Source organism: Streptosporangium sp. NPDC023615 (assembly GCF_040640155.1).
Taxonomy (GTDB): domain Bacteria; phylum Actinomycetota; class Actinomycetes; order Streptosporangiales; family Streptosporangiaceae; genus Streptosporangium.
Map to the genome: position 1 here is coordinate 112699 of NZ_JBFABE010000010.1, position 57671 is coordinate 170369.

A 57671-nucleotide genomic window follows, 5' to 3' on the forward strand; every position below is an offset into this window, starting at 1 on the left:
CTCCACCTCCGCCACCAGGCCGTCCCGCCACATGCGCTCGACCCGCGCCTCGATCCGGGCGTCCAGCACGTCCCTGGGCACCTCCACCCCGAGTTGAACGCTGTCGTAGACGGCGTCGTACGACGGCATCGTGGCCGAGAACGGCCGGCCGGAGATCTCGATGACCTCCAGGGCGCGGACGATCCTGCGGCCGTTGCCGGGCAGGATCGTCCCGGCGGCCTTCGGGTCGCGCTCGCGGAGCCGCTCGTACAGCGGTGCGGGACCGCCCAGGGCCAGTTCCGCCTCCAGGCGGGCCCGGACCTCGGGGTCGGTGCCGGGGAACTCCAGATCGTCCAGGGCGGCCCGCACGTACAGCCCGGAGCCGCCCACCAGGATCGGCACCGTCCCGGCCGCCCTCAGCCCGTCGATCAGGGGCCGGACCAGCGCCTGGTACTCGGCCGCGCTGGCCGTCCTGGTCACGTCCCAGACGTCCAGCAGGTGGTGGGGCACGCCGCGGCGCTCGGCCACGGAGAGCTTCGCCGTCCCGATGTCCATTCCCCGGTAGAGCTGCATGGAGTCGGTGTTGATCACCTCGCCCCCCAGTTCGAGAGCGAGGTCCACGGCCAGGTCGGATTTACCGGCCGCGGTCGGGCCGACGACGGCGATGACGGGTAGCTGAGGCACAGGGCAAGTCTGCCAACTCGCCGGGTGTGCGCGGGAGGCGAGACGTCCGCGCCCCGGGCCGCGCCCCGGTCGCCCGTCGCGCGGTCCGGGACGGTCCCCTTCGAGGCGACCCCCTTCGAGCCGGTCCCCACCGAGCCGGTCCCCGCCGGGTCGGGCTCCGTCAGGCCGGTCCTCGCCGGGTCAGTCCCAGTCGAGCGTCGGCTGGAGGTATCCCTCCAGGGTGAGCAGCCGCCGTTTCGACTCCACGCCGTCGCCACCGCTGAACCCGCCGAGCCCGTTGCCGGCGACCACCCGATGGCAGGGCACGATGACGGGGATCGGATTGGCCCCCATGATCGACCCGATGGCCCGCGCCGGGACGCCCGTCCCGCTGCGGGCGGCCAGCTCGCCGTAGGTCACCGCGTGGCCGTAGGGGACGGTCTCGTACAGGACGCCCAGCACTCTGCGCTGCACGGGCGAGGCGAGCCGCCAGTCCAGCGGGACCTCGAAGACCCGCAGTCCTCCGGCGTAGTAGTCGGCGAGCTCGCCGAGGACGACCTCGGTCCTGCCGGGATCGTACGCCTCCTCCAGCCTCAGCCGATCCAGCAGGCGGGCCCTGATCCACGACGGATCGCCCCAGCCGGTGCCCGCCACCCCGTCCTCGGTCACGGCGACGACCATGTCTCCCAGCGGCGTGGGGAGGCTCCCGAACGCCACGGTTCCCGTCATCCTCTGGTGTCCCTCCGCGAGCTCGGCGCACCCGCCCCTGGGCCCCGCCTGCCCGCCACCGTAACCACGACGGACGACATTTTCCTGGCTTTCCCGGCTTCTGGAGCTTCTCGGGCTCCGGGCTCCGGGCTCCCGGAGCTTCCCGGCCCATCGAGCCCCCCGACTCCCACGGGACGCGCCGGAAGAATGGGAGGGGATGGGCACGCACGGCGCGCCCATCCCCCGGCCGTATCACGCCGTCGCCGGAGAACGTGCCCGCGCATCCGTCAGGTCCCCGCCGTGCTCGACGGCGGCGACCCGGGGCCCACCGAACCCTGCTCTCCCCTGTCGTCGTCACCACGCTGGGGACGAATGACGACGCTGCAGCAGGCTTCGGCTTCCGGTAAGGGAACTTTCGAGATGGAATGCCAAGGCCTTCCATCCGTATCGGGCCGGATGCTTTCACGGTCGGCCGGCCGCTCATTTCCAGCGAGCGCAATGCCGGCCATTCCCCGCCGAACCCTTCTCCCGGTCGTGCGGTACGGTGTGGCGACAAGAATCCTGATCGGCCGGTCCCCCGTCAAGGTGGGACGCGCGTATCGGGACGGCGGGATGAGGAAACACCCCCTGAACTGCGGTTGTGGCGGACCCGCGGGACGTTGTGGTGGGATGACGCCGTGGATGGACCGCCACAGGGGGCACTCCGTGACCGAACATGATCTTCAGGAGTTCGCCGGTTATCTACGGGGCATGAAGGAGCGGACCGGGCGAAGCTACGAGGCGCTCGCGAAACGAGCGGGAATCAGCAGTTCGGCGATTCACCGTTACTGTTCCGGAAAAGGGCTGCCCGCCGACTTCAGCACGGTGGAGCGCATAGCCAGGGTGTGCGGGGCCCACTCCGACGAACTGCTCGAACTTCATCGCCGGTGGATCCGCGCCGAGGCGGCACAGTCGTGGGCCAAGGCCGAGGGGGCGCCGACCGTCCCCAAGGACGCGAACGGCGCGGAACCCTCCGCCCCCTCCGACCCCTCCGAGGAGCGGGAAAAGGCCGTCACCGGTGACGAGCCCGCGGAGGGCGACGCCTCGGCGCCCGCCGCCCCGGTGCCCGCCTCCCCTCCGGACGAACCGGGGAGGCAGGCGGGCAGACCGTCCCGTACCCGGCGCTGGCTCGTGGTGGCGGCCGTGGTGCTGGGCTGCTCCGTGGCGGCGGCCGCCGCCACGGCGGCGATCATGAGCACGACGGCCGCGACGCCGGCGCCCTCACCGGTCGTCTCGGCGACGTCGGAGGACGGGCGCCTCCTGCTCTCCCGGGCCTGCCCCCCGATCATGGGGCTGGGAGAGCACGACGAGTGCGTCCGGGAACTGCAGAGACTCCTGCTGAAGGCGGGCGGGCTCGTACAGGTCGACGCCGACTTCGGGCCGGGGACCCTGCGGCACGTGGTGGCGTTCCAGGTGCTGGCGGGGCTGGAACCCAACGGCCTGGTCGACGACGCCACCAAGCGCGTCCTGTACCAGGGCACCGTGAAGATGCTCAGGTGGCCGCCCCAGAAGGTGGAGAGCCGGATCAGGGAGGTCTTTCCCGAGGAGCCGGACCGCGCGGTCGGCATCGCCAAGTGCATGTCGTTCCTCGACCAGTACTACTCCCTGCCCAACGTCAACGGCACGCGCAACTGGGGCGTCTTCCAGATCTCCGACCGGAGGCTGGCCGAGCTGGAAGGCACCCCGCTGAAGGCGTTCGACCCCGAGTGGAACATCCAGGCGGCCCGGCGGCTGTGGAGCCAGAACCGGGACTTCAGCCACTGGGAGAACTGCGACCAGACCTATCGCGGGTCGACTCCGAGCCCGGATCCCAAGAAGAAGGGGAGACCGACCCCGGGGGCCGGGAAGAGCTCGAAACCGAGCCCCGGACCCGGGCGCGACGAGAACGCCCGCTGAGCCGGACCCGGAGCGCCGTTCCCCTCATGCCGCCCGGTGGGGGCGGGCTCCGGCGCCCGGCCTGACGCGGTACGGGCTCGGCGTCCGGCCTTGACGGTTCGGCTCCGGCGTCCGGCCCGACGCGGTGCCGGGGTGTGTCCTGCCGGGTCACTCCGTCCAGCGGGCGACGAAGTACCCGACGCCGTACGGGGCGTCGTCGTAGAGGATCTCGGCGCGCAGGGCTCCGCCGAGACCGTCGAGGACCTGAAGGGCGGCGCGTCCCTGCACCCAGAGCTCGGCGGCCTCGGCGACGTCCAGAGCCGGAACCTCGGCGCGGGCGAGCGCGTCGACGATCGCACGGTCGTACGACTCGGCGCGGGGGTCGAGGTAGCCGGGGGACTTCTCGGTGAGGCGGGCCGACCCGTCGGCCATGACGAGCAACGCCGTCCGCCCCGCCCCCTCCGTCAGCCGCCGTCCCAGGTCCGCGCACTCCGCGGGGGCCGCGTCGAAGGAGATCGCGTGGAAGGCCGACGCGTCCAGGTGTTCCTCGTGCAGGAGCCGGCGGCCGATCGTCAGGGAGAGAGGCAGCACGGCCTCTCCCTCACCGACCCGGACGTCGACCCCCCAGGGGGCGAGGCTCCCGGCGGCGTCCGCGCCGTACGCGGCGGACCTGCTCGCACCGCCCACCACCGCGATCGTGTCGGCTCCGGCGTCGCCCAGCGACCTCACCGCGGCCGCGCAGGCCGCCCGGAGATCGTCGAGTTCCGCGGCGGCGGCCCCGGCCAGCTCCGGGACGAGCAGCGGGGGATGCGGGCACACGGCCGCGGCGACGAGCATCCGGCCAGCCTAACGGTGCCCGGCCGGCGTCCGGCGGGTGCCCGGCAACGGTGTCCGACGGGTGCCGGCCGGGTGCCCGGCGACGTACCCGGTGGACGGCCGGCGGGTACCCGGCGGGCGTCCGGCGGGGTGCCGCGCCCGGAACCGTCCCGCCGAAGCCGGGTCAGTAGCCGCCGTTGGGGCCCTGGGGATGCACGTAACCGGTGTCGCCGTCCGACCAGGGATTGTCGTCGGCGGCCGGCGGTGACGCCGGACCGCTCTGCGGCCGCCTGGTCGGCTTGTTCCCCGCCGGCCTGTCCTGCGAAGGGTTGCCCGCGGCGGTGTCGGGGCCGGACCCCGGCTCGCCCCGGTCCGATCCGCCGCCGGAACCGGCGGACGTGTCGTCCTGCCCCGCGGCCGTTCCCGTGTCCCCGTCGTCACCGGCGTTCCCGGCGTCGGCGTCTCCGGTGTTCCCGGCGTCGGCGTCTCCGGTGTTCCCGCCGGGCTCCGGCTCCGCGGACCCGGACGGGGCCTGTCCCGGGTCCCCGGGATCTCCCGCGGGGTCCTGGGAGGCCCGCTGGGCGGTCTCGGACGAGCGTCCCTGCGGGCCGGCGTCGTCGGCGCGGTTCATCAGGGCGAAGGCGGCGCCCCCGCCCAGCAGGGCGACGGCGAGGACGGAGAAGACGGCGACGGCCGGGCCGCTCCTGCGGCTGGACTTCCGGGATCTCCCGGACCTCCTCGGCTCGTCCGCGGGACCGGTGAGGATCTCCGGCTCTCCGTGGACGCCCGGGGACTCACCGGACGGGCCGGACTCACCGGACGGACCGGACGACGGGGGGACGTGCATGGGAAGACTCCCTGCGGTTCTCGGGGGGAAACCTCCACGGCTTCCGCGGGTGCTGAACCACAGTAGCCACAGCAGACAAATGCTCGCACATCAATCACTGATCGATCACGAAACACCATCTGTTACGACATCGGCGACGGCGCCCGGCTCGCCCCACTCTGCGGGAGCGGCGGAGTGGCCCGGATCGCCGGTCCCGCAGGGGATCCGGGCCGCGCCGATCACGAACGCGCCCGGTCGGCGGGACCCGTGCGCCCCTCGGAGAGCCGGGCGAAAAATCTCGGGAACGGACGGTCTCAGGAGACCGAGCAGCCCGAGGCCTGCGGGAGCGGGGCCGGACGGCCGATCGAGGGCATGCCGAGCATGACCCCGGGGCCGGGGCCCGCGGGGGTGTCCTGCCGGGCCTGCCAGGCGTCGCCCGCACGGGTGCGGCGCAGCCCCAGGACCGGGCCGTCGGCGACCAGGTGGTGCGGCGCCGCGTACGTCACCTCGGCGCTCACCACGTCACCCGGACGCGGGATCTCGGCGCCCGGGGTGAAGTGCACGAGCCGGTTGTCGGGGGCGCGCCCGGACATGCGCCGGGTCGCCTCGTCCTTGCGCCCCTCGCCCTCGGCCACCAGCACCTCGAGCGTCCGGCCGACCTGCGTCTTGTTCTCCGACCAGGAGATCTCGGTCTGCAGGTCGACGAGCCGCTCGTAGCGCTCCTGCACGACCTCCTTGGGGACCTGGTCGTCCATGGTGGCCGCGGGCGTGCCGGGACGGATCGAGTACTGGAAGGTGAAGGCGTTGGCGAACCGGGAGGCGCGCACCACGTCCAGCGTCGCCTGGAAGTCCTCCTCGGTCTCGCCGGGGAAGCCGACGATGATGTCGGTGGAGATCGCCGCGTCCGGCATGGCGGCGCGGACCCGCTCGATGATGCCCAGGTAGCGCTCGGCCCGGTAGGAGCGGCGCATCGCCTTGAGGACCCGGTCCGAACCCGACTGCAACGGCATGTGGAGCTGGTGCATCACGTTGGGGGTCTCGGCCATGGCCGCGATCACGTCGTCGGTGAAGGCCGCCGGGTGCGGGCTGGTGAAGCGGACCCGCTCCAGGCCCTCGATGTCGCCGCAGGCCCGCAGCAGCTTGCCGAAGGCCAGCCGGTCGCCGAACTCCACGCCGTAGGTGTTGACGTTCTGGCCCAGCAGGGTGATCTCCAGCACGCCCTGGTCGACCAGGGTGCGGACCTCGGCCAGGACGTCGCCCGGACGGCGGTCCTTCTCCTTGCCGCGCAGGGCGGGCACGATGCAGAACGTGCAGGTGTTGTTGCACCCGACCGAGACCGAGACCCAGGCGGCGTAGGCCGACTCGCGCTTGGTGGGCAGCGTGCTCGGGAAGGTCTCCAGGGATTCCTTGATCTCGACCTGGGCCTCCCGCTGGACGCGCGCCCGCTCCAGCAGCACCGGCAGCGAGCCGATGTTGTGGGTGCCGAAGACCACGTCCACCCAGGGCGCCCTGCGGACGATCTCTCCCTGGTCCTTCTGCGCCAGGCAGCCTCCCACGGCGATCTGCATGCCGGGGTTGCCCACCTTCGAGGGGCGCAGGTGCCCGAGGTTGCCGTACAGCTTGTTGTCGGCGTTCTCCCGTACGGCACAGGTGTTGAACACGACCACGTCGGCCGTCTCCCCCTGCGCGGCCGGGGCGTATCCGGCGTCCTCCAGCAGGCCCGAGAGGCGTTCGGAGTCGTGCACGTTCATCTGGCACCCGTAGGTACGGACCTCGTACGTGCGGGCGCTCTGTCCGGTGGCAGTCATCTCATGACAAGGGTAGGCGCTCACCGGACCTCCGGGGGACGCGTCCTCGGACCGGCGTCCCGGCCTCCCGGCACCGGGCGGCGGGCCGGCGGGGGCGGTTGCCCCCCATACCCGACCCGGCCACCTCGCGAGACGCGGACCGACCAAGGCGTGAGCAGGCCGTGATGCGATCGGTACCGCAGGGTTAGCACGAGGTGCCCTTGGCAGAATTACGTTGTCCCCCATGACGGAGAACGGGGAGAAGACTCCTCTGGTCGTGCTCGAAGGCGTCAACAAGCACTTCGGCAGCCTGCACGTACTACGGGACATCAATCTGACGATCTCCCGTGGCGAGGTCCTCGTCGTCATCGGCCCCTCGGGCGGCGGCAAGTCGACCCTCTGCCGGACGATCAACCGGCTGGAGGACATCGACGAGGGCACGATCACCTTCGACGGGCAACCGCTCGCGGTGGAGGGCAAGACCCTGGCCAAGCTCCGCTCCGAGGTCGGGATGGTGTTCCAGTCCTTCAACCTGTTCGCCCACAAGACGATCCTCGAGAACGTCACGCTCGGGCCGATCAAGGTTCGGGGCATCGCCACCGCCGAGGCCGAGCGGCGCGGCATGGAGTTGCTGGAGCGGGTCGGCATCGGCGCGCAGGCGTCGAAGTACCCGGCACAGCTCTCCGGAGGCCAGCAGCAGCGCGTGGCCATCGCCCGCGCCCTGGCCATGGACCCCAAGATGATCCTGTTCGACGAGCCGACCTCCGCGCTGGACCCGGAAATGGTCCAGGAGGTGCTCGATGTCATGATCGGTCTTGCCCAGGAGGGCATGACGATGATGGTCGTCACCCACGAGATGGGCTTCGCCCGTCGCGCGGCGAACCGCGTGGTCTTCATGGCCGAGGGTCAGATCGTGGAGGAGAACGCCCCCGAGGAGTTCTTCACCACCCCCCGGACCGATCGCGCCAGGGACTTCCTTTCTAAGATTCTCACCCACTGACGGCTCTGCTCGATCCTGACGAAAGACGAGGTAGTAAGAATGCGTGTACGGCGTATTGGAGCCGTGGTGATCGCGGCCGCCGCGGCGATGGCGGGTCTGACCGCGTGCGGCGGCGACAGCGGTGGCAGTGACAAGTTCGTGGTGGGGATCAAGATCGACCAGCCCGGTCTCGGCCAGAAGCAGCCCGACGGCTCCTTCAAGGGTTTCGACGTCGACGTGGCCCGGTACATCGCCAAGGAGCTCGGCTACACCGACGACAAGATCGAGTTCAAGGAGGCCATCTCGGCCAACCGTGAGTCGTTCATCCAGCAGGGCCAGGTCAACGCCGTGATCGCGACCTACTCGATCACCGACGACCGTAAGAAGAAGGTCTCCTTCGCCGGCCCGTACCTGGTCACCGGGCAGGACATCCTGACCCGCGCGGACGACACCACGATCAGCAGTGTCGAGGACCTCAAGGCCAAGAAGGTGTGCGGCGCCCAGGGCTCGTCCTCGCCCAAGCGCCTGGCCGACAAGTTCGGCGCAGAGTGGAAGGCCCAGTACCTCACCGAGCAGCAGGGCTACGGCGCCTGCCTGCCCCTGCTGGAGAACAAGCAGGTCGACGCGATCTCCACGGACGCGACGATCCTGGCCGGCTTCGCCGCCCAGTCCCCCGGCAAGTTCCGCCTCGTCGGCAAGCCCTTCTCCGAGGAGAAGTACGGTATCGGCCTGAAGCTGGACGACAAGGAGACCCGCGACAAGGTCAACACGGCCGTGGAGAAGATGTTCTCCGACGGTAGCTGGAAGAAGGCCGTCGAGGCCAACTTCGGCGAGTTCGGAAAGTTCTTCACCACCCCGCCGGCCGTCGAGCGTTACTGAGCGGTCACACCTCGGCCGGGGCGCGCGTCGCCCCGGCCTGTGGCACTGGAGGGATGAGTGCAGGCACTCTTCGATGAATTCCCGATGATTCGGGACGCTTTCTGGTTGACGATCCGCCTCACCCTCGCCAGCGGGTTGGTGGCGCTCGTGCTCGGCACCGTTCTGGCCGGGATGCGGGTGAGCCCGCTGCCCATCCTGCGCGGAATCGGCACGGCGTACGTGAACATCATGCGGAACACCCCGCTGACCCTGGTCATCGTGTTCTGCGGGCTCGGCCTCGGGCTGGTCCTGAACGTCTCGTTCTCCGAGAGCCTGTCCACCAACTACATGTGGCTCTCGATCATCGGACTGTCCGCCTACACGGCGGCGTTCGTCTGCGAGGCGATCCGGTCCGGCATCAACACGGTGCCGGTCGGTCAGGCGGAGGCGGCGCGGGCCATCGGGCTCACATTCGGCCAGAACCTGAGATTGATCGTGCTGCCCCAGGCGTTCCGCGCCGTGATCGCCCCCCTGGGCAGCATCCTGATAGCACTGATCAAGAACACCACGATCGCCGCGGCGATCGGGGTGGGCGAGGCGTCCCTGACGATGAAGACGTTGTTCGAGGCGCACGGTGACGCCGTCGTGGAGATCTTCGCCGGATTCGCGCTGGGCTTCCTGATCCTCACCCTGCCGACCGGCCTGCTGTTCGGCTGGCTCGCCAAGCGCCTGGCGGTGGTCCGATGACCGTGACGGCCACCGAGCCGCGCCCGGTGCCCAAGAAGCGGGCCGCGAGCTCCGACCGGGTCAGCGTCCTGTACGACATCCCCGGGCCCAAGGCGCGGGTGCGCAACAACGTGCTCACGGTGCTGGTCGTCGCCCTCGCGCTGTTCGCCGTGTACTGGATGGTGACCAAGCTCGACGAGAAGAACCAGCTCAACGCCGATCTGTGGACGCCGTTCCTCCGCGCCGACGTGTGGGTCAACCTGATCCTGCCGGGTCTGGTGAACACGCTCAGCGCGGCGCTGGTCGCCGCCGTGATCGCGGTGCCGTTCGGGTTCGTCCTCGGCATCGGCAGGCTCTCGGAACACGCCTGGATCCGCCTCGTGGCGGGAGCGGTGGTCGAGTTCTTCCGGGCGATCCCGCTGCTGATCATGATCTTCGCGGTGATGTTCGGCGGGAGCGCGGTCTTCGGGCTCACCGTGACGCCGTTCACCGCCGTGGTGGTCGGCCTGGTGCTGTACAACGGCTCGGTGCTGGCGGAGATCGTACGGGCCGGCATTCTGTCCATCCCCCGGGGACAGAGCGAGGCCGCGCTGGCGATCGGCCTGCGCCGCAGCCAGGTGATGCGGATGATCCTGCTGCCGCAGGCGGTCACGGCCATGATGCCGGCGATCGTCGCCCAGCTGGTGGTGCTCCTGAAGGACACCGCCCTGGGCTTCATCGTGGCGTTCGAGGACCTGCTGAACGCGGGGGCGCGCGTGCTGCCCTCCAACTTCAACAACATCATCCCCGCGGTGATCGTCATCGCGATCATCTACATCATCATCAACGTGATGGTGGGCGCCGTCGCCACCTGGCTGGAGAAGCGGAGCCGGCGCAGCAGGAAGTCGATCGTCCAGCCGATCGCCCGCCCCGACTCGCCGACCGCGGTCGAGGGGGGCGTGGGCGGCGTGGGGACCCCCGTTCCCTAGGAACGGTTTCCCGGCGGGGGACACGAGGACGGACGGGGGGCGGTCACCGGATGCCGGTGGCCGCCCCCCGTCCGTGACCCGTGTCCCGGGTGGTCGTCGCGGGCCCTCGTCCCTCCCGCTCCACCCCCGACGCCGGTCTTCGGCGACACCTTCGACGGGACGCGGGCGTGATATCGGCGACACGCGGCTGGTTATCGGGCAGGATGTCGCCATGTCCCCCGAGCAGGTCGTCCTGCCGTACGCCACCTGGCCCTCGCCGGTCTCCACATCCGACGTCGCCCGCTCCGGCCTGCGCCTCGGATTTCCGATGGTGCTCGGTGAGGAGGTCTGGTGGACCGAAGACCGTCCCGCCGAGGGCGGGCGGACCACCATCGTGCACCGAGACGCCGACGGCGTGCGAAGCGAGCTGCTGAACGCGCCCTGGAGCGCCAGGACCCGCGTCCACGAGTACGGCGGCCGGTCGTACGCGGTGGTGCCCGGTCAGGGCGTGGTGTTCGTGAACTTCGCCGACCAGCGGCTCTACCTGCTGCCCACCGGTGGCGAGCCCCGGCCCCTCACTCCCGAGCCCAAGTCGCCCTCGGCGCTGCGCTACGCGGACCTGCTGGTCCGTGACGGGCAGGTCTGGTGCGTCAGGGAGCGGCACGACGGTGGCCGGGTGAGCCGCTCCATCGTGTCCGTTCCCCTGCCCGGCTCGTCACCCGGTTCCCGGCCCGGCCCGCCGCCGGGCACGCCCTCCGGCCCTCCGCCGGGCACGTCGTCGGGCTCGCCGTCCGGTACGTCGTCCAGTTCCTCGCCCGGCCTCCCGTCCGAGGGCGAAGAGCCGCGCGAGTGGATCACCGGGCATGACTTCTACGCCTTCCCCACCCTCTCCCCCGACGGCGAGCACCTGGCCTTCGTCTGCTGGGACCACCCCCGGATGCCGTGGAACGGCACCGAGTTGCGGGTCTGCCGGCTCGCCGACGGCGCCTCCTGGACGGTCGCGGGTGGCGTCGACGAGTCGGTGCTCGCCCCGCACTGGCGTGACGAGCTCAGCCTCTACCTGATCTCCGACTCCTCGGGCTGGTGGAACCTCTACCTGACCGAGGTGCACGGCGGCACGCCACGGGCGCTCCACGGCGCGGACGAGGAGTTCGCGGGCCCGCTCTGGCAGCTCGGCGCGATGCCGTACGCGCCGCTGGACGACGGGAACATCGCGGTCCTGCACGGGCGGGGCGGCCTGCGGCTGGGCCTGCTCGACCCGGTCCGCGGGACGCTGACGGACCTGACGGTGCCCTACGACGGCTGGGAGCCGGTGCTGGCCACCGACGGGCGGGCCGTGGTCGGGATCGGGTACGGACCGGCGGTGCCCAGGTCGATCGTCCGGGTCGACACCGCGGACGGCCAGGCCGGTGAGCTTCGCCGGGACGCCGGCCGGATCCCCGACGCCGCCTACCTGCCGCCCGTCCGGGCCGTGGAGATCCGGGGACGGTCCGGGCGCGAGGCGCACGCGTTCCTCTACCCGCCGACCAACCCCGAGGCGCGCGGCGAGGGCCCCGCCCCGTACGTCGTGTTCGTGCACGGCGGGCCGACCGGGCACAGCGTGGGCGCGCTCGACCTGGAGAAGGCGTTCTTCACCAGCAGGGGCATCGGCGTTCTGGACCTCAACTACGGCGGTTCCACCGGCTACGGCCGCGCCTACCGCGAGCGGCTTCGCGGCCGGTGGGGCGTGGTGGACGTCGAGGACTCGGTCGCCGCGGCCGAGTGGCTGGCCGGTGAGGGGCTGGCCGACCCGGCACGGATCGCGATCCGGGGCGGCAGCGCGGGCGGCTGGACGGTCATGGCGGCCTGCTGCACGTCCGACGCGTTCGCCGGGGGCGTCTCCTACTACGGGGTGAGCACGCTCGCCGCGTTCAGCGCGACCACCCACGACTTCGAGTCACGCTACGTCGACTGGCTCGTCGGCCCGCAGGACCCGATCCTGTACGCCGCACGCGAGCCCCTGGCCCTGGTGGCGGGGGTGAACTGCCCCATGCTGCTGCTGCAGGGCCTCTCCGACCCGGTGGTCCCCCCCGAGCAGTCACAGGCCTTCGCCGACGCCCTGGCCGAGCGCGGCGTCCCCTGCACCTACCTGACGTTCGAGGGAGAGGCGCACGGCTTCCGCCGCGCCGAGACCCGCAGCGCGGCCCTGGCCACCGAGCTCGCCTTCTACCAGCAGATCTTCCACCTCTGACGGCGGGGCCCGGAACGGGGCGGGGTCCGGCACGGGTCAGGACCCGGCGCGGACCAGGAGCCGTCCCGTGTCAGGGAGCCGTCGTGAGCCGGGGCCCGGCGCGGCGGGCCGGGAGCCGGCGCGGGTCAGCGGGCGAACTCCGTGGCCCGCGACTCGCGTACGACCGTGATGCGGATCTGGCCGGGATAGGTGAGCTCCTCCTCGACCTGCTTGGCCACGTCGCGAGCGATCACCTGGGCCTGGATGTCGTCGACCGAGTCGGGCTTCACCATGACCCTGATCTCGCGGCCGGCCTGCATCGCGAAGACCTTCTCGACGCCCTCGTAGGAGGTGGCGATCTCCTCCAGCCGCTCCAGCCGCTTGACGTAGGCCTCCAGCGACTCGCGGCGGGCTCCCGGCCTGCCGCCGCTGATGGCGTCGGCGGCCTGGGTGAGGACGGCCTCGACGGTCTTGACCTCGACCTCGTTGTGGTGGGCCTCGATGGCGTGCACGACGTCCTCGTGCTCCCCGTACCGCCTGGCGATCTCGGCGCCGATCAGGGCGTGGCTGCCCTCGACCTCGTGGGTGAGGGCCTTGCCGATGTCGTGCAGGAGCGTGCAGCGCTTGAGGAGCGTGGTGTCGAGCCTCAGCTCGGCGGCCATGATCCCGGCGATGTGCGCGGACTCGATGAGATGGCCGAGGACGTTCTGCCCGTAGGAGGTGCGGTAGCGGAGCTGGCCGAGGAGGGTGACCAGCTCGGGGTGCATGTCGGTGATGCCGAGCTCCACGAGGGCGTCCTCACCGGCGCGCACGCAGAGCTCCTGGACCTCCGCCTTGCTGCGCTCGTGGGCCTCCTCGATGCGCTGGGGGTGGATGCGGCCGTCGAGGACGAGCTTCTCCAGGGTCAGCCGCGCGGTCTCGCGGCGGACCGGGTCGAAACAGGAGAGCAGCACGGCCTCCGGCGTGTCGTCGATGATCAGATTGACGCCCGTGGTCGACTCGAAGGCCCGGATGTTGCGGCCCTCGCGGCCGATGATGCGGCCCTTCATCTCGTCGCCCGGCAGGTGCAGGACGCTCACCACGGACTCTGCGGTCTGCTCGGTGGCCACCCGCTGGACCGCCAGGGTGACGATCTTGGTGGCTCGTTTCTCGCCCTCCCGGCGGGCCTCTCCCTCGATCTCCCTGACGATCAGTGCGGCCTCGCGCTTGGCCTGGTTCTCGATCTCCCTGACCAGCTCGGCCCTGGCCTGCTCGCCGGTGAGCCCGGCCACCCGCTCCAGGACGGCCCTGCGCTCCTCGGCGACCCTTTCGAGGTCCTGGCGGCGGTCGGCCAGCTCGGTCTCGGTCTCGGTGAGCTTGCGGGCCCGCTCGGCCTGCCTGCGCGCCTCCTCGTCGAGGCGCTGTTCCCGCTCGGCCAGCCGGTTCTCCCGGCGTTCGAGATCGGATCGAAGCTCCTTGAGCTCGTACTTCAGGAGCCGGCCCTCGTTCTCGGCCTCCTTGCGCATCTCGGCGGCCGCCTCGACGGCCATCTCCGACCTGCGCAGCAACTCTCCGGCGTCGTCCTGGGCCTTGGCCCGGATCCCGGCGGCCTCACGTCTGGCCTCCTCCAGCTCGGCCCGGACACCGGCCTGGAACTCGGCCTCCTCCTCGGGGGTGGGCCCCTTCGGCCCGGCCCCGGCTCCACCGATACGACGCAGCAACACGACAAGCACGGCTGTCATCACGGCAAGAGCCACAACCGCCACCGTCAACATGACGACCACGACCGGATCCATGCGCGCCTCACCTTCCTCGCGTCGCAGATATCAAGCACACGAGGGGTCACACGCACGGCACGGAAAGCTCAAAACCCGGCGCCACCGAAGGGGGACGAACTCGCGAGAGATCGGCGACCGGCTTTCCCGCCGGTTCCGCCGTCGCGTTCCCATTCGCCGAGCCTGCTTGTCCGCAATAAACCGCTATGCCAATCCGCACTGCACGGAGTAACTCCTCACTGTCGTTGAGATTAAGCGTCAGAGAGGTAACGAGCAAGCAAAGACCGGCTGTCAAGCCGCTTTGGACTACTCGGACGGGTAGTCCAGATCCTCGGGGAGTGACGACGTCTCCGCCTCGGCCTCCTCCAGCACTTCGCGGATCACGCGGAACGCCAGCCCGGGACCGTACCCCTTCCGGGCGAGCATGCCCGCCAGCCTGCGGGTCCTCACCGCGGGCTCCAGGGAACGCGTCGAGGAGAGCTTGCGCCGCACCAGGGCGCGGGCGGTCTCGGCCTCCTGCTCGGGGTCGAGCTGCTCGACCGCGTCCTTCACGGTCTCCTCGTCCACTCCCCGATGGCGGAGCTCGGAGGCGAGCGCCTTGCGGGCCAGGCCTCGCCCGGCGTGGCGCGAGCTCACCCAGGCGGCGGCGAACGCCTCGTCGTCGATGAGCCCGACCTCGGAGAAGCGGTCCAGGACGGCGTCCGCCGCCTCCTGGGGCACCTCACGCTTGCGCAGCGCCTCCGCGAGCTGTGCGCGGGTGCGCGGTGCCATGGTCAGCAACCGTAGGCAGATTCCCCGGGCCACCGCCTGCGGATCGGCGTCGGCCCTGCGACCCGCCGCCCCGCCGCGCGCCCCGCCGATCGCGTCGTCACCCGTTCCTCCGGCCGATGTGTCCGGCCCTCCGGTCGATGCGCCCGGAAACGGGTTCGATGAGCGGTCCCTGGAACCTCGTCCGCCCCATCCCCCCCCGGACCGCCGGCCTCTTCCCTCACCGGCCTGTTCCCCGGCCCGCTCGCCGCGTCGCGAGGCGCGGCGGGGAGCACGACGTCTGCCGCCCGGTGACCCGGCTTCGGGGTCGGCGGGACCCCCGTCACCGAACGCGTCGAACGCGTCCTGAGAGGACGTCGGGTCCGCCTCCCCACTCGGAGACGCGTCGAAGCCATCTTCTGGATCGCTTCCCGGGACGAACGGACCGGACCGCCGTCCACGCCCGGAGGCGGACGAGCCGCCACCTCGGCGTCGTCCGGAGCGCCCCGGAGGGACGGACGGGTCACCGTCCCAGAGGCTTCCGGACGCGGGTGGGTCACCGTCCAGACCGCGACCACCCGCGGGCGACGCGGCGCCCCGGGGCACATCGGGCCAGGCGCCCCAGTCTCTCGGCCCGGCCGCGTCGGCCGGACCGGAGTCAGGTCCCGTCGTCATCGGTCAGCCCGGATCAGGCGTCACCCGGCTTGGGGGCGGCGGCTGCCGCTGCCTTGGCCCCCCGGCCGGCACCTGCCGTGGCCGTCGCCGGAGCGGAACTCCGACCGGCGGGAGCGGAGACCGGGGCGGCGGGCGGCGGGGTGGCCGGGCTGTCGACGCGCGGGCCGACGCCGAGCTTCTCCTTGATCTTCTTCTCGATCTCGTTGGACATGTCAGGGTGGGTCTTGAGGAAGTTCCGCGCGTTCTCCTTGCCCTGGCCGAGCTGGTCACCCTCGTAGGTGTACCAAGCGCCGGACTTGCGGACGAAGCCGTGCTCGACGCCCATGTCGATCAGGCCACCCTCGCGGGAGATGCCGACGCCGTACAGGATGTCGAAGTCGGCCACCCGGAAGGGCGGGGCCATCTTGTTCTTGACGACCTTCACCCGGGTGCGGTTGCCGACCGCCTCGGTGCCGTCCTTGAGCGTCTCGATGCGGCGGATGTCGAGACGGACCGAGGCGTAGAACTTCAGCGCCTTTCCACCGGTCGTGGTCTCGGGCGAGCCGAACATGACGCCGATCTTCTCGCGGAGCTGGTTGATGAAGATCGCGGTGGTGCCGGTGTTGTTGAGCGCGCCGGCGACCTTGCGCAGCGCCTGGGACATCAGGCGGGCCTGGAGGCCGACGTGGCTGTCACCCATCTCGCCCTCGATCTCGGCCTTCGGCACCAGGGCCGCGACCGAGTCGATGACGAGCAGGTCGACGGCGCCGGACCGGATCAGCATGTCGGCGATCTCGAGCGCCTGCTCACCGGTGTCGGGCTGGGAGACGAGGAGCGCGTCGGTGTCGACGCCCAGCTTCTGGGCGTACTCCGGGTCGAGCGCGTGCTCGGCGTCGATGAACGCGGCGATGCCGCCGCCGCGCTGGGCGTTGGCCACCGCGTGCAGGGCGACGGTGGTCTTTCCCGACGACTCGGGGCCGTAGACCTCGACGATGCGGCCGCGCGGGAAGCCGCCGATGCCGAGGGCCACGTCCAGCGCGATGGAGCCGGTGGGGATCACCTCGATGGGCGCCCGGGTCTCGTCGCCCAGACGCATGATGGAGCCCTTGCCGAACTGCCGCTCGATCTGAGCGAGCGCGGTCTCGAGCGCCTTCTCGCGGTCGTTAGCTGCCATGGGAGCCCCCCTGGAGGGTCGCGGGTTGGATCGGTTGCCAGCAAGCTACGGGGTGCCGCCGACAATTTCGGGAGGGCACGCCAAGAGTCGCGGCTTGTTCAATATAGCCGAACGACTGTTCGATCGCTGCCCGTCGGCAACACGCGCCGCGGAAGTCACAGGACGCCCGGCGGTCGCTTCCCCGGGAAGCCTGGAGACCCTCGCGGTCGCCGTCGCGGTCACGCTCGTCGTCGCGCTCGCCGTCGCCGTCGCCGTCTCCGCAAGCCCCGGGAGGCCTCCGCGCCCCCGGTCCCGCCGGACCCGGAGCGCCCGCCCCGCCCCGCCAGGGGTCTCGAAACGTCGCCCCTCAGCCCTGGAAGATCCCGGGAGCCACCTCGGAAGACCCGTGAAGCCGCCCGGAGGACCTCGGGACACCCCGCACCCCCCGGTGGCACCCCGGACCGGCGCACGATCACCCGGCGCCACCCCATCCTGGAGGAGACATTTACGGGAATTGCCGTGGCTCTGTTGTCACCGGGCTGACCTGGGGTGATGCTGAAGGGAAACGATCCGAGGTGCCCGACGTGCCCGACGCGTTCACGCAGCAACGCCTAGTCCATCTCGACTCCCTGGCCACCGAGCTGAGGCGGCGGGGGCTCGCGAGCCGCACCCTGGGGGGTACCGCCCCGGTGCTGTGGGTGTGGCATCCGGACAACGGCAGACAGACGATCGTCTTCGCCACTCCGACCGGCGACGGCTGGTTGTTCCTGTGGTCACCCGACGGCCAGGAGAGCGCCGACGATCCCTCGCACACGGCCGAGGCCGTGGGGAAACTCCTCGGCTCACCCATGGATCCGCCTCGACCGGAACCCCCGTGAACGGGACACCCCGGACGGCGCTCCCGGACGGGCCCACCACGAGCGAACCCACCGCGAGCGAACCCACCGCGAGGGGACGACTCGCGAGGGGAACCCGGACGGGGCCCTCGAACGGGCCCGCCCCGAACGGATTCGCCGCCGACCGGCTCGGCGTGAACCGGCTCGCCCCGCGCGGAGCCACCTCGGACGGGGCCATCTCGGACGGGGCCGCCTTGGACGGGGCCGCCTTGGACGGGCTCGCTTCAGCGCAGGCGTGGAGAGACGTCGGTCACCCCGCACACGGCGTGCCAGACCTCCTTGGCCCCGACCCCCTCGGCCAGCGCCTGGATCACGGTCCGGCCCCCGAGGTCGGCGATGATGTAGTCCTGGGCCCACGACTCGGCGTACTGATCCCCGAAGTGCTGCTTCATCCGCTTCCAGAAATCCGACAGGCGCATGTCCCAAGTATGGGTCCGGCCCGGGGATGCCGGGCCCCGTACGGTCGCGCCGGCGAGGGGCGGAACCCGCACCACCTGCGGCGGAGCCGGTCCGGAGCGCTTCGGGTCCCTGGGCGGGGCCGGGCTTACAGCACCCTGGAGCCGTACATCTCTCCGAGGGGGTCGGCGAGCAGCTCCAACCGCGCACCGTCGGGGTCGGTGAAGTAGACGGAGGCACCGCTCTCGACCTGGTGCGGCACACCGGCGGCCTCCAGCTTGCCCCGCAGCCGCTCCCATGTGGAGGGGTCCACCGATATGGCGATGTGGTGGAGACCGCCGAGAACCTCCCGGTAGGGCCCGAGATCCAGGCCGGGGAAGTCGAAGAAGGCGAGAAGGTTGCCGTTGCCGATGTCGAAGAAGAAGTGGTTGGAGCCCGCGTAGTCGCGGTTCTCGATGATCTCCGTGAGCGGGAACTCCAGAAGGTCCTGGTAGAACCTGATGGTCGTCTCGACGTCGGAGGAGACCAGGGCGAAGTGGTGCAGCCCCCTCGCGCTGCTCGGCGGCCGGTGCGCCCTCAGGTGCTCCGCCTTGATCCGCTCGCGCGCCGCCTCGATGGCCTGATGGTCGATGCTCACCGTTAGCTCACCACTCACTGCGTTGTACGTCCGTCAGGCCAGGTCCATGACGACAGGGGGCCAACCTACCTCGGACGTCACGCCGCCGTGGCGGTGCCTCGACGGGCCGGAGATCGCGAGGGGCGGTGGCCGGCCCGTGGGGCCCGTGGGACCCGTGGAGTCCGCGGTCGTGGACGGGTCCGTGGACCGCCTTCCGGCAAGGGCGGCGAGGCGGGTTCTGTCGGTGGGGCCGGGCAGTATGGGTGACGGACCGGCAGGTCGGCCGGGCCGAAGGCTAGGGGGCCGTCAATGAGCGAGACCACGGGCACGGACGGGGCACTCGGACATTTCACCCCGATGACCAGGGAATGGTTCACCGGGGCGTTCGCCGCGCCCACCTCCGCTCAGGAGGGGGCCTGGGCGGCGATCGCCCGGGGCGACAACACCCTGGTGGTCGCGCCCACCGGCTCAGGCAAGACCCTGGCCGCCTTTCTCTGGTCGCTCGACCGGCTGGCGGCCGAGCACTCGGCCGCCGGCACCGCACGGGCAGGTGACGGGCAGGCAGGTGACCGGCAGACGGGCGACCGGCGGGGGAACGGGCCGGCGGCCGGCGGCCGGGCGGCCGAGGGCAAGAGCGGCGGGCGGGCCGGTGGCAGGCGGCGGGCTCGCGAGGACGACGAGCCGCCGAGGTCGTGCCGGGTGCTGTACGTGTCCCCGCTCAAGGCCTTGGCGGTCGACGTCGAGCGCAATCTCAGGGCGCCGCTGGCCGGGCTGGAGCAGACCGCGCGGCGACTCGGTCTTCCGGTGCCGCGCATCTCGGTGTCGACCCGCTCCGGTGACACTCCTGCCGAGGAGCGGCGCCGGTTCGCGACCAGACCGTCCGACATCCTGATCACCACCCCCGAGTCGCTGTTCCTGCTGCTCACCAGCCAGGCCCGCGAGGCGTTGCGCGGGGTGGAGACGGTCATCGTCGACGAGGTGCACGCGGTGGCGGCGACCAAGCGCGGAGCGCACCTGGCCCTCAGCCTGGAGCGGCTCGACGCCCTGCTCGACCGGCCCGCGCAGCGCATCGGCCTGTCGGCGACCGTGCGGCCGGTGAGCGAGGTCGCCGCCTTCCTGGGCGGGTCACGGCCGGCGACCGTTGTCCAGCCACCCTCCGAGAAGCGGATCGAGGTGGAGGTGGTCGTCCCGATCGAGGACATGACCGAGCTCGACACCGCCCCCGCCCCGCCGCCCCAGGACGACGACCGCTGGCTGACCGAGACCCCGGCCAGGCGTTCGATCTGGCCGCACGTGGAGGAGCGGCTCCTCGACCTGATCGGAGGTCACCGCTCCACGATCGTGTTCGCCAACTCGCGGCGGCTGGCCGAGCGGCTCTGCACCCGCCTGAACGAGCTGGCGTGGGAGCGGCAGACCGAGGGCGCCGAGCGGACGGCAGAGGATGCCGGGCAGGCCCGTCCTAGGCAGTCCGGCCCCGAGCAGTCCGACCCCGAGCGGACCGGCCCCGAGCGGACCGGCGGGAGGGCCGACCGCGCGCGACCGGCCGGAGGACCCGCGCCCGCCTCCATCTCCACACCGGCGGCCATGATGGCGCAGGCCGGCGCGGCCAAGGGGGTCGTCCCGGAGATCGTCCGCGCCCACCACGGGTCGGTCTCGAAGGAGGAGCGCTCACAGATCGAGGAGGCGCTCAAGTCCGGGCGGCTGCCCGCCGTGGTCGCGACCTCCAGCCTGGAGCTCGGCATCGACATGGGCGCGGTGGACCTGGTGGCCTGCGTCGGAGCGCCGCCGAGCGTGGCGAGCGGCCTGCAGCGGATCGGCCGGGCCGGGCACCAGGTGGGAGCCGTCTCCCGGGGAGTGATCTTCCCCAAGTACCGGGGCGACCTGGTCCAGACGGCCGTGGTGGCCGAGCGGATGCGGACCGGGGAGATCGAGGACCTGCGCTATCCGCGCAACCCGCTCGACGTCCTCGCCCAGCAGATCGTGGCGATGACCGCGCTGGACGAGTGGACGGTCGACGAGCTGGAGGAGGTCGTGCGCCGGGCCGCCCCCTACCGAACGCTGCCCAGGAGCGCTCTGGAGGCCACGCTCGACATGCTCGCCGGACGCTACCCGAGCGAGGAGTTCGCCGAGCTGCGCCCGCGCATCGTCTGGGACCGGGTGACCGGCACCCTCCGGGGCCGCCCGGGAGCACAGCGGCTGGCGGTCACCAACGGTGGCACGATTCCCGATCGTGGCCTGTTCGGCGTCTTCCTGGTCGGGGAGAAGTCCTCCCGGGTGGGTGAGCTGGACGAGGAGATGGTCTACGAGTCGCGGGCGGGGGACGTGTTCGTTCTGGGCGCGACCTCCTGGCGGATCGAGGAGATCACCGCCGATCGGGTGCTGGTCACGCCCGCCCCGGGGCAGCCCGGCAAGCTCCCGTTCTGGCACGGTGACACCGCGGGCCGCCCGGCCGAGCTGGGAAGGGCCATCGGCGCGTTCCTCCGCGAGATGTCCGCGGCGGGCGCGGACACCGCGACGGGCGGCACGGGCACGAGGAGCCTGGAGGCGTCGAGCCCCCGTGCGGGAACGGGCACGAGCGCGAGAACGGACGTGGGCAAGGACGCGGGCACGGATACGACGACGGACGTGGCAACGGGCGCGGGCACGAAGAAGACGAGCGCGAAGGACACGGCCGGGAAGGGCGCCGCCGGCAGGGGAAACGGGGGGAAGGGCGCCGGGGGGAAGGGCTCGGTGACCGGCGGTGGGGGCTCCGGGAACGCGGAGGTGCGGAGCGATCCCGCCGGGGACCTGACCAGGGACGGCGCGCTGGCGAGGATCAGGGCGGCGGGGCTGGACGAGTTCGCCGCGGCCAACCTGCTCGCCTACCTGGCCGAGCAGCGGCAGGCCACCGGGTACGTGCCGGACGACCGGACGCTGGTGGTCGAGCGGTTCCACGACGAGCTGGGCGACTGGCGGGTGGTGGTCCACTCCCCGTACGGGGCGCGGGTGCACGCGCCGTGGGCGCTGGCGATCGGGCGGAGGCTGCGCGAGCGTTACGGCGTCGACGTGCAGGCGGTGCACTCCGACGACGGGATCGTGCTGCGCATCCCCGACACGCTCTCCGATCCCCCCTCGGACATCGCGATCTTCGACGCGGAGGAGATCGAGCGGATCGTCACCGAGGAGCTGGGCGGCTCGGCGCTGTTCGCGGCGCGGTTCCGCGAGTGCGCCGGGCGTTCCCTGCTGCTGCCGCGCCGCACGCCGGGCAGGCGGTCGCCGCTCTGGCAGCAGCGGCAGCGCGCCTCGCACCTGCTCGGCGTGGCCGGCCGGTACGGGTCGTTCCCGGTGGTGCTGGAGACGATGCGCGAGTGCCTCCAGGACGTCTTCGACGTCCCCGGGCTGGTCCGGCTGATGCGCGACGTCGAGGCGCGGCGGATCCGGCTGGTGGAGGTCGAGACCGACAAGGCCTCCCCGTTCGCCGCGTCGCTGCTGTTCAACTACATCGGCGCGTTCATGTACGAGGGGGACGCCCCGCTGGCCGAGCGCCGCGCCCAGGCGCTCGCGCTCGACACGAGCCTGCTGGCCGAGCTGCTGGGCCAGGCGGACCTGCGCGAGCTGCTCGACCCCGACGTGATCGCCGACACCGAGCGGGAACTGGCCCGGCTGGATCGCCCGCTGCGCGACGCCGAGGACCTGGCCGACCTGCTCCGCTCCCACGGCCCGCTGCTGGCCGAGGACGTGAGCGTACGCGAGGGCGACCCCGCGTGGCTGGCCGAGCTGGAGGGCGCCCGCCGGGCGATCCGGGTGAGGGTGGCCGGGCAGGAGCGGTGGGCGGCGATCGAGGACGCCGCCCGGCTGCGCGACGCGCTCGGCGTGCCGCTGCCGGTGGGGGTGCCGCACGCCTTCCTGGAGCCGGTCGACGACCCGCTGGGCGACCTGCTCGCCCGGCACGCCCGCACCCGCGCCTCCTTCCCGGCGAGTACGGCCGCGACCCGGTTCGGTCTGGGGCCGGCGGTGGTCGTCGACGCGCTGCGCAGACTGGCCGCCTCCGGGCGGGTGGTGAGCGGGGAGTTCAGGCCGGGCGGCCGGGGTGAGGAGTGGTGCGACGCCGGGGTGCTGCGGACACTGCGCCGCAGGTCGCTGGCCAGGCTCCGCAAGGAGGTGGAGCCGGTCCCGGCGGAGACGCTGGCCGCCTTCTCCCCCGCCTGGCACGGCATCACCGGCTCCCCGCAGCGTGGCAGGCCGCCGATCGACGCGCTGGTGGGCGCGATCGAGCAACTGCAGGGCGCGGCGGTGCCCGCGTCGGCGCTGGAGACGCTGATCCTGCCCGCGCGGGTGCCCGGGTACGACCCGTCGCTGCTGGACGAGCTGACCGCCTCCGGCGAGGTGATCTGGGCCGGGCAGGGGTCGCTGCCGGGCGGCGACGGGTGGGTGTCGCTCTACTTCGCCGACACCGCGCCGCTGCTGATGCCCGCCCCCGCCGACATCACGCTGACCCCGGTGCACGAGGTGGTGCTGGAGGTGCTGGGCGGTGGGGGCGCGCTGTTCTTCCGCGAGCTGGCGAGCCGGGCCGGCGCGCTGCTCGCCGGTTCCGTGCCGGACGACCGGGCGCTCTCCGCCGCCGTGTGGGACCTGGTGTGGTCGGGCCGCATCACCGGCGACACGCTCGCCCCGCTGCGTTCCACGCTCGGGACGGGGCGCCCGGCGCACCGTCCGGCCCCGACCCGGCGCCGCCGGGCGGTGCTGCCGACCAGGAGCGGCCCGCCCACGGTGAGCGGACGCTGGTGGGCGCTGCCCGCCCTCGCGCCGGAGAGCACCCAGCGCGCCCACGCCCAGGCCGAGGTGCTGCTGGAACGGCACGGCGTGGTGACCAGGGGCGCGGTGACCGCCGAGCGGTTGCCCGGCGGGTTCGCCGCCGTCTACCAGGTGCTCCGCGCCTTCGAGGAGAGCGGCCGGTGCCGCAGGGGGTACTTCGTGGAAGGGCTGGGCGGCGCCCAGTTCGCCCTCCCGGGCGCCGTCGACCGGATGCGTGCCGCCGCCCCCTCCCCCTCGTTCCCGCAGGACCCGGTGCCCGAGGCCGGTCCGTGGGGCGCACCCCCGCCGCCCGCGCCGTGGGAGACGCGGCGACCGGAGCGGCCGGCCGGGGACGTCCGGCGGGCGGTGGTGCTGGCGGCGGCCGACCCCGCCAACCCCTACGGAGCGGCCCTGGCGTGGCCGGCCCGACCCGAGCAGGCGTCCCACAAACCCGGCAGGAAGGCCGGGTCCCTGGTCGTGCTCGTCGACGGTCACCTGATCCTCTACGTCGAGCGCGGCGGCAAGACGCTGCTGTCCTTCTCCGGCGACGAACGCCTCCAGCCCGCCGTCGACGCTCTCGCGCTCGCCGTGCGTGACGGCGCGCTGGGCAAGCTGACCGTCGAGCGGGCGGACGGCACCGCCATCAACGACTCCCCGCTGGGCGCCGCCCTGGAGGCCGCGGGGTTCCACCCGACCCCCAGGGGCCTGCGACTGCGGGCCTGACCTCCGACCGTGGGCCTGGCCTGAGGCTGCGAGCCCGACCTCCGACCGTGGGCCTGGCCTGAGGCTGCGGGCCTGAACTCGCGCTTTCGCCGGAAGGGCGGCCCGGGTCGATCGTTCACCCGGCGTCGTGGCCGAGCACGTGACCTCCGACGAGATCCCCGATCGCGGCGGGGATCTCGTCGGGGATCTCGTCAAAGGTCACGGCGTGGCCGCGGTGAGCTGGGCGTGAAGGCGCTTGCACTCATGGACGAAGCGGATCGTGCGGCGGTCGCGCGCGAACCCGGCGACGACCGGGATCTCCCCGCGAGCGCCGGTCCATCGCGCCACGTCGGCGGCGAAGGCGACGAGTTCGGCGTGGGTCACGGTGATGCGCCGCCCCTCGCCCGGCAACATCCCGGGCAGCAGGGCGCGCAGGATGCGCCACACCTCGTGGTGGCCGCCGGCGTCGGCCAGTTCGGCGAGGGCCGCGAGGGCGGGGCGGGTCTCCAGCCAGGTGCGGCGCAGCACCAGCGCGAGCTGGCGGCCGATCGCCTCGGCGGGCAGGTCGCCTCTGGCCGCCATCCGCAGGACCACCGGGATCGTCCCGGGCACGCCGCTCCCCAGCAGGAAAGCGATGATCACCGCCGTCGCCTCACCCACGGGGCCGTCGCAGGCGACCAGACGGGACAGTTCCGCCGGGGTCACGTTCGGGTACCAGTGGCTGTGGAGCACGAACGGCAGCATGTTCACGGCCACCACCTCGCGGTGCGAGGGCAGCATGGCCGGCCACCCGCCGATCCCGCTGCCCAGGCCCTCGCCCGACCAGTCGAACGGCTGTCGCAGCACCTCGTCGAGCAGTTCGTCGCCGGTGGGCGTGGCCCGTAGCACCGGCGTCAGGCGGACCGCGGTGAAGTGCTCGGGTTCGCCGTCGCCGAACTCGACCATGGACGCGTCCACCATGTGGGTCCACCGCAGACCGCACTCCGGGTCGGGCATCCCCTGCCCGGCCAGCCGTTCGGCAGCCCTGCGCGCCGCTGCGGAATCGATCTTCGCAGCCCGGTCGGCGGCGACCGGGTGGCCGCCCCGGGGCAGCCGCAGCAGCGCCTGCGTCAGATCGGCCCGCAGCGGTTCCACGCCTGCGGCGGCGCACGTCTCCAGCCGGTCGACCAGCGCGTCGGGGTCGAGGTGGCCGGTCGTCCACGTCGGCGTGGCCAGCAGCACCGGCGGAAGGGTGCCGGCGCGCAGGGCCTCGTACAGCTCCGCGTAGCGGGTGGCGAGGAAGTCGGACGGCGGCGAGAGCCGGTTCGGGTGCGGGAGCCGGTGTCGCCGCCGCCACTCGTGCAGGGGAGGAAGCGGCCGGCGCTGGAAGGAGCGCAGCCGGGGCGGGACGAAGCCGACGGTGACCGCCACGAGCGGCTCGTCCGGGCCGGGTGGGGGCACCGGCAGGCCCTTGCGCATCGCCGTGATCCGGTCGGGGTTCACCCCCAGTTCGGCCATGCGCTCGTAGGCGCGGCGCAGGTCGTGCTCCGGCATGGCCTCCACCGAGTCGTCGTAGAGGACTCCGGGCTCTGTCGGACGGCGCTCGCGGTGATCCGGGACGGTGTCGTCGAAGCCCTCGGACTCGTCGAAGTCCTCGACATCCTCGACATCCTCGGACTCGTCGAACTCCTCGGAAGGCTCGCCGGGGCCCGGGTCCGGTGCCCGGTCGTCGTCGGAGGGCTGCCCGTACAGGTAGACCCGGCCGTTGGCGAAGGGGATCGGCCGCCCGGCCTCGATGGCCACGGCCCCGGCAGGGCCGTCGTCGCTGGTCCAGGTGATGAAGATGACGCGGAGCGGAGTGTCGTCGTCGAGGTAGCGGCCGGGACGCCAGTGACCGACCACCGTGATCCGCCGTTTCGGCGGCTCCAGCTCGATCTCCTCGCCACGGGCGACCGGCCGGACCGAGACCGAGTGATTCGGGCCGTCCCAGAACTTCTCCGGGCCGAACGGGGGGATCTCCGGCAGGGTGCCGGGCGCGACGAGCTCCTCGGCCAGCACGGCCTGCCATTCGCCGGGGTCGGTGATCTCGTCCCTGTCCCGCCGGTATCGCGTCTGCTGCTCGACGTGCGGGCTCAGCCTCCGGCGCAGGTCGGTGCGGTTCTCCGCGACCCCGGTGACGAACGCCGCCATCCAGCGCTCCTGGTCGACCCACCGTTCGTGACGGCCCGGGAAGATCGACGGGTCGGGGAAACGCTCCGGTGAGGGCACCTCGGGCAGCGGCGGGAACTCCTTGGTCTCGACCAGCTCCTCGACGGGCCTCTCCCCGCCGAACCGGGCGGCGAGCTCGGCGCCCACGTCGGCGGGGAGCCCGGGGATCGCGTCGAGGATCGCCTCGGTGTGGCCGGCGAACAGATCGGCGTGCTTCACGGTCAGCTCGACCGCGCGGTGGCGCACGTCGAAGGACGTGTGCGCGTACGCCGTGGTCAGCGCGGTCACGAGATCGGCGGCCGCCTCGGGGGTGTCCCGGAGCGTCCGGTCGAGCCAGCGCAGGCCCGTGGCGGCGAGCTTGGCCTCCTCCCGGAAGGTGAGCGCGTCGACCGCCTCGACCAGGTCGGCGTGGTCGAGCGGCATCGCCCCGCGCACCTGCCCGGCGGCCAGCTCGGCGACCGTGCCCGGAGCAGACGGCAACAACCGCAGGTAGTCGCGCAGGCGGGGCGCGGACTCCGCGGGCGTGGGGTCGAGGAGGGTGTGCAACCGGACGAAGAACCGCAGGTCCTGCGCCTCACCGCCGCGCAGGAAACGGCTCACGCACCCGTCGAGCACCCGCTCCCTGGGCAGCTCGCGGGCGGTGGCGGCCAGCCAGCGGGTCGGCGCGGGCTCCAGCCGCTCGTCGCGGAGGGCGCGGCCCGCGCCGTCGGCGTCGAAGACGCGAGGCAGCAGCACGGCGGTCAGGGGGTCGTCGGCCACGCTCGGCGCGGCCAGCCAGGCCGCCACCAGCGGGTCGTGGTCGGGCGGCACGGCGCCGGACTCACGCAGCAGCGCCACGGCCAGCGGCGCGACGCGGTCGGCGGGACGGCGCACCCGCAGGGCCAGCCGGACCGCGACGTCACGACGCCACTCCAGGGGGCGGGCGGCCGCCACCCGGCACACCTGGGCGACGTCGGGATCCTCGGCCCAGCGGCGGTTGACGTCGCGGCCGGTCATCCACGCCACCGCGGCCGCCGGGCCGGTGACGACGCCGACGCCGGTCAGCAGCAGCGCGCCGGCCAGCCTGTCGAGCAGATCGCCGACCTCCCAGGAGGCCATCTCCTCGACGTCGTCGGGATGGTCGGCGCGCACCTGCTCGGTGCGGAGGCGGCGCAGCTCCTTGACCAGGCCGGGCAGCCGCCCGCCCAGGTCGGCGCGCTCCTCCTCGGTGAGCGTGACCAGCCGGTCGGCCAGGCGGGTGACCTCGTTGCGGGTGACCAGATCACAGATCTCCGCCCAGAGGGTCATCGGGAGACCTCCACGGCGGCGCGAGCGACGATCCGGGCGGCCAGCACGTGCTTGCACGGCCCGCGGGAGCCGCGGTGGTCCCACCACCACTCGCAGGTGCAGGATCCGTCGGCGAGCGAGACCCGGCGCGCGCCGCCCGGGGTACGGACGGTGGCCAGGTCGCCCTCGAGGTGAACGGCGCCCGCGTCGACGAGCCCGCGCGCCTTGGCCAGCCGCGGGTTCAGCAGCATCACGTTGTCCCTGTCGTAGGGCAGCTCACGGTGGAAGTGGGCGGCCTCCGACAGGTCGTAGCCGACCCGGCCGGCGACGCCGAGCCGCGTCAGCGCGGCCCGAACCCGGTCGGCGGGCAGGCCCGCGCGGTCGGCCAGCAGGCCGATCTCGATCTCGGGCTCGAAGGTGAGCAGCATGCCCACCACGTCGGCGTCGTCCTCGGCCTCGTCGGTGGCCAGGTCGTCGAGCACCGCGCCCTCGCCCGAGAAGCCGCGCCAGCGCTCGGGCGAGAGGGTGAGCGTGTAGCGCATGCCGGGGAGCTCCAGTTCCCAGGCGCTGGAGGCGGCGTCGGCCGGGCCGTACACCCGCAGGGACGTCGCGAAGCGCAGCAGCGGCAGCAGGGTGGCGAGCCGGTTGGGACCGGCGAGCTGGACCGAGCCCGGAACCCGACGGTCGGAGACCTTCAGCTCCCGCCCCGCCTGCGCCACCCACACCGTGCCCTTCCTGGGCAGCCCTCGCAGGAACCGCACCGCCGCCATGCCGGCCAGTTCACCGCGCTGGTCCATGCCCGAGGCGATGACCTGCACCTCGGCGAAGCCGCGCAACCAGCGCTCGGGCAGCGGCACCTTCTTCTCCACCACGGCGCCGTCCATCGTGGTCACGACCAGCTCGTCGAGCCCGACCCCCAGGTGCAACGGGTCACGCGCGCCGATGCGCGCCAGCGCCTCCCGGAGCGGCGCGTTCACGTCGACGTTGGTGGTGCCCCGGTCGAACACCTCGCCGTCGAGCGCGCCGCCCAGCAGGTCGAGCCGGGCGTACACGCCGCCGCAGGCCGAGAACGACTCGAACCGCAGCCGGTCCCCGTTGCACGTCACCACCGGGTCGCGCACCCAGCCGGGCCGCGCCTGCGGCTGGTGGTAGCGGGCCAGCGCCACGTCGGCGACGCCGAGCAGGGCCGCCGCGGCGGGGGCCGCCCGGGTCACCACTCCGCTGAAGAACCGGGGGGCCGCGGCCGGGCCGGACAGGGCCCGGCCGCCGGAGGTCGCCAGTCCGAGCCGGCCGTCGACGAGGGAGGAGGGCGCGGCGTACGTGTACGCCTGCGTCGCTGCAGTCATGATCGGGACGTTAGATCACCTCACCGACAAACCGGCGCGGCGGACGTCGAGGGATCGGCCTCCCCCTCTCGTGGACGGGGGACCTCCCCGGTCCGCGTGAGAGTCCCCCGCTTCATCGCCGGGCACCCGGGAGCCGGACACCGGGGAAGGGCCGGCGTCCCGGGTGTCCACCCGTCGGGACGAGGTCACCTCCCCGTCGGGACCGGCTCGGTGACCGGCTCGGTGACCGGCTCGGTGACCGGCTCCGGCTCGACGCTCTCGCGTTCCTTGCGCTCCCGCTCCAGGCGCCTCTGGATGGCCTGGAAGCCGACCAGGTCGTCCGGGAGCGCGTCGGGGACGTCCACGTCGAACCGGGACAGCGTGCGGGTGCGCATCGCGACCAGCGCGGTGACCGCGATGGCCACCGCGAACAGCACGTACATCAGGCCGACGCCGCGACCCTCGCCCGTGCCCAGCACGAGGCCGACCGTGTCGGCGAGGGGACCGCCGGGAACCATCAGCGGGTCGAACAGGGCGCTGCCGTACGGCGCCACCAGGCCGAAGCCGATCGGCAGGGTGGACCAGGCGACGAGCGTGTTGAGCGCGATGACGCGGCCGTGGAAGCGCTGCGGCACCTTGACCTGGATGATCGTGGCGTAGACGCCGTTGAGCATGGTCAGCCAGAACGACATCCCGAAGGCGCCGACGGCGATCAGGATCAGGTTCTGCTGCAGACCGGTGACCAGGCAGAACAGGCTCAGGGCGAGGGTGGAGAGCATGACGCCGCGCAGCCGTCGCCGTCGCGGCCCTCCCCAGACGGTCATGGTCAGGCCGCCGAGGAAGACGCCCAGGCCACCGAAGAAGGAGATCCTGCCGACGTCCTCCAGGGAGGCGAAGCCCAGGACCAGCGGTGAGATCAGCAGGAACAGCGGGGACAGGAAGATGTTCAGCACCGCGAAGAAGAACAGCATGCCGCGGAAGCCCCGGTTGCCCCAGGAGAACTTCCAGCCCTCGACCATCTCGGCGACCAGCGACTCCCTGCGCCTCCACGCCATGGTCCTCGGGAAGCGGACGAAGAGCAGCACCCCGATCGCGAAGACGTAGGAGACGACGTCCAGGACGAGGATGCCCTCCAGCCCGATCACGGACATCAGGCCGACCGCGACCAGCGGCACGACGAGCTGGGCGGTGCCGGTGACCATCTGGACCACGCCGTTGGCGTGCCCGAGGAAGCGCTTGGGGACCAGCTGCGGGATGGCGGAGTTGTAGGCGAGGCGCTGGAAGGTCAGCGAGACCGACAGCAGGACCAGGAGCGGGTAGATCTGCCAGATCTGCAGGTTGCCGGTCCACAGCAGGACGCCCAGCGCCAGCTGGGTGCCGAACGCGCCGAGGTCTCCGGCGAGCATCACCTTGCGCCGGTCGTAGCGGTCGACGAGGGCACCGGCCAGCGGGGACACCAGCATGCCGGGGACCAGCGCGAGGACGGAGAACAGCGCGAACCTGGCGAGCGAGTCGGTGGTGATGTAGATCCACAGCGGAACGGCGAACTCCGTCAGCGACGACCCGATGATCGAGACGAGCTGTCCGGCCGCAACGGCGGCGAACCGCTTCATGCTGGGCGGCGGGCCGGACGGCGCCGCGGGGTCCGTCGCGGCCGGGTGCCCCGTCCCCGGTGGCGCCCCGCCCGCGGCGGGACCGGAGGCGGACGCGTCCGGTCCCGGCCCGGGCGGGGCGGACGTGGACGTCCCCGTGGCGGTGAGGGCGGGCGCGACCGGTCCCGCGCCGATGATCGCGGGCGCCATCGTCGCCGGGGCGATCTCCGTGGGGGCGTCCTGGGTGGAGACGCCGCCGAGCCACCAGGTGGACCGGTCGGTACGGGCCAGCCTCGCCGTGTCACCGGAGGCGAGGGCCCGGTGGGTGCCGGTGACGATGTCGGCGAGCTCCTGCGCCCGGTACTTCAGGAAGAAGTGCCCGGCCTCGTCGAGGACGACCACGGCCGTGGAGCCGGTCAGCAGGTGCCACTCGCGGTAGCGCTCCTGGTAGAACTCGGTGGCCGGGTCGCGGTCGCCCGCCACCGAGATGATCGGCGCCCGCAGCGGCTCGACGCCCTCCTCGAAGAGGCGGGTGAAGTAGCGCTCGGCCTCCTTGGTGCCCTTGCGGCGGTTGTCGATCATCAGCTTGAGCTGTTCGCGCTCCAGGTCCTCCACGTCGAGACCGGCGGCCTGCAGGGCGTTGGCCCAGACCTGGTCGCTGCGGAGGCGGTCGGTCAGGTTCGACAGCTTCGCCAGCACCGAGGTGGGGCGGGCGAAGGGGAAGATGCCGCCGAGGTAGATCGCCTCGACCGGGCGGCCCGCGGCCTCCAGGCGGCGGGCGATCTCCACGGTCAGCATGACGCCGAGCCCGCAGTGCCCGTACAGGGCCAGCGGCCCCCGGATCTCCTTGAGGATCTCCTCCACGCAGCCCTGCGCGACCTCCGCCACGGGCCGGGTCTCCTCGATCAGGCCCATCTCCTGGCCGGGGACGGCGACCGCGTGCAGCGCCCAGTTCGCGGGCAGCGTGTCGGCCAGCGGCTGGTAGATGGCCGCGCTTCCTCCGCCGTACGGCACGCAGACCAGGGTGGAGGTGGCGGCGCGGGTCGGGGTGAGGCGGTGCAGGAGCATGCGCGGGCCGTCGTCGCCCGCCTCGACGAGCCGAGCGAGCGCGCGCACGGTCCGGTGCTTGAACAGGTCCAGGATCGTGACCTGGCGCCCGCCCTCGGGGATGGTCTTCCGCAGGCGGGCGACGACCTGCGCGGCGAGCAGCGAGTGCCCGCCCAGGTCGAAGAAGTCGTCCAGCACGCCGACCTGGGCCAGTCCGAGGACCGTCGCCCACACCGCCGCGACCGCCTCCTCCAGGGGTGTCTGGGACGGGACGAACCCGGCCTCCTGGTCGGGGCGGGCCTCGTCGGGGTCGGGCAGGCTCGCCCGGTCGACCTTGCCGTGCGACTTCAGGGGCAGCTCGTCCAGCCAGACGAACCGGCCGGGGATCATGTACTCGGGCAGGCGTTCGGCGAGCCGCGCCCGCAGCTCGCCGACGGCGACCTGCTCCCCGGCGTGCTCGGCGACGACGTAGGCGACCAGCCGGTCGGCGCGCAGGTCGACGACGGCGTGGGCGATCTCCGGCTGGCCGGCGAGCACCGCCTCGATCTCCGGCAGCTCCACCCGGTAGCCCCTGACCTTCACCTGGAGGTCGCGGCGGCCCAGGAAGCACAGGTCACCGGAGGGCAGCCAGCGGCCGAGGTCGCCGGTCCGGTACATGCGGGCCCCGGGCTCGCCGTAGGGGTCGGGCAGGAACCTCTCGGCCGTCAGGCCGGGGCGGCCGAGGTATCCGCGGGCGAGCCGGTCGCCGCCGAGGTAGATCTCGCCGGTCATGCCGGGCGGGACCGGCCGCCGGTGCTCGTCGAGCACGTAGACGGCGGCGCCGGGCAGCGGCCTGCCGATCGGCAGGTTCGACGAGCGCTCGTCCTCGCCGGTGACGGCGTGGGTGGAGATGCCGACCGTGGCCTCGGTGGGACCGTAGTGGTTGACGACCGGGGTGTGCGCGGCCAGCTCGCGGGCCCAGCTCCATCGGGAGGCCTCGCCCCCGAGGATCAGGAGCCTGCGCGGGAGCACCTGGGCGGGATCGTCCACCCCGGCCAGCAGCGAGGCGAGGTGGGAGGGGGTCATCTTCAGGTAGTCGGTGCGGCCGAGCAGCCCGGCGAGTTCCTCGACGGGGGCCTGCGGGTCGGCCAGGTGCAGCTCGCCGCCGGTCATGAGCGACAGGTAGAAGATCGTCACCCCGAAGTCGAACGAGAGCGACTGCAGCAGCGTGTAGACCGCGCCGGGCTCGACCTCGAAGCGCTCCTTGACCCCGGCGAGGTAGGTGAGCACCTGCCGGTGCTGCACGCCGACGCCCTTGGGCCGCCCGGTGGTGCCCGAGGTGTAGATGACGTACGCGAGGTGGTCCGGCGAGAGGTCCGGGGGCGCGAAGCCGGTCTCGTCCAGCGGTTCGGTGTCCAGGTGGATCACCGGCACGTCGGGCACGAGGTCGCTCAGGGCGGAGGTGGTGAGGACGGCCACGGCCCCGGCGTCGGCGAGCATGTACGCCAGCCGCTCGCGCGGCTGCTTGGGGTCGAGGGGAACGTAGGCGCCGCCGGCCTTCAGCACGCCGACGACGGCCGCCGCCAGGTCGGTGGACTGCTCCAGGAAGACGCCCACCCTGGTGTCGGGGCCCACGCCGTGGCGGTTCCTCAGCAGGGCGGCGATCCGGGTGGAGCGCTCGTCCAGCCCGGCGTAGGTCAGCGAGCCCTCGCCGGCCGGGGACGGCGCGCCGGGCCGCGCGGAGGCGCCGCGTACGGCGGGTACCGCAGCGGCGGACGCGGCGGCGGACGGCGAGACGTCGTGGACCACGGCCGTCGCGCCCGGGGTCAGCGCGGCCCGCGCGGTGACGAGGTCGTGCAGCAGCGCGTGCCCGGACGGCGTGGCGGCGGGTCCCGTCGCGAAGCCCAGGACCAGCTCGCGCTCCTCGGCGGAGAGCAGCGACAGCTCCCCCACCCGCCTGTCGGGGTCCGCCACGATCGAGCGCAGCAGCGTCTCGAACCGCGCCGCCATCAGCTCCACGGTCGCGGCGTCGAACAGGGCGGTGCCGTAGGAGAGGTGACCGAGCAGCCCGTCCGGGCTCTCGAACAGGTACAGGCCCAGGTCGTAGCGAGTGGTCCTGGCCGGGAGCGTCAGGTAGGAGACGCGCCGGTCCTCCCGGCCCGCCTTGAAGTTCTGCAGCGCGAACGTGACCTGCGCCAGCGGCGACCTGCTCACGTCGCGGGTCACGTTCAGCTCGCCGACCAGCCGGTCGAACGGGAGCTCCTGGTGCGCGAAGGCGTCCAGCGCGGTCTCGCGGGTACGGGCCAGGAAGGTGGTGAACGACGGGTCGTCGGCCAGGTCGGCGCGCAGGACGAGGGTGTTGACGAACATGCCGGCGACCCCGTCCAGCTCGGGCAGCCCGCGCCCGGCGACCGGGGAGCCGACCGCGAAGTCCGTCTGCCCCGAGTAGCGGTACAGCAGGACCTGGAAGGCGGCCAGCAGCGTCATGTACGGCGTGGCCCCGGCCGCGGCGCCCAGCTCGGTCAGCCGCCGGGTGAGGTCGGCGTCGATCCGCACGTCGAGGGCGGCCCCCTCGTGGCGCTGCTCGGCCGGACGCGGCCGGTCGGTGGGCAGCTCCAGGGCGGGCAGCCCGGCCAGCCGGTCGCGCCAGTGGGCGACCTCGCGGGTGTGGTCGAGGCCCCGCTGCCACAGGGCGTAGTCGCCGTAGCCGACCGGCGCGGGCGGCAGGGGGTCGCCGTCGTGCAGGGCGAGCAGCTCGCGGATGATCAGGTCGCTGGACCAGCCGTCGACGACGGTGTGGTGGGCGGCCAGCAGCAGGACATGGTCCTCGGGCTCGATCCGCGCCAGCACGGCGCGGAAGAGCGGGCCGTGCTCCAGGTCGAAGGGGACGGCCAGGTCGGCGTCGAACAGCTCGATCGCGGCGTCGGCGTCGGCCACGTCGACGACGCGCAGCTCCGCGGGGCGGGGGTCGTCCACGACCAGTTCGGGGGTGCCGTCCTCCGTGGTGAGGAAGCGCATCCGCAGGGCCTCGTGCCGCGTGACGACCTCGTCCAGCGCGCGGCGCAGCGCGTCCGCTTCCAGGGGCCCGCGCAGCCGCACCGCGACGGGCACGGTGTAGACGGTGGTGCCCGGCCGGTACTGCTCCAGGAACCACAGGCGTTCCTGGGCGTGCGACAGGGGCGGGACGGTTCCGGGCGCGCGGGCGACGACGGCCCGCGACTCCCCCCTGCGCCGGAGCCGCTGGGCGAGCAGCGTCTTCTTCGCGTCCGACAGCGTGGTCTCGGTCATATGCGCAGCTCCATCCGGAGGGCCGCGAGGAAGAGCGCGGCGTCCCGGCCGTTGATGAGTCGGTGGTCGTAGGCGAGACCGACGCAGGCGACGGTCCTCGCCGTCACCGTGCCGTCCTCGGCGAAGGCCGGTTCGCGCTGCGGCGAGGTGACCGCGAGCGCGCAGACCGTACCGGGGAAGACGAACGGGATGGCGAGGACGACGTCGGCCTCGGTGTGCAGGGTGACGGCGATGGTGGCGCCGGTGAGGTCCCTCTCCCGGAAGTCGCCCTCGACGGCGGCGAGCCGGTGGCGCATGAGCGTGTCGGCGATGGCCTTGAGCGAGCTCGTGTCGTGGACGACCGGCACGTACAGGCCCTCGCCCATGTCGAACGTCACGCCGACGCGCGGGGCGTCGGCGGGGCGCACCCGGTCGCCGTCGAGGGAGGAGAAGAAGAGCGGGAACGCCGGGTGCAGGGCGGCCACGGCCTGGACGAACAGCTCGGCCAGGCCGACCGGCCTGCGGACCTCCCTGGTCAGTCCCCTGGCCCGCTCCAGCAGCGGGCCCACGTCGAACCTCACCGCGGTGTAGGCGGCGGGGATCGTGTCGTGCGAGAGGGTGACGGCGCGCGCGACGGCGCGCTGCACCCGGGAGAGCCGGTGCGTTCCCGCCTCGGTCCCGCTCTCGGGCGCCTCGGGGGCCGCCTTCTCGGTACGGCGGGCGGCCAGGGCCTCCACGTCGGTCCGGCGGACGACGGCCAGGCCCAGCGAGGCGACCTCGGCGTCGGAGACCCCGAGCTCGGCCATGGCGGCGCGGGCCGGATCGGTGACGACCGGCTCGACGACCGGCTCGACGACCGGCGCGGGTGTGGTGCCGGGATCCGGGTCGGACACCGCGACAGGTGTCGCCCCGGGAGTCGCGCCGGACGCCGGGGCGGGCGGCGGGTCCGCCTCGGCGGTGACGCGGGCCAGGAGCGACCCCGGGGCGACCCAGGTGTCGAGGGCGGCGGCGTGGTGCAGGTAGCCCGCCTCGGGCGCCTCCAGCTCGTCGGCGGCCTTGGAGGTCTCCAGCACGGCGATCGCCTCCCCGGCGGCGACGGCCTTGCCGTCCCCCACCAGCCAGGCGACGACCAGGTACTCGGTGTCGTTGTCGTTGAGCTTGGGGACGCGGATCTCAGCCACGCAGGGCCTCCCGTACGGCGTGGTGGATCGCGGACTCCCCGGCCAGGACCTCGGCCTCCAGGTGGGCGGCGGTGGGGATCACCGCGTCGCGCGAGCAGACGACCCGGACGGGCCCGCGCAGGCGCCCCCAGAGGCGGGCGTGCAGCAGGTGGGCGACCTCGCTGCCCCAGGTGCCCCCGGGGGTGCTCTCCTCGGCGACGAGCACGACGTCGCCGACGTGGGGCAGCAGCGCGTCCGCGTCCAGCGGGTAGAGGCGGGAGGGGACCAGCAGCCGGGTGACGATCTCCTGCTCCACCAGCAGGGAGCGCATGGCGCCCAGGGCCCGGTGGGCCATCCCCCCGGGGGCGATGATCACGCAGTCGGGACGGTCACCGGCGTCGCGGATGTCCACCACGGCCAGGTCGCCGTCGCGGCGTACCGCGAACAGCGGGTCGACGCGCTCCATCTGCCGGGTGTAGAGGACCTTGTCCTCGAAGAACACGCAGGGCTCGGCCGCCTTCAGCATCGCCGCGAACACCGCGCGGTTGTCGTGGAAGGGCGACATCTCGTACAGCGAGAGGCCGGGCATGCCGATGAAGTGCTTCTGCAGGCTCTGGCTGTGCGTGGGGCCGTAGCCGCGGCCTCCGCCGGTCGGGCAGCGCACCACCATCCGCAGCGGCACCCGCTCGCCGTACATCGACACGGACTTGCTGGCGAAGTTGCAGAGCTGGTCGAAGGCGAGCGTCACGAAGTCGCCGAACATGATCTCGGCGACGGCCGTGTTGCCGGTCAGCGCCAGGCCGGCCGCGACGCCGGTCAGCGCGCCCTCGCTGATCGGGGTGGTGATCACACGCTCGGGGAAGCGGGTGGACAGCCCCTTGGTGACCTTGAAGGCGCCGCCGTACGGGTCGACGATGTCCTCGCCCAGCACGTAGGCCGTGGGGTCGTCCTCCAGCAGGGCGTGCAGGGCCGCGTTGAGGTTCTCGGCTACGCGCACGGTCCCTCCCCCCGGGACGGCGGGCGCGCCGCGACCTCGTCGGCGACGGCCTGGATCCCGGCCCTGACCGTCTCGTCGAACCGGCGGAAGTGCTCGGGGTGGTCGTGGGCGTAGCGGCCGTACCAGTCGCTCTCCCTGGCGGCCCGTACGACGCCGGCCGGGCGGACGTCGTCGCCCTTGCTGTGCGGCCCGAGGCGGTGGGTGACGAACTCGACCACCAGCGGGACGCCCTCGCGCACCCGCGCGACGTCGCCTTCCAGCGCCATGCGGATCTCGTTGACGTCGGCGGAGACGACCAGGCGGTGCCGGACGCCGAACGCGGCCGCGCGGCCGGCCACCGTGCCCGCCATCTGCGCCGCGGTCGGGGTGGACTGGGCCACCCCGTTGTTCTCCACCACGACCAGCAGCGGGAGCCGCCAGAGCGCGGCCAGGTTCAGCGCCTCGTAGACCGCGCCCTCGCCCCAGGTGCCGTCGCCGATGTGGACGCAGGCCAGCGCGCCGGGCTCGGAGCGCTTGAGGTGGAGCGCCACCCCCGCGGCGACCGGCATGCTCTCGCCCTGTACGCCGGTGGAGAGGTAGCGGTCGCGCCGGATGTGCTGGCTGCCGCCGACGCCGCCGCAGATCGCGCCCTGCCTGCCCATGATCTCGGCGAGCAGGCCGTGCGGGTCGCGGAACCTGGACAGGTAGTGGCCGTGGCCGCGGTGGTTGCTGAAGACGTGGTCGGCCGGGCCGAGCAGGGGACGCAGCGCGACCGGGACGTACTCCTGGCCGAGGCAGGTGTGCGTGGTGCCGTTGAGGTCCCCCCTGGCGTACAGCTCCAGGAGCTTGAGCTCGAAGTGCCGGATCAGCAGCAGGAGTTCCAGGTCGTCGTCGGCCATGCGGGAGAGGCGGGGCCCGGCGACGCCGGTGACGTGGGTGACGTGGGTGACGTGGGTGACGTGGGTGACGTCGGCGGTGGCGGCGGCCGCGGTGGGAGTGGCGCCCGTGGACGCGGCGAGGCCGGTCGGCGCGGGGGTGCCGGTGGTGCCGGGGGTGCCGGTGGTCGCGGTGGTGCCGGTGGTCGCGGTGGTGCCGGTGGTCACGGTGGTCTCAGTCATCGTTGAGGGAGTCCACGATCCCGGCGATCGTCGGGTTGTCGAAGAAGTCGTCCAGGGAGACCTCGATGTCCAGGCGCTTGCGCATGCGGGCGATGATCTGCGTGATGGTCAGCGAGTGGCCGCCCAGGTCGAAGATGTCGTCGTGGTCGTCGATCGGCGAGATGCCCAGGACCTCCTCCCAGATCTCGCGCACCTGGTCGGTCAGCGTGGTGACGGAACCCATCTCGTTCTCCAGAATGTCGTGCAGTGACAGGTCGGGGTGGCGGGTGGCGCGTTCCAGGACGCGACGCAGGTCGCCGGCCACCCGGGCGGCGTCGGGCACCGTCTCGGGGTCGTACCGCATGCTGATCTCCAGCCCGCCGGGCCCGGCCACGCACTGCAGGTGCAGCGCGCCGCGGACCGCGTGGTTGAAGGCGGTCCACTCGACCGTGGTGTCCAGGCCGGTGAGGACCGGATCGGCCTCGCGGCGGGTCCGGTAGCTGACCGAGACGGGCATCAGCGCGGCGTGCGGCCGGACCCGGGGCATCGCCCGGGAGAACGGCACCTGACGGAACCGGTAGATCTCGCGCAGCTCGCCGCGGAGCGCGGTGGCGAACGCGCGGAAGGTCTGCGCGGGTGAGGGCGCGGAGGCGACCGGTAGTTCGTTGACGAACGGTCCCACGTGGTCCGCGGCCTCGGCGGGGCGGGTGGACAGGTCGACGGCGGTGGTCACCGTCGCGTTGCCGTAGCCGAGGAGGAGGGCGTGCAGCGCTGCGAGCAGCGTCTCGAACCCGGTCAGGCCGGGGATCGGGGTGGGTGGCGCGTCGAGGGTGAACCGCAGCACCCGGCCCTCGCCCGCCCGCCGGGACCTGAGCGCCCGGCCGAGCACGACGGTCTCGCCCGGATCGCGCCATCGGGGCTTCCAGAACTCCCGGGCGGCCGGGAGGAGGGCCGCCACCCTGTCGCGCTCGGCGCGGCCGTGGTCGATCCGGGGCAGCGGGGGCGGCGTCTCCCCGTTGTGGAGGGCCGCCAGGTCACGGACCAGGACGTCCTTGGAGCCGCCGTCGAAGACGATGTGGTGGGCGACGAAGAGGAGCAGGTGCCGCCGGGGACCGATCCCGAACAGGGTGAACCTGGCCAGCGGCCCGGTGTCCAGGTCGAAGGGGCGCAGGATCTCCTCCCGCACGGCCCGCTCCCACCCGCCCTCCCCCGCGGGGAGGCCCGCGTCCTCTCCCGGGGCGGGGCTCGCGTCCTCCTCCCCGGTGAGGTCCGTGTGCTCGCAGTGGCGTACCGGCACCTCCGCGCCGGGTACGAGCCGCAGTTCGCCGTCCACCTCGGCCACGACGCTGCCCAGCATCGGGTGCCGTTCCGCCACCGCCGCGCAGGCGGCCGACAGCGCGGCGGTGTCCAGGTCGCCGTCGAGGTGGACGAGGAGCGGCATGTGGTACGCCGTGCCGCCGCCTCCCGCCTGCTCGGTCACCCACATGCCCTGCTGGGTGAACGTGACCTCGGGTGTGTCCCCGGGCGCGGGACCCGGCGCCGGCGCGGCCTCGGTGTGGTCCGCGGAACCGGAACCGGAACCGGAAACGGAAGCGGTCCCGGACGTGGACGCCGAAGCGGGGCTCATGTGCCCTCCACCCTCCGGCGCAGGGCCCGCTTGTCGACCTTGCCGCCGTCGTTGCGCGGCAGCGCCTCGACCGTCAGGACGTGCGCGGGCAGCTCGTGCGAGGCCAGACGGTCCTTGAGGAAGATCCGCAGCTCCTCGGGGGTGAGGGGCTCCCTGACGGCGAGGGCGACGGCGACGACGGTCCCGAGCACCGGGTGGGGCACCCCGAACGCGGCGGCCTCGATCACGGCCGGGTGCGCGTGGACGGCCTCCTCGACATGGATCGTGGAGACCTTGAAGGCCCCCGACTTCACCACGTCGCTCTCCCGGTCGACGAGGTAGAGGTAGCCCTCGTCGTCGATCCGGCCGAGATCGCCCATCCGCACCCAGCCGTCGCGGAAGGTCGCGCTCCCCGGGTCGCCGTAGTAGGCGCGCGGTGCGGCCGGGGAGCGCATCCAGACCTCCCCGGTCTCCCCCGCGGGCAGGGGGTCGCCCTCGGGGGTGGCGATCCTGACGCGTCCCCCGGCGATGGCGCGGCCGACGCTCCCGGGGCGGTCGGGGTCGAACATCATGACCGTCTGGGCCGGGGCGGCCTCGGTCGAGGTGTAGTAGTTGGTGATCGTCGCGTTGGGGAAGGTCGTGGTCAGGGCCGTGGCGACGGCCGAGGGCAGCGGCGCGGCGGCCGAGCCGAGCAGCAGCACGCTCGACAGGTCGTGCCGCTCCCCCACCCCGGCGTTGATCAGTTCGATGGCCATCGCGGGGACCAGGAAGACCGTTCCCGCCCGGTAGGACTCGATCAGTGAGGCGAAGCGGCCCGGGGTGAAGCGCGGCAGCGTCACCACGGCCGGATGCGCGTCCAGCGCGTTGATCAGCATCGTCTGCCCGGCGTTGGTGCCGATCGGGAAGGCGTGCGCGAGGTGCCGGGAGTGCGCGAACGGGCGGCGCTTCGCCCCGCAGCCGTAGGCCAGGTTCGCGTGGGTGGCCGCGACGCCCTTGGGGCGGCCGGTGGTGCCGGAGGTGTAGAGGATCTGGGCCAGATCGCCGGGCGCCGGAGGCGCGGGAACGGCCTTCTCGTAGGACGTTTCCGCGTCCAGGTCGCCGATCGTGGCGCTCCAGCCGGCCCCGGGCACGGTGAGGCCGGCGCCGTGCACGACCCCGGTCGCGCCGCAGTCGTCCAGCATGAGGCGCAGGTCGCCGGGGGCGAGACGCTCGGAGAGCGGCACGGCCGCCGCCCCGGCCGCCAGGACCGCGCAGAACGCCACGGCGTAGTCCGCCCAGTCCGCGGCGCCGAAGACCAGCCCGACCCGGTCGCCCGGGGCGACACCGCGTCCGGCCAGGCGGTTCGCGAGGTCGGTGGAGCGCCCGTACCACCGGCCGTAGGTAAGGGGGGCCGAGCCGTGCACGATCAGCGCGACCCCGTCGGGGTCGGCGAGGGCCCGGTCGTGGAGCAGTTGGGAGACGGTCAGGTTCACCGAGTGAACCTCCCACTAAAAGATCGGATGTATATGCGCCCGAAGCGCGTGGGTGCCGAAGGCACTACAGGAAAGAATCTTTACTATTCAAAAGCGAGCGTCAGTCTTACATGATCGCAAGGGCCGCGCAAGCCCTTCGGCGAGGTTGAGGGGACCAGGAAATCATGCCGAAAGAGGGCCTTGCGCCCCCGACAGGGAGGTGTAACACTGACCACCCAGAACTAACTGAAAGGTTTCTTTCCAGAAAGGAGCCTTTCCGCAAGCCCGCCCATCTGGGCACATATGCACCGAGCGGGCTTTTCCCACCTATTTTTCCCGCGCGATCGCGTGCGTCACGGACCGCGGCCGGCAGAGGAGCCCCGAGTGTTCCAGTCAGAGACCGTCCCGACAGGCCAGCCGGGGACCGAATATCCCCTGTCGCACGGCCAGCGGCGGCTCTGGTTCCTGCACAGGCTCGATCCCGGCGACGCCGGTTACAACACCTCCTATGTTTACAGGGTGAAAGGTCGTCTTGACAGGGACGCCCTGGAGGCCGCCTTCACCGCGGTGGCGGCCCGGCACGAGAGCCTGCGGACCCGCTTCGACGAGGTGGGCGGACAGCCGACGGCGATCGTCGAGCCGCCCGCGCCGGTGACCGTCGAGCGCCTGCGCGCCCGCGACGACTCCGAGGCCGCCGCGCTGGTCGCCACCCTGACCAACACGGCCTTCGACCTGGCCGCGGCCCCGCCGTTCCGGGTCTCGCTGGTCGAGCTCGGCCCCGACGAGCACGTGCTCTGCGTGGTCCTGCACCACATCAACGGCGACGGCTGGTCGCTGAACGTGCTCCGCTCCGAGGTCGCCGCGCACTACGGCAGCCGGGGCGCCGCTCCGCTGCCCGAGGCACCGCTGCAGTACGGCGAGTACGCGCGCTCGCTGCGCGTCTCCGAGCCGGAGCTGCGCTGGTGGACCGAGCGGCTGGCCGGGGTGCCGGTCCTGGAGCTCCCGGCGGACCGTCCCCGTCCCGCCCTGCGGAGCGGGGCCGGGGCCGAGGTCGAGTTCCACATCACCCCCGAGACCACCGCCGCGATCGGCGCCCTGGCCCGCCGCGCCCGCTGCACGCCCTTCATGGTGCTGTTCTCCGCCTACCAGGTCCTGCTCCACCGCCACACCGGGCAGGGCGACTTCTGCGTGGGCATCCCCTCGGCCGGCCGGGGCCGCACCGAGCTGGAGAACATGATCGGTTTTCTCTCCACCACGCTGGCCCTGCGCTGCGACCTGTCCGGCGACCCCACCTTCGAGGAGCTGCTCAGGCGCACCCGCCGGGTCGTGCTGGACGGGCTCTCCCGGCAGGAGGTGCCGTTCGAACGCCTGGTGGCCGACCTCGACCTGGAGCGGGACCTCAGCCGCACCCCCCTGTTCCAGACGCTCTTCGCCCTGCACACCCACGGCGACGAGGCCGACCCGCTGCCGGGACTGGAGGCGGTCCCCTTCCCCAACGGCTGGTCGCAGGCCCGGCTCGACCTGTCGATGGACATCTACCCCGACGCCGACGGCCTGCTGACGGGCGTCGTCATCTACAGCACCGACCTGTTCGACCGCGCGACCGTGGAACGCCTCGTCGCCCGCTTCCAGGAGCTGCTCGCCGCCGTCCTGGAGGACCCCGGCTCGCCGGTGAGCGCCCTGCGGATGCTGCCGGACGCCGAGCTCACCCTGCTGCGGGAGTGGAACGACACCGCGGCCGGACTGCCCGAGGTGACGCTGGTCGACCTGCTGCTGGAACAGGCCGCGGCGACCCCCGACGCGGTCGCGGTACGCGCCGCGCCCACCGGTCCGACCGGTCCCACCGATCCCACCGACCCCGCCGGTCCCGCCGGTCCCGCCGGTCCCGGGCAGGCGCACGCGGCGCCGGGGCGCACCGGGCTGACGTACGCGGAACTGGCCGGGCGCGCGGCCGAGCTGGCCGGGAGGCTGCGCGCGGCCGGGATCGGGCGCGGCTCACTGGTCGCGGTCCGGATGGAACGCGGCGCCGACATGCTCGTCGCGCTGCTCGGGGTGGCGATGAGCGGCGCGGCCTACCTGCCCGTCGACCCCGACTACCCCGAGGCCCGCGTCTCGTACGTGATCGAGGACTCCGCGGCGGCCCTCGTCCTGACCGCCCTGGACGACCTCCCCCCGGCCGGCGCCGAGGCCGCGCCCCGGACGGCGGACCGGCCGCTCCCCGACGACACCGCGTACGTGCTCTACACCTCGGGCTCCACCGGGCGCCCCAAGGGCGTGGTGGTGCCCCACCGCGCGCTGACCAACTTCCTGCTGGCGATGCGCGCGCTGGTGCGGTCCTCGCCCGGGGACGTGTGGCTGGCGCTGACGTCGCTCTCCTTCGACATCTCCGCCCTCGAGCTCTACCTGCCGCTCGTGACGGGCGGCAGGGTGGTCGTCGCCGACGCCGAGACGGCCCGCGACGGCGCCCGGCTCGCCCGCCTGGTGCGGGAGGAGGGCGTGACCCACGTCCAGGCGACGCCCTCGGGGTGGCGGGTCCTGCTGTCGGGGGACCTGCCGCGCGTGACCGGGCTGACCGGCGGTGAGCCGCTCCCCGCGCGGCTCGCCCGCGAGCTGCGCCCCCGCCTGGGGCGGCTCGTCAACGTCTACGGCCCCACCGAGACCACCATCTGGTCGACGGCCTGGGAGGTGCCCGAGGACCCCGCCGAGATCGTCATCGGTCACCCGATCGCCAACACCGTCGTCCACGTCGCGGACCCCTCCGGCGGGCCGTGCCCGATCGGCGTGGCCGGGGAGCTGCTCATCGGGGGCGCCGGGGTCGCCACCGGCTACCTGGGCCGCCCGGCCCTGACCGCCGAGCGGTTCGTCCCCGGTCCCGGCGGCTCGCGGCACTACCGGACGGGAGACCGCGTCCGCCTCCGGGGGGACGGCGCCCTGGAGTTCCTCGGCCGCACCGACGGCCAGGTCAAGCTGCGCGGCCACCGCATCGAGCTGGGCGAGATCGAGGCCGTGCTGGACGCCCACCCCGGGGTGCGGCAGTCGGTCGCCGCGGTGCGCGGGGACCGGCTGGTGGCCTTCGTCGTCCCGGCCGCGCCCCGCCCCGGCCCCGGAGGTCCGGGAGCGGGCGGCACCGGGGACGAGGAGACCTCCGGCCTGCGTGAGCACGCCGCGCTGCAGCTTCCCGGCTACATGGTGCCCGGCGTGTTCGTCGAGGTGGAGACGCTGCCGCTGACCCCCAACGGGAAGATCGACCGCAACGCGCTCCCCGAGGTGGACCGGGCACCGGAGCGGGACGCGACCGCTCCCCGCACCCCCGCCGAGGAGACGGTCGCCCGGGTCTTCGCCGAGGTGCTCGGCACTGACGGGGTCGGGGCGCACGACGACTTCTTCGCCCTCGGCGGGCACTCGCTGCTGGCGACCATGGTCACCTCGCGGCTGACCGCGCTGTCCGGGCGGGAGGTGCCGGTCAGGGAGGTGTTCACGCACCCGACCGTCGCCGGGCTGGCGGAGTGGCTGACGGGCCGGCCGCCCGGACCGGCCACCGGATCCCCGGACGGCTCACGGGACGGATCACCGGGCGAGCCGCGAACCGGGACGAGGCAGGAGGTGCCGGACGGTTCACGGGGCGGGTCGCCGGACGTCCCGTGGACCGGCTCCGGCGCCCCGGTCGTGGAGCCCGGCGCCGGCGGGACCACCGGGCCCCGCCCGAGGCCCCGGGGGACCGTCCCGCCCCTGTCCTACGGCCAGGAGCGGCTCTGGTTCCTCAACCGGCTCGACCCGGACGACGCGTCGTACAACATGTGCCTGGTCAGGCGGTTGCGCGGGCCGCTGGACCGCGGCGCCCTGGCCGGGGCCCTTGCGGGCACGGTCGCCCGGCACGAGAGCCTGCGCACCCGCTTCCCCGAGGTGGACGGCGCACCGGTCGTCGTCATCGACCCGCCGGGTCCGGTGCCCGTCGACGAGGTGAGCGTCGAAGAGGTGCCCGCCGGCACGACGGGCCCCGGCACGACGGGCGCCGGGACCGCCGCCGGGACCGCGCCCGGGACCGCGCCGTCGGGCGAGGCCCGGGCGCTGGAGATGGTCGCGGCCCTGACCAACACGCCGTTCGAGCTGGCGGCCAGGCCTCCCCTGCGCGTCACACTGATCGGGATCGCCGAGGACGACCACGTGCTGTGCGTCGTGCTCCACCACATCCTGGGCGACGGCTGGTCGCTCAACCTCGTCCTCGACGAGGTCGCGCGCCTGTACTCCGGCGACACCGCCCTGCCCCCGGTCCCCCTGCAGTCCGGCGACGTCGCCCTCTGGCAGCGCGGACGCGACCTGGAGGGCCTGCTCGACCACTGGCGCGAGCGGCTGGCCGACCCCGTCACGCTGGAGCTGCCGGTCGACCGGCCCCGCACCCCCGGGGCCGCCAGGCGCGGCGACGTCGTGGACGTCCGGCTGGACGCCGCCGAGGCCACCGCCCTGGTCCGGCTCGGCAGGGAGCACGGCGCCACCATGTTCATGGTGCTGCTCGCCGCCTACCAGGTGCTGCTCTCGCGGCACACCGGCCAGGACGACATCCTCGTCGGCGCGGCCGACGCGGGCCGGGACCGGGTCGGGCTGGAGGAGGTCGTCGGATACCTCAGCGACACCCTGGTCCTGCGCGGCGACCTGTCGGCCGACCCCGTCTTCTCCGATCTGCTCGCCGCGGCCCGGGGCGAGGTCCTGGACGCCTTCTCCCACCGGGGCGTGCCGTTCGAGGAGCTGGTGGCCGCGCTCAGGGTCGACCGCGACCTCACCCGCACGCCGCTCTTCCAGACCATGCTCATCCTGCACACCCAGGACTCCGGGCGGGCCCGCGACACCTTCGCCGGGCTGACCGCGACCGTGTTCGACCACGGCATGCGGCAGGCCAAGCTCGAACTCGCGCTGGAGGCCTGGCAGGACGAGCACGAGCTGATGATCAGCTTCGTCTACGACGCCGAGCTCTTCGAGCGGGCCACGGTCGAGGCGATGGCGGCCCGGTTCCGCCTGCTGCTCACCGCGCTGCCCGCCGCGTCCGGCGAGCGCGTCTCGGCGCTGCCGCTGCGCACCGCCGACGACGACGCGCTGCTCGCGCGCCTGTCCCGGGGTCCCGTACGGCCGCCCGCCCCCCTCGTCCCCGAGCTGTTCGCGGACGCCGTGCGCGACCGGCCGGACGCGGTCGCGATCGGGTGCGGGGACGTCACGCTCGGCTACGCCGGGCTGGACGCCCGCGCCGGCGAGCTGGCCGCGCTGCTGCGCGGACGCGGCGTCGTCCCCGGGGACGTGGTCGGCGTCTGCCTGGGCAGGTCGCCCGACGTCGTCGCGGCCCTGCTCGCGACCTGGCGGGCCGGGGCGGCGTACCTGCCGCTGGACCCCGGCCACCCCGCCGAGCGGCTCGCCTTCATGCTGGACGACAGCGCCGCCCGCCTCGTCCTCACCTCGGCGGACCTGACCCACCGGCTGCCCGGAACCGCCCGGCTCGTCCGCGTGGACGACCCCGCCCCCTCGCCGGGCACCGCCGCCGTCACCGCCTCCACGGCCACCGGCCCCGGCCCCGGCCCCGGCATCGGAGTCGGAGCCGGCACCGATTCGATGACGCCGGACGACGGGGCGGCCTACGTGATCTACACCTCCGGCTCCACCGGAACGCCCAAGGGCGTCGTGGTCTCGCACCGCAACCTGGCCGCCCGCGTCGCCTGGATGCGCGAGGCGTACGGCCTGGGCCCGCACGACCGGGTCGTCCAGTTCGCCTCGCTGAGCTTCGACACCCACGCCGAGGAGATCTACCCGGCCCTGGTGGCCGGGGCGCGGCTGGAACTGCTGCCCGACGGCGGTGTCAGCCTGCCCGACCGTCTCGGCGGGGTCACCGTGCTCGACCTGCCCACCGCGTACTGGCACGCGCTGGTCGACGAGATCGACGAGATTCCCTGGCCGCCGTCCCTGCGGCTGGTGATCCTCGGCGGCGAGCAGGTGCACGAGGCGGCCGTGACCCGCTGGCGGCAGCGCTTCGGCGACCGGGTCCGGCTGGTCAACACCTACGGCCCGACCGAGGCGACGATCATCGCGACCACCGCCGAGCTCGACGGCTCCCCGGGCCGTCCGCCGATCGGCGCCCCGATCTCCGACACCTCCGTCCTGCTCCTGGACGCGGGCGGCGGGGCCGTGCCGCCCGGGGCGCCGGGCGAGCTGTGCGTCGGCGGGGCCGGGGTGGCCGTCGGCTATCTCAACAGGCCGGACCTGACCGCCGAACGCTTCGTCGTGCGCGGCGGGGAACGGATCTACCGGACCGGCGACCGGGCGCGCTGGCGGGCCGACGGGCGGCTGGAGTTCCTCGGCCGCCTCGACGACCAGGTCAAGGTCCGCGGCTTCCGGATCGAGCCGGGCGAGATCGAGGCGCGGCTGCTGGCCTGCCCCGGCGTCGGCCAGGCCGCGGTCGCCGTGCACCGGGAGACGCTGGTCGGCTACATCGTGAGCGGCGCGGGCACCACCGGCGACGCGGGCGGCACGGGTGTCATGGGTGTCATGGGTGTCACGGACGGCGAGAGCGCCGGCGCCACGGGCACGGTCACCGGTGAGGAGCTCGCCACGCGGCTGGCCGCCACGCTCCCCGCCCACATGGTCCCCACGCTCTGGGTGAGCCTGCCCGCCCTGCCCCTGACCTCGAACGGCAAGCTCGACCGGGCCGCGCTGCCCGCTCCCGAGCTCGGACCGCTGACCAGGACCGCGCCGCGCGGCGACGCCGAGGAGCTGGTGGCCGAGATCTTCGGCGAGGTGCTCGGGATCGAGGGGGTCGGCGCCTTCGACGACTTCTTCGCCCTCGGCGGGCACTCGCTGCTCGCCACCCGCGCCGTCGCCAGGCTCCGCGCGGCGGTGCAGGTGGACGTGCCGATCCGCACGCTGTTCGCGCGGAGCACCGTGGCCGGGCTCGCGGCGGCGGTGGAGGAGCTGCTGGTCGCCGAACTGGAGGGGCTCTCCGACGAGGAGGCCGAGCGCCTGGTGGAGACCGGGACCTGAGAGAGGTCACCGTTCCCGCGGTCCGGCCATGAGGCGGCCACGGGGTGCGGTACCCGAACCTTCCGGCCGCCCGGCGGCCGGAGCACGGTCCCGGCGAACGGCGTACGGGACGGAACGAGAGGGGTTGGCGATGGTCAGGGAACGGCTCGCGGCGATGGTGGCCTCGGCGTCCGACGGCGCGGTCACGGCCGACGAGGCGATGACCACCTCGGTCCCGCTGTCCGCGCTGGGGGTCACGTCCCTGGCGCAGATGCGGCTGATCGACGCGGTGGAGACCGAGTTCGGCGTGGAGATCGACCTGTCGGGCGACGGGCTCGACCTGCTCGACGACCTGGACGCGCTGGAACGCCACATCGACGAGGCACGGGGTGCGCGGGGCGCGCGCCCCTGACCTCATTCCTGGACGGGGAGACGACATGAACATCCGGTTCTCGGGGGGCCCTCCGGACACGGCACCGCTGACCTGGGGACAGCGGGCCATCTGGGACACGATCCTGAAGACGGCGCCGGACGACCGCTACTTCAACTTCGGCCGCGTGCTCGCCGTGCCCCGCAGGGCACGGCCGCTCACCGTGGCGCGGGCCGCCGAGGCGCTGGGCGCGCTGGTGGAGCGGCACGGGTCGCTGCGGACCAGGCTGGGCCGGGCGCCGTACGGGAGACCCGGACCGGACGGCGGGCGGACCGGCGACGGGCGAGCCGGCGGCGAGCGGGAAGGCGGCGGAGAGACGGGCGGAGCGCGGAGCGGCGGCGCCGAGCCGTGGCAGGTGCTCGCGACCGCCGGCGCCATCGCGGTCACCGTCTCGGACGGCGACCCCGAGCGGCTGCGCGACGAGCTCGCGGAGACCGCCTTCGACTACGAGCGCGAGTGGCCGCTGCGGGTCGGGCTCGTCGTCGAGCACGGCGAGGTCACCCACATCGTGCTCGTCTTCTGTCACCTGGCCGCCGACGGCCTGGGCGCCGAGGCGGCGATCAGGGACCTGCGGCTGCTCCTGCTGCGCGGCTCCCTGGCCGGGCCGCCGCCGCCCTCCCCGCTGGACCTGGCCCGCTGGCAGTGCTCCGAGCCGGGCCGGAAGGTCGCCGGGAGCGCCGCCGAGCACTGGGAGAGCGGGTACCGGCGCATCCCGCCGACGATGTTCGACCGGCGGGTCGCCGCACCCCCGGGTCCCCCGATCTGGCGGGCCAGGCTCGTCTCCCGGGCGATGGACCTGGCCGTGCGGCGGATCGCGGCCGTGCACGGCACGAGCACCTCGACCGTGCTGCTGACCGCCGCCTCCACGCTGGCCGGGCGGGTGAGCGGACACGACGTGTGCGCGATGCTGCCGATCGTGGGCAACCGGTTCCGCGGCGACACCGCCGCGGCGGTCACCACGCTCTCCCAGGAGGGCCTGTTCGTGCTGGACCTGCGCGAGGGCGGCTTCACCGAGTCGCTGCGCGCCGCCAGGCCCGCCGCGCTGCGCGCCTACCGCTCCGCCTACCACGACCCGCGCGACCGCGACCGGATCGCCGCGCGGGCCGGCCGGGAGCGGGGCGCGACGATCCATCCCTACTGCTGCTTCAACGACATGCGCTTCGCCGATGTGGTGGACGCCTCCCCGGACGAGCCGACGGTGCGGCGGGCACTGGAGGAGACGACCCTCACCTGGCCGCTCAGCCAGGAGCGGCTCAACTGCCGGTTCTGCCTGCACGTGACCGGTGAGCCCGGCGGGCTGGGCGTCTCGCTCACCGCCGACACCCGCCACCTGCCGCGCCCGGCCATGGAGCGCTACCTGCTGGACCTGGAGTCCCTGCTGGTCGAGGCGGCGTTCCGCGAGGTACTGGAGCCGGTCGGTTGAGCGCCCCCTTCAGGCCGGGGACCGCCGGGCCGCACGACATGCCCGGGGCCGCCGGGCCGCACGCCGGACCCGGACCCGGACCCGAGGCCCGCGGGCCGCACGCCGGACCCGGGGCCGCCGGGCCGCACGCCGTGACCGGATCCGAGACCCGCGGGCCGCGCGCCGGAGAGGGCCGATGACCGTCCACGCCTACGCCGAGTCGACGTCCTGCGCCCTGGGCGGCGCGCTCCGCTTCCACCTGGCCCGGGGTTCCCGTGCCCCGCTGCACGGCTCGGTGCGGGTGGAGGACGTCGCCACGGGCCTGCCCGTGCTCGACGCGGAGTTCACCGGCCCGCTGTGGACGCTCGACGTGCCCGCGTCCTGGTCCAGCTCGCTCTACCGCGCGGTCTTCACCTCCGGTGAGGAGAGCGGCGAGGAGAGCGGCCAGGTCCACTTCGCGGTACGGGCCGCCCGGCCCCGCTCCCCGATCCTGCTGTCGATCCCGTTCCCGACCTGGCAGGCGTACAACCGGGCGGGCATCCCGGGCGAGTCCATCTACTGGACCGAGGAGCCGACCCGGGCCGCGCGCGTCTCCTTCGACCGGCCCGGTGGCGGCCCGCCGCCCGAGCGCTGGGAGGAGGGCATGATCCGCTGGCTGGGGCCGGCCGGTTACGACGTCGACTACTGCTCGGCCCTGGACCTGCACGACGGGCGCGAACTGCTGTCGGGCTACCGGCTGCTGGTGGTCAACGGCCACGACGAGTACTGGTCGGCCGGGATGCGCGACAGGGTCGAGGAGTTCGTCCGCCGGGGCGGCAACCTGGCCGTCTTCTCCGGCAACACCTGCTGGTGGCAGTTCCGCCTGGAGGACGACGGGCGCACCATGGTCTGCCACCGCGACGCGGTCACCGACCCGATGGCCGCCTCCGACCCGGCCCTGACCACGGTCGAGTGGTCCAGCGCGCCGGTGAACCGGCCGGAGAACGGCCTGATCGGGGTCAGCTTCCGGCGCGGCGCCGGGACCTGGGGGCCGTACATGCGCCTCATGCACGAGGAGTCCTACGTCGCCCGCTTCCCCGGGCACTGGGCGTTCGAGGGCACCGGGCTGGCCGAGGGGGACGCGTTCGGCAGGGGCGCGCTCGGCTACGAGACCGACGCCTGCGACTTCGTCGAGGAGGACGGCGTCCCGGTGGCCACCGGCCGCGACGGCACCCCGCCCTCGTTCGTCATCCTGGCCACCGCCGACCTGCGGCACTGGCACCGCTACGGCCAGGGCGGCATGGCCACCATGGGCGTCCTCGGTCTCGGCGCCGGGACCGTCTTCACCGCCTCCACGGTCAACTGGGGCAACACCCTGCACGACCCGGTCGTGGACCGGATCACCCGCAACGTGCTGGACCGCCTCTCGGCGCGTACCGGCGGCTGGGAGAGCATCGGCGACGCCGACGACGGGATCCGCGCGCTGACCGTGTTCGACTCCCTGCTGTACGGCGCCGCCCGGGACGGCTCGCTGCTCACCCGCGCGGTCTCGGGCCAGAACCTGCGCTGGCGCCCGGCCTCCACCGGGGGCACCGGCGGGGGCACCTCGCCCGCGCTGGTCGCCCTGGCCACCCCCAGGGAGGCCACCGTGACCCACCCCATCGGCCTGTACGGGCTCACCGCCGACGACCGGCTCGTCCACCTCGACCCCGAGCGCGGCTGGATCACCCTGGCCGCCGCGCCGCGCGGCGGGGTCGGCCTGGGCATGGTGAACGGCGAGCTGTTCGCCGCCGCCGCGGACGGCCTGTGGCTGCTCGACGCGGCCTCCTCCACCTGGAGCCTGGTCGAGCCCGGCACCGGGGCCGTGGCGCTGACCGCGATGAACGGCCGCCTGTACCTGGCCGACGACGGCGGGCGGATCCGCACGCGGCTGCCGACGGCGACCCCGGCCGGATGGACCGACCTGTGCGACGCGGGCGGCTGCACCGTGCTGACCGGGCACGCCGGCACCCTCGTCGGCACCGGCCCCGGCCGCCCGCTGCTGCGGCGCGTGTCCTTCGGGCAGGAGTCCCCGCCCGCGCGGTGACCCCTGCCGGCCCCGAGGAACCCCGAACGCGCGGCCGCGGGGAACGGCCGGTCCTGCCGGCTCGCGGCGGGGCCGGGGCCGCCGTTCCTCACCGCGCGGCGGAGGTCCCGGTGAGCGCCGGGTAGTCCCCGAGCCTGATGTCCGTGGCGAACATGTCCGTCATCCTGAGCATCGACCACAACAGGAAGCGGCTCCTGAACAACCGGTTCCGCATCCAGATCCCCCGCCGCGTCGCCGGGGCGAGAAAGGGCCCGGCGCCACCCCGCCCGGCCACCTTGGCGTAGCCGCGCATGGCCTCCTCGTACGCGCGGAACGCCGCCCGGTGGTCGCCGCCGGCCTCCACCAGCTCCCCGGCCAGCACGTACGCGCCCACGACGGCCAGGCCGGTGCCGAAACCGCCCAGGGTGTTGCCGTAGGCGGCGTCGCCGAGCAGCACCGTCCTTCCCCTGGCGTAGTGGTCGATCTCGACCCGGCTGATCGGGTCGAGGTGGACGTCGCGCGCCTCCGGCAGCGCGGCCACGATCTCGGGAACCCGCCAGCCCATGCCGCGGTAGGCGTCGGTCAGGATGCCCCTGTGCCGCTGCGTGTCGTAGCGGTCGTAGTCGAGCCGCCCGGAGGCGAAGACGAGGAACACGGGCGCCTTGGGCCCGCCGAGCGCCGCCATCCGGCCGGGCTCGTTGTACATCCCGGCACCGAGATCGACGCCGAGGTCGGCCAGCGCGTAGTGGTACCCGAGGAAGCGCACGTAGTCGGACTCGGGGCCGAAGGCCAGCCTGCGCACGGTGGAGTGGATGCCGTCGGCGCCCACCACGAGGTCGAAGGTACGCGGCGCGCCGCGCTCGAAGGTGACGTGCACGCCGCCCGCCGTGTCGGTCAGCGAGGTGACGGAGTCGCCGAAGACGTACTCGCAGTCCGCCTCGGTCCGCTCGTGCAGCAGGGCGGAGAGGTCACCGCGGAGGATCTCGACGTCGCCGCCGGTGAACGCGGCGGGCAGGGTCGCCAGCGGCCTGCCGTTCGCGTCGACGATGCTCTGGTCGGTCCCGCCGGTCCGGCGCCGCCGCACCTCGTCGAGGATTCCCATCCGCTCCAGCACGACGCGGTGGGTCTCGCCCTTGAAGTCGACGGCCTGGCCGCCGGGACGGAGCGCGGGCGCCTTCTCCACGACGGTGACGGCGTGGCCGGAGCGGCTCAGCCAGTAGGCGAGCGCGGGCCCGGCGATACTGGCGCCGGAGATGAGGACCGTGGTGTTCTTCATGGCCACGAGCTTCCAGGGAGGCGCTGACGGATCGCCTACCGTCGGCTGACGGCCGGACGCCCCCCATGCCGGGTCCCGTCAGCACTGCCGGCACCAGGCGCCCGGCCCACGCGCGGACGGCCTCGGCACCGGGTCCCGTCGGCCGCTCCCGGCATCGGGCGTCGGCCCCGTCGGCCGCTCCCCGCGGCGGGGAGCACTCTCCCGTCAGCCGCCCCCGGCCCCGGGCTCCCCGGGCTCCCCGGGCTCCCCGGGCTCCCCGGGCTCCATGGGCTTCGCGAACTCCGCGAGCACCTCCTCGCGTCGCATCGCGGCACCCCTGGCGTACGCCGGCGCGAACGCCTCCGCCCCGGCGAGGCCGCGGGCGCCCGCGGCGACCCGGGCGACATCGCGGTCACCGGCCACGACCGTCCCGCGCACCGCCACCGCCATGCCGAGCAGCAGGGCCGCCCGCGTCCCCTCCCCCCGGAGCAGGACGGCTCCCGCCAGGCCCTCGACGGCGCCGGCCAGGTCCATCGCCAGGGGCGACCCGCACGCGCGTGCCACCGCCCGGCGATGGTGGAGCAGGGCACCGGCGAGGTCGCCCTCGGCCTCGGCCAGCCGTCCCAGCGCGGTGAACGCGCGCGTCCGCACCGACTCCGCGCCGAAGGCCCCGGGCTCCGTCCCCTCGATCGCCAGGCCGATCCTGCGGCGGGCCTCGACGAGATCCCCCTCGAACCGCGCGATCTCGCCCAGCCCCAGCTGCGTCACGGCGGGCACGCCAGGCAGGCCCGCCTTCCTGGCGAGCTCACCGGCCCGCCGGTGGTCGGCGGCGGCGACGGCGAGATCGCCCTCGCGCGCCAGCGCCTCGGCCCGGTGCCCCAGCACGTCCACGGTCTCCTCAAGGGCGCCGAGCTCCTCCAGCGGCTCCAGCGCCTGCCGCCACAGGTCCCGGGCACGCTCCCACTCCCCGCGCCACCCCGCGACCAGGGCCAGCCAGTCGAGCCCCTGGGCCGTCCCCCAGCGCTCCCCCAGGGCCTTGAAGCGGGCCAGCACCTCCGTCAGGTCCCGCTCACCCCCGGGCGGGTCGCCGCCGAGCACCTTCAGCAGGGCGTGGCCCAGCCCGGCCAGGGCCAGACCCCATGGATCGGAACCGAACAGCCGGTCGATCTCGGGCCCGGAAGGCGGCACCGACTCCGGCGGCCCGGCGGACATGCCCCACAGTGCCTGGACGAAGGGGTACCGCAGCGGCCGGTCCCGCGACCGCATGATCTCCCCGGCCCGTTCCCAGTGCTCGGGAAGCGCCCGCGGCACGGCGTGCGCCACGCACATGACGTACTCCTCCTCCAACCCGGCGAGAGGACGGCCGGTCGCCTCCAGCAGCTCGGCCGCCGCCTCCCCCGCGTCGCCGCGACGGCCGCCCAGCCACCAGTACGCCGCCAGCGCGGCGACCAGCCGCAGCCCCGTCTCCCTGTCGGAACGCACGGCCCAGCGCAGCGCGGCCGTCAGGTCGGCGTGCTCGGCCGAGAGCCTGGCCAGCCACCGGAGCTGCTCGGCCCGGCGCAGGTGAGGATCGGCGCGCCCGGCCAGGTCGAGGAGATAGCGGGCGTGGCCGCCGCGCATGCGGTCCTCCTCCCCGGCCTCGGCCAGCCGTCCGGCGCAGAACAGCCTGATCGTGTCGAGCATCCGGTAGCGGTCGCCGTCCGTCCCGACCAGCGACCTGTCCACCAGGTCGGCCAGCAGCCCGGCGGCGTCCTCCACCTCGCAGACCGCCTCGACCGCCTCCAGGGACGCGCCCCCGGCGAACACGGAGAACCGCCTGGCCAGCACCTGCTCGCCGGGCGTCAGGAGGCCCCAGCTCCACTCCACCACCGCGCGCAGGGTCCGGTGGCGGGCCGCGGCCGTGGGGTCGCCGCGCGACAGCAGCCGGAACCGGCCGTGCTCCGTCAGCCGCGCGGCGATCTCCTCGACGGTGAAGGAGCGCAGCCGCGCGGCCGCCAGCTCGATGGCCAGCGGCAGCCCGTCCAGCGTGGCGCAGATCCGGACGACCGTCTCCACGTTGGCCGGGCGTACCTCGAATCCCGGCCGTACGGCCGCCGCCCGGTCGGCGAACAGCCGCACGGCCGGGCAGGCCAGGGCCGCGGAGGGCGAGGAGTCCGGGGGCGGGGTCTCCAGCGGTGCCAGCGGCACCAGCGTCTCGCCGGTGATGCCGAGCGGCTCGCGTCCGGTGGCCAGGACGGCCAGCCCGGGGCACTCCCCGAGCAGCCTGCGGACCAGGAGGGCGGCGTCGTCGTTCACGTGCTCGCAGTTGTCGAGGACCAGCAGCAGCTCCTGCCCGGCGAGCGCCGCGACCAGGTGCCCGGTGAGGTCGGCCGGGCGCGGCGGGTGGAACCCGGGCTCGCGCAGCCCGAGCGCGCCGAGCACCGCCCTGGCCACCCGGTCACCGCCACCACCGGGCGGGACGTGTCCGCCGGACGAACCCGGGCCGCCGGACGAACCCGGGCCGCCGGACGACGCGGAGCCGTCGAGCGGGGAGAGGTCGGCGAAGCACACCTCGCGCCGCCCGCGCCCGGCCGCCTCGATCGCCAGCCGGGTCTTGCCCGTGCCTCCGGGCCCGGTGATCGTGATCAGTCGCGAGCCGTGCAGCGCGTCGATCCGTTCCAGCTCGCGTTCGCGTCCCACGAAGCTGGTGAGCTGGGCCGCGAGCCCTCGCCGTGGCGGCGCCGGCCGCTCGGCGCGCAGGACGGCCAGGTGGATCGCGGCGAGCTCAGGTGAGGGATCGGCGCCGAACTCCTCGGCGAGCAGCCGCCTGGTCTCCTCGAACACGGCCAGCGCCTCGGCCTGCCGTCCGGCCGCCCGCAGGGCGAGCATCAGCTGCCCCCTGAGCCGTTCCCGCAGCGGATGCGCGGTCACCAACCGCTGCAGCTCGGCCACCGAACCGCCTCCGGGAAGGGCCGACTCCGCCTCGGCGAGGTCCTCCGTCGCCGCCAGCCGGAGCTCCTCCAGCCGGGCCGCCCGGGCCCGCCCGTGGGGCAGGTCGGCCAGCGCGGGCCCGCGCCACAGGCCGAGCGCCTCGCGCAGCGGGCCCGCCGCGACCGCGTGACGGCCCTGCGCCAGCAGCCGCCGCCCCTCGCGGGCCAGCCGTTCGAACCGATGGGCGTCGACGTCGTCGGGATCGGCCGCGAGCCGGTACCCGGTCCCGTGGAACTCGATCACCTCCGCGGGCAGGCTGCGGCGGAGCCGGGAGACCTGGGCCTGCACCGCGTTGGCGGCGGCCGCGGGGGGATCGTCGCCGTACAGGCCGTCGATCAGGCTCCGGAGGCCGACCACGCGGCCCGCGTCGAGCAGCAGCAGCACGAGCAGGGCACGCGGCCGGGGCCCGCCCACGGAGATCTCCTCCCCGGTGGGGGACCGCACCTGCAGGGGGCCCAGAACACCGAACCGCATGGCCCCGATTGTCCCGCACGTCCCCGCGGGGGCGGACGCCCGCACGACAGCGTGAGGTCGCGGTCCCAGGAGACGGGCGACGGCCTTCGGGTTCACCGGCCGGACCGGGGCGGAGGAGGGAGGCGTCCCGGGGAGACGGCCGGTGACAGGGTGCCGGCCGGCACGTCCGCGGCCGTGTCGCCGGGCGACGACGTACCGACAGTTCGATCGTTGACAGTTAGAACTCAAACAGTTAGAGTCCTGACTATGGAAGCACCAAGGCTCACCGGCACCCTCGATCAGGTCCGCTGGATCGGATGGGCTCAGCGAAAGGCCGCCGAGGACTGGGTCCGGGCCCGGGAGCTCAGCTTCGAGCAGGGCTTCGCGCTCGGTTACCTGGCCCAGAACCCCGGCGCGATCCAGCGCGATATCGCGCAGATGACCCGCACGAGCGCGGCGAGCGTCTCGAGCCTGCTGCAGGGGCTCGAGCGCCGCGGCCTCGTCGAGCGCCGCACGAAGGGCGGCAACGAGCGCAGTAAACGCGTCTACGCGACGCCTGCCGGCATCGAGCTCATCTCCGGCTTCGACGCCGCGATGGCCGCCGTCGACGAGACGATCCTCGCCCCCCTGGATCAGGCCGAGCGGACCACCCTGCACGCCCTGCTCGCGAAGATCACTGCGGAACTGCCACAGCCGACCCGATCCTGACCGCGGGCGCGCGGCCCGGTCGCGCGCCCAGGACATCACCCTCACCCCGCCGCGCCGGCGTCCGCCGTCGCGCGCTCGAACCTGCCCGTGAGGAGCCGCGCCCCGTCCGGCGCCGGCGCCACTGACCGTTCGGTCGCCGCTCCAGCCCCGCCTCCGTCGAGGCCACCCGGTCCCACGCGCTCCCGGACCACGACGTCGCCGACGCCAAGATCCGCGCCGTACGCCGTCGCCCGGCGCACCTGACCCAGGCCACGGCCTGTTCCCGCCGTATTCCGGCGGCACCCCCGAACGCGGCCCGGCCGCGCGCCCAGAACACCACCCCGCCGCGCCGGCGCCCGCCGCCGCGCGCTCGAACCT

Annotated in this window: 33 protein-coding genes (1 of these 33 running past the window's edge); 13 read left to right on the forward strand and 20 right to left on the reverse strand. The window is 73.7% G+C overall.

Annotated elements, in window-relative coordinates; genetic code table 11:
* Together miaA and AB0G16_RS10965 are read right to left on the reverse strand one after the other, a co-directional pair.
* Nucleotides 1–663: the 5' portion of a tRNA (adenosine(37)-N6)-dimethylallyltransferase MiaA gene (miaA, locus tag AB0G16_RS10960; protein WP_362802104.1), read on the reverse strand. The gene continues 243 nt to the left of window position 1, outside the view; only the first 663 of its 906 coding nucleotides appear in the window; the start codon lies at nt 661–663; the stop codon falls past the left edge of the window.
* A gap of 180 nt (nt 664–843) precedes the next feature.
* Nucleotides 844–1371, reverse strand: coding sequence for a methylated-DNA--[protein]-cysteine S-methyltransferase (locus AB0G16_RS10965; RefSeq protein ID WP_362802107.1), 528 nt, complete (start codon nt 1369–1371; stop codon nt 844–846).
* Nucleotides 1372–2055: 684 nt separating this feature from the next.
* Between AB0G16_RS10965 and AB0G16_RS10970 the strand changes: the two genes are divergently transcribed.
* Nucleotides 2056–3285: a helix-turn-helix domain-containing protein gene (locus AB0G16_RS10970; RefSeq protein WP_362802110.1), complete on the forward strand. Its 1230-nt coding sequence runs from the start codon at nt 2056–2058 to the stop codon at nt 3283–3285.
* Between the two features lie 147 nt (nt 3286–3432).
* Here AB0G16_RS10970 and AB0G16_RS10975 read toward each other — a convergent pair whose 3' ends face one another.
* The 3 genes from AB0G16_RS10975 to miaB all read right to left on the reverse strand — a co-directional run bounded on the left by AB0G16_RS10975 (nt 3433) and on the right by miaB (nt 6714).
* Nucleotides 3433–4101, reverse strand: a complete 669-nt coding sequence (locus AB0G16_RS10975; RefSeq protein WP_362802113.1) for a class III extradiol dioxygenase subunit B-like domain-containing protein — start codon at nt 4099–4101, stop codon at nt 3433–3435.
* A 163-nt stretch (nt 4102–4264) separates the two neighbouring features.
* Complete coding sequence (locus AB0G16_RS10980) at nt 4265–4927, reverse strand: hypothetical protein (RefSeq protein WP_362802115.1); 663 nt, start codon at nt 4925–4927, stop codon at nt 4265–4267.
* Nucleotides 4928–5220: 293 nt separating this feature from the next.
* On the reverse strand, nt 5221–6714 hold the full coding sequence (gene miaB / locus AB0G16_RS10985) for a tRNA (N6-isopentenyl adenosine(37)-C2)-methylthiotransferase MiaB (protein WP_362802118.1): 1494 nt from the start codon (nt 6712–6714) through the stop codon (nt 5221–5223).
* Nucleotides 6715–6937: 223 nt separating this feature from the next.
* Between miaB and AB0G16_RS10990 the strand changes: the two genes are divergently transcribed.
* The 5 genes from AB0G16_RS10990 (at nt 6938) to AB0G16_RS11010 (ending at nt 12433) form a co-directional block, all read left to right on the forward strand.
* On the forward strand, nt 6938–7693 hold the full coding sequence (locus tag AB0G16_RS10990; protein ID WP_362802121.1) for an amino acid ABC transporter ATP-binding protein: 756 nt from the start codon (nt 6938–6940) through the stop codon (nt 7691–7693).
* 39 nt (nt 7694–7732) lie between these two features.
* Nucleotides 7733–8551, forward strand: a complete 819-nt coding sequence (locus AB0G16_RS10995) for a glutamate ABC transporter substrate-binding protein (protein ID WP_362802124.1) — start codon at nt 7733–7735, stop codon at nt 8549–8551.
* Between the two features lie 84 nt (nt 8552–8635).
* Nucleotides 8636–9277: an amino acid ABC transporter permease gene (locus tag AB0G16_RS11000; RefSeq protein WP_362802127.1), complete on the forward strand. Its 642-nt coding sequence runs from the start codon at nt 8636–8638 to the stop codon at nt 9275–9277.
* Nucleotides 9274–10224 carry an amino acid ABC transporter permease gene (locus AB0G16_RS11005; RefSeq protein ID WP_362802130.1) on the forward strand — a complete coding sequence of 317 codons (951 nt, stop codon included), beginning with the start codon at nt 9274–9276 and terminating at the stop codon, nt 10222–10224. The genes AB0G16_RS11000 and AB0G16_RS11005 overlap by 4 nt, the downstream gene beginning before the upstream one ends.
* Before the next feature lie 211 nt (nt 10225–10435).
* Nucleotides 10436–12433, forward strand: a complete 1998-nt coding sequence (locus AB0G16_RS11010; RefSeq protein ID WP_362802133.1) for a prolyl oligopeptidase family serine peptidase — start codon at nt 10436–10438, stop codon at nt 12431–12433.
* A gap of 125 nt (nt 12434–12558) precedes the next feature.
* Here AB0G16_RS11010 and rny read toward each other — a convergent pair whose 3' ends face one another.
* From rny to recA, 3 genes are all read right to left on the reverse strand, one after another.
* Complete coding sequence (rny, locus tag AB0G16_RS11015; protein ID WP_362802135.1) at nt 12559–14133, reverse strand: ribonuclease Y; 1575 nt, start codon at nt 14131–14133, stop codon at nt 12559–12561.
* Nucleotides 14134–14472: 339 nt separating this feature from the next.
* Entirely contained in the window at nt 14473–14937 is a 465-nt protein-coding gene (locus AB0G16_RS11020; protein ID WP_362802139.1) for a regulatory protein RecX, read from the reverse strand.
* A gap of 664 nt (nt 14938–15601) precedes the next feature.
* Nucleotides 15602–16741 carry a recombinase RecA gene (recA, locus tag AB0G16_RS11025; RefSeq protein ID WP_362802142.1) on the reverse strand — a complete coding sequence of 380 codons (1140 nt, stop codon included), beginning with the start codon at nt 16739–16741 and terminating at the stop codon, nt 15602–15604.
* A gap of 563 nt (nt 16742–17304) precedes the next feature.
* Between recA and AB0G16_RS11030 the strand changes: the two genes are divergently transcribed.
* A complete protein-coding gene (locus AB0G16_RS11030; RefSeq protein ID WP_362802145.1) occupies nt 17305–17598 on the forward strand; it encodes a hypothetical protein in 294 nt (97 codons plus the stop codon).
* Between the two features lie 242 nt (nt 17599–17840).
* Here the strand turns inward: AB0G16_RS11030 and AB0G16_RS11035 are convergent, their stop codons facing one another.
* Both AB0G16_RS11035 and AB0G16_RS11040 read right to left on the reverse strand, forming a co-directional pair.
* Nucleotides 17841–18035, reverse strand: coding sequence for a DUF3046 domain-containing protein (locus tag AB0G16_RS11035; protein WP_362802148.1), 195 nt, complete (start codon nt 18033–18035; stop codon nt 17841–17843).
* Nucleotides 18036–18160: 125 nt separating this feature from the next.
* The gene (locus tag AB0G16_RS11040) at nt 18161–18649 is read right to left on the reverse strand and encodes a VOC family protein (protein ID WP_362802150.1); all 489 of its coding nucleotides are present in this window, start codon (nt 18647–18649) and stop codon (nt 18161–18163) included.
* Between the two features lie 288 nt (nt 18650–18937).
* Here AB0G16_RS11040 and AB0G16_RS11045 point away from each other — a divergent pair, with 288 nt between their 5' ends.
* Nucleotides 18938–24124 (forward strand): DEAD/DEAH box helicase, encoded by a 5187-nt coding sequence (locus tag AB0G16_RS11045; RefSeq protein WP_362802153.1) that lies wholly within the window; start codon nt 18938–18940, stop codon nt 24122–24124.
* Nucleotides 24125–24322: 198 nt separating this feature from the next.
* On the opposite strand, the gene AB0G16_RS11050 is transcribed toward AB0G16_RS11045, so the two are convergent.
* The 8 genes from AB0G16_RS11050 to AB0G16_RS11085 all read right to left on the reverse strand — a co-directional run bounded on the left by AB0G16_RS11050 (nt 24323) and on the right by AB0G16_RS11085 (nt 41077).
* Nucleotides 24323–27577 carry a hypothetical protein gene (locus tag AB0G16_RS11050; protein WP_362802157.1) on the reverse strand — a complete coding sequence of 1085 codons (3255 nt, stop codon included), beginning with the start codon at nt 27575–27577 and terminating at the stop codon, nt 24323–24325.
* On the reverse strand, nt 27574–28902 hold the full coding sequence (locus AB0G16_RS11055) for an SWIM zinc finger family protein (protein WP_362802160.1): 1329 nt from the start codon (nt 28900–28902) through the stop codon (nt 27574–27576). Before AB0G16_RS11055 ends, AB0G16_RS11050 begins: the two co-directional genes overlap by 4 nt.
* A 185-nt stretch (nt 28903–29087) precedes the next feature.
* Nucleotides 29088–34787 (reverse strand): amino acid adenylation domain-containing protein, encoded by a 5700-nt coding sequence (locus AB0G16_RS11060; RefSeq protein WP_362802163.1) that lies wholly within the window; start codon nt 34785–34787, stop codon nt 29088–29090.
* On the reverse strand, nt 34784–35947 hold the full coding sequence (locus tag AB0G16_RS11065) for a 2-oxo acid dehydrogenase subunit E2 (protein ID WP_362802166.1): 1164 nt from the start codon (nt 35945–35947) through the stop codon (nt 34784–34786). Before AB0G16_RS11065 ends, AB0G16_RS11060 begins: the two co-directional genes overlap by 4 nt.
* Nucleotides 35940–36923, reverse strand: a complete 984-nt coding sequence (locus AB0G16_RS11070) for a transketolase C-terminal domain-containing protein (protein WP_362802169.1) — start codon at nt 36921–36923, stop codon at nt 35940–35942. The genes AB0G16_RS11065 and AB0G16_RS11070 overlap by 8 nt, the downstream gene beginning before the upstream one ends.
* Nucleotides 36914–38020 (reverse strand): thiamine pyrophosphate-dependent dehydrogenase E1 component subunit alpha, encoded by a 1107-nt coding sequence (locus AB0G16_RS11075; RefSeq protein ID WP_362802172.1) that lies wholly within the window; start codon nt 38018–38020, stop codon nt 36914–36916. Before AB0G16_RS11075 ends, AB0G16_RS11070 begins: the two co-directional genes overlap by 10 nt.
* Complete coding sequence (locus AB0G16_RS11080) at nt 38013–39626, reverse strand: condensation domain-containing protein (RefSeq protein WP_362802175.1); 1614 nt, start codon at nt 39624–39626, stop codon at nt 38013–38015. Before AB0G16_RS11080 ends, AB0G16_RS11075 begins: the two co-directional genes overlap by 8 nt.
* Nucleotides 39623–41077, reverse strand: a complete 1455-nt coding sequence (locus AB0G16_RS11085) for an AMP-binding protein (protein ID WP_362802178.1) — start codon at nt 41075–41077, stop codon at nt 39623–39625. Before AB0G16_RS11085 ends, AB0G16_RS11080 begins: the two co-directional genes overlap by 4 nt.
* A 363-nt stretch (nt 41078–41440) precedes the next feature.
* Between AB0G16_RS11085 and AB0G16_RS11090 the strand changes: the two genes are divergently transcribed.
* The 4 genes from AB0G16_RS11090 (at nt 41441) to AB0G16_RS11105 (ending at nt 51949) form a co-directional block, all read left to right on the forward strand.
* On the forward strand, nt 41441–48073 hold the full coding sequence (locus AB0G16_RS11090) for an amino acid adenylation domain-containing protein (RefSeq protein WP_362802181.1): 6633 nt from the start codon (nt 41441–41443) through the stop codon (nt 48071–48073).
* Between the two features lie 130 nt (nt 48074–48203).
* Nucleotides 48204–48464 carry an acyl carrier protein gene (locus tag AB0G16_RS11095; protein WP_362802184.1) on the forward strand — a complete coding sequence of 87 codons (261 nt, stop codon included), beginning with the start codon at nt 48204–48206 and terminating at the stop codon, nt 48462–48464.
* Between the two features lie 25 nt (nt 48465–48489).
* On the forward strand, nt 48490–49905 hold the full coding sequence (locus tag AB0G16_RS11100; RefSeq protein WP_362802187.1) for a hypothetical protein: 1416 nt from the start codon (nt 48490–48492) through the stop codon (nt 49903–49905).
* Nucleotides 49906–50080: 175 nt separating this feature from the next.
* Nucleotides 50081–51949 (forward strand): N,N-dimethylformamidase beta subunit family domain-containing protein, encoded by a 1869-nt coding sequence (locus AB0G16_RS11105; protein ID WP_362802189.1) that lies wholly within the window; start codon nt 50081–50083, stop codon nt 51947–51949.
* Between the two features lie 88 nt (nt 51950–52037).
* Here AB0G16_RS11105 and AB0G16_RS11110 read toward each other — a convergent pair whose 3' ends face one another.
* Together AB0G16_RS11110 and AB0G16_RS11115 are read right to left on the reverse strand one after the other, a co-directional pair.
* Nucleotides 52038–53204 carry an FAD-dependent monooxygenase gene (locus AB0G16_RS11110; protein WP_362802192.1) on the reverse strand — a complete coding sequence of 389 codons (1167 nt, stop codon included), beginning with the start codon at nt 53202–53204 and terminating at the stop codon, nt 52038–52040.
* A gap of 204 nt (nt 53205–53408) precedes the next feature.
* A complete protein-coding gene (locus AB0G16_RS11115) occupies nt 53409–56627 on the reverse strand; it encodes a BTAD domain-containing putative transcriptional regulator (RefSeq protein ID WP_362802195.1) in 3219 nt (1072 codons plus the stop codon).
* A gap of 246 nt (nt 56628–56873) precedes the next feature.
* Between AB0G16_RS11115 and AB0G16_RS11120 the strand changes: the two genes are divergently transcribed.
* Entirely contained in the window at nt 56874–57314 is a 441-nt protein-coding gene (locus tag AB0G16_RS11120; protein WP_362802198.1) for a MarR family transcriptional regulator, read from the forward strand.
* The last annotated feature ends 357 nt before the right edge of the window (nt 57315–57671 follow it).

Bases quoted from the DNA above. Each gene is read 5' to 3' on its own strand.
- AB0G16_RS11115 (WP_362802195.1), bottom strand. From the start codon at position 56,627: ATGCGGTTCGGTGTTCTGGGCCCCCTGCAGGTGCGGTCCCCCACCGGG.
- AB0G16_RS11005 (WP_362802130.1), top strand. From the start codon at position 9,274: ATGACCGTGACGGCCACCGAGCCGCGCCCGGTGCCCAAGAAGCGGGCC.
- rny (WP_362802135.1), bottom strand. From the start codon at position 14,133: ATGACAGCCGTGCTTGTCGTGTTGCTGCGTCGTATCGGTGGAGCCGGG.
- AB0G16_RS11080 (WP_362802175.1), bottom strand. From the start codon at position 39,626: ATGAGCCCCGCTTCGGCGTCCACGTCCGGGACCGCTTCCGTTTCCGGT.
- AB0G16_RS11105 (WP_362802189.1), top strand. From the start codon at position 50,081: ATGACCGTCCACGCCTACGCCGAGTCGACGTCCTGCGCCCTGGGCGGC.
- recA (WP_362802142.1), bottom strand. From the start codon at position 16,741: ATGGCAGCTAACGACCGCGAGAAGGCGCTCGAGACCGCGCTCGCTCAG.
- AB0G16_RS11075 (WP_362802172.1), bottom strand. From the start codon at position 38,020: ATGACTGAGACCACCGTGACCACCGGCACCACCGCGACCACCGGCACC.
- AB0G16_RS10990 (WP_362802121.1), top strand. From the start codon at position 6,938: ATGACGGAGAACGGGGAGAAGACTCCTCTGGTCGTGCTCGAAGGCGTC.
- AB0G16_RS10980 (WP_362802115.1), bottom strand. From the start codon at position 4,927: ATGCACGTCCCCCCGTCGTCCGGTCCGTCCGGTGAGTCCGGCCCGTCC.
- AB0G16_RS11095 (WP_362802184.1), top strand. From the start codon at position 48,204: ATGGTCAGGGAACGGCTCGCGGCGATGGTGGCCTCGGCGTCCGACGGC.
- AB0G16_RS10975 (WP_362802113.1), bottom strand. From the start codon at position 4,101: ATGCTCGTCGCCGCGGCCGTGTGCCCGCATCCCCCGCTGCTCGTCCCG.
- AB0G16_RS10965 (WP_362802107.1), bottom strand. From the start codon at position 1,371: ATGACGGGAACCGTGGCGTTCGGGAGCCTCCCCACGCCGCTGGGAGAC.
- AB0G16_RS11100 (WP_362802187.1), top strand. From the start codon at position 48,490: ATGAACATCCGGTTCTCGGGGGGCCCTCCGGACACGGCACCGCTGACC.
- AB0G16_RS10995 (WP_362802124.1), top strand. From the start codon at position 7,733: ATGCGTGTACGGCGTATTGGAGCCGTGGTGATCGCGGCCGCCGCGGCG.
- AB0G16_RS11110 (WP_362802192.1), bottom strand. From the start codon at position 53,204: ATGAAGAACACCACGGTCCTCATCTCCGGCGCCAGTATCGCCGGGCCC.
- AB0G16_RS11060 (WP_362802163.1), bottom strand. From the start codon at position 34,787: ATGACCGAGACCACGCTGTCGGACGCGAAGAAGACGCTGCTCGCCCAG.
- AB0G16_RS11010 (WP_362802133.1), top strand. From the start codon at position 10,436: ATGTCCCCCGAGCAGGTCGTCCTGCCGTACGCCACCTGGCCCTCGCCG.
- AB0G16_RS11000 (WP_362802127.1), top strand. From the start codon at position 8,636: ATGATTCGGGACGCTTTCTGGTTGACGATCCGCCTCACCCTCGCCAGC.
- AB0G16_RS11055 (WP_362802160.1), bottom strand. From the start codon at position 28,902: ATGACTGCAGCGACGCAGGCGTACACGTACGCCGCGCCCTCCTCCCTC.
- AB0G16_RS11035 (WP_362802148.1), bottom strand. From the start codon at position 18,035: ATGCGCCTGTCGGATTTCTGGAAGCGGATGAAGCAGCACTTCGGGGAT.
- miaB (WP_362802118.1), bottom strand. From the start codon at position 6,714: ATGACTGCCACCGGACAGAGCGCCCGCACGTACGAGGTCCGTACCTAC.
- AB0G16_RS11050 (WP_362802157.1), bottom strand. From the start codon at position 27,577: ATGACCCTCTGGGCGGAGATCTGTGATCTGGTCACCCGCAACGAGGTC.
- AB0G16_RS11020 (WP_362802139.1), bottom strand. From the start codon at position 14,937: ATGGCACCGCGCACCCGCGCACAGCTCGCGGAGGCGCTGCGCAAGCGT.
- AB0G16_RS11045 (WP_362802153.1), top strand. From the start codon at position 18,938: ATGAGCGAGACCACGGGCACGGACGGGGCACTCGGACATTTCACCCCG.
- AB0G16_RS11120 (WP_362802198.1), top strand. From the start codon at position 56,874: ATGGAAGCACCAAGGCTCACCGGCACCCTCGATCAGGTCCGCTGGATC.